Raw genomic sequence first — 46794 nt, forward strand, 5'->3', positions numbered from 1 at the left:
TTCGGTGGGGCCCTGGCCTCGGGCAGCGCCGAGGGCGTGGCCATCGGTGCCACGGCCGGGGGCAATGCGGCTGAGCACAACTACCTCAACCACCTGGAGCGCGCGACGCTGAACAAGGCCGACAAGGCCTGCAAGACCTCAGGCCAGCAATGCGACACGGCAGCAGCGCTCAAATACAAGGACGAACTCAGCGATCGACTGCTGGCCAATGCCGTGGCCGCATGTGAGGGAGAGGCGTGCAACGACGCCGTCAACTTCATCAATCAGCAATTGATTGCGATGGGATGTACTGCGCCGCAGGCCTGTCCTGATCAAACGACCCTGCTGGCGTACTGGAGCGTCGCGCAGCAAAAGGCGCAGGGACTCGAAGGGGTGTACCCCGAGACCTGGTTGCTCGACGCCAAGGCGGCACTCGATCTGGGCAAGCTTGGCATCCGTGTGCTGGCGGGCAGTGGCAAGGGCAGCCTCGACGCGCTCAATGCACTGAGCAAGGCGTCTGCCGATGATCTGGTCAAGGTCAACAACAATGCGCTTCGAGATGATTGGCAGCAGTTCGACCAGTTTCGAAAACCCGGTTCAACGCGTCCAGGCGGTGAATGGGATTGGCAAGGACAGGCGCCCAACAATGGGGCTGTTCCGGGTACATCGAAAACTGCAACTGTCGAACAGGGCAGTACCCTTGATCGCTACGGCTCCAGAAGTGGCGAGTATTTTTCCCCCGTCAACACGCCTCTGGAACAACGCGCACTTCCACCCGGAAAACAAGCCGATCCGTATGAGCAGTACTCCGTGCTCAAGCCGTTTACGGTCATGGAAGAGAAGATCGCACCGGCATTTAATCAGCCGGGAGGTGGGGTGCAGATGCGGGCAATCATTCCTGAAGTCAAGGAAGGCTTCGCTCGCATCGAAGAACTCATCCGTTACGGATATCTAAAGGATCCAAAGGTCAAGCCATGAACATTCAATGGGACGATCGATACGAGTTTCCTCCGAGGGTTCCAGATCCTGATCCCGATTGGCCAATGAGGGAGCTTTCTGCTGAACTTCAGCGGTTAAAGGTAGATGTGGATGTGAGACTGCTAGGCGTTCCTGATGCATTTCCAGACGGGGGCTGGTGTATTCACAAAGAGGGCAATGTGTGGCTGGTTTATCACTCAGAACGGGGACGCCGATCCAGGCCCTCCTTGTTTACAAGTTCATTTGACGCGGCCAACTTCTATCTTTGGATTCATGTGTGTGACCCCAGATCCGATAGCACATCTGTTGGGCGGTTGCCTCGATTGCACGGACGCTCCTGATCGCGCACCTGGGCTCCAGCGACAGCGTCAAGCAACGCCTTGTGTCCATGGCCGGCGCCGGGATCGTGCAGGGGCTGATCGACAACCTGCAGTTCTCCGGCAAGGCCCTCAAGGACATCGGCCTGAACGACGGCATGGGCGCCTACTTCGGCAAGCAGTTCATCGAACACGCGGGCCGGGCCAGTGCCAACGCGCTGCTGCTGGGCACGCCGCTGGACAAGGCGCTAGAAGGCGCGCCGGCGAGCAGCCTGCTGAGCACGGGCACGGCCTTCGGCGCGGACGCGATCGGTCAATGGGACAACCGATACGAATTTCCTTCGCAACTCCCCGATCCTGGCTGGAGCTTGCGTGAGCTCGCGGCTGAACTCCAGAGGCTCAAGCTTGATGTGGACGCGCGTCCACCGGGAGTTGCCCAGGTGAACTACGAACGACAAACGCCAACAACCCGATGATCGTCACGTCAACCCGAAGCGCCATCGTCTGGAAAACCGAAGACGGTGACACCATCACCTTCTACGGCGAGTGGACCGTCACACCCAAGTTCTACTTGTCGTCGGAATATCGCTGTACGCCGCGTCGCGACTCGCAGGCGCAGTTGAGCGGCGACGAAGTGAACAAGGAACGCCGCAAGATGATGGAGGAGGCGCAGCGCCTGGGTTGGGTGGTTGTCGACCGCTAGGGAAGGCCTGAAGAGCCCAAACCCCATGGTGTGAGCGGGCCCGCTCATGCAGGACCTCAAGGCTCGCTAAGAAGCCATGACGCTGCGACCGTGAGCCCCTCTCGCCGTGCCGATTTGCAGCACGATCCTTGCCCGCAGCAGGCACCCTGCCCTCACTCGGCGACCCGTGTTCGTTGCCTGTCCCCGATGGTCAAATTTCTGGATGTGTTGCCATGAGCTCACGCGCGCATTTCATTGCCCTGAGAACCTTGCGCGAAGGCCATACGCTTGCAGCTTCAGTGGAACCGATCCGCAACGGTTGCTTGGCATGGGTGGGAGTTCATCCGCTCAATTCCAATTGGCAATCCACCCGGGAGCTTTTGCGCGCGCATGGCCAAACGATGTCGTTGATGCCGAGCCGTGTCCATCACCTGCAACGGTTCGAGGTCTATCGCACTTTGATAGAGCGGGACATATGGTTGGCAACGACGGACGTACTGGGCAAAACCAGCGCCTTTGCGTATGACGAGGAGGAGCTGATTTCCAAGCTGGCTGCATGGGGGGTGCGGCTTGAACAACTCGTTTCACCACGCGAGGTGGGCTATCCGATCTGATGGCATCCGCGCCACCTGGATGTCTGCGGGGCTCAATTTTCAGGCATGCCCAACTCTCGCATCGCTTTGGCCACGCGCTGACGCCCGGGGCTTTCTTCGCTTCCCATGGACAGGTAGGAAGACACGGTCAGGTCCGGCGTCTCGATGAGCAACTCACCCACGGTGTCCTTGCCTTCCCTGATATGTCCCAGCTCCACTTGGGCTGTCAACAGCAAGCGCAGAGTGGGCACGTGGCGCCTGAGGGCCCTCAAGGATTTTCGGCCGCAGGCAAGCGCCTGCTTTGGCTGGTGGTTTGCCAGCAGGGCATTGCCCATCAGAAGGTCGAAGAAGTACTGCAAGGGGTCGACAGGAGAGAGGGAGCACGCGAAGTTCGCTTCGGTTACGGCCCAGGCACTGGAGTCCCACATGGACGAATACAGACTCCTAAATAGCCAAGCCATGGGCTCGCTGGGGTTGGCCTCAATGGCCGAGTCGAGACACTTGCTCGCTTTCCGGGGGTTACCCAACAACTGGCAATGTATGTAGCCTTCCACGGCCAGGGCCATGGCGTTGCCAGGCTCGGCATCCAACGCACGCTGTGTCTGTTCACGCGCTTGCCGAATGTCGCTCGCCACGCAGCGACTTCTGCCTTGGACCACATTCAAGGCGTGCCACAGGCCGAGCCAGGCCCTGGGAGGGGCGAGGCGCCGATGCCTCGAGATCAGCTCGGTCAATGCTTCGCGTCCGCGCTCAAAAGCTGCCCCCGAATGGCTATATCCCATCGACATGCCTGCCAGCATGAGGTGGCTGCTGTCCAGACTGGGCAGTGGGCGCGTCACGGGTGGGCCGGCTTGCACGTTGGCGATGTGGCGCGCCACGGTTTGTGCCAACCCGTGCAACAACTCGCTCTGCTCCTGAAGCAGGTCGTCCAGCGGTTGTTGAAACTCTCCTTTCCATAGCAGTGCGTGGCTACGGGCCAAGGTCAGTTCGGCTGTCGCGATCAGTTGGCGGTCGCGAACGCGGTAGCGGCCCGACATGACGTACGTGGCGCCTAGGTGGTTCTCGATGTCGTCGAGCTTCTTGCTGTCGCGCAAGGCGGAGGTGGACTGCCGGGAAATCACCCGCAAGCCGATGCTGCGAGACAAACGCGAAATCACCCCTTCGGCAATCAATTCGCCGATTACCTCGGGCATCGTTTGAGGGGCGTCTGCTCGGAAGGGCATGATGGCCAAGCCCGGACGGATGTCACCGTGCGCTGCGGTCGATCCATCATCAGGGCGTTCGTGCCTGGGATGGGCACGAAACAATCGCACGCGCTCGTCGGACCCTACCCACTCGCCGCAGTCTTCCAGATCCGCGTCAGGGCCATTGGCCAACCTGTCGCGCAGCAGATCGGTGATCAGGACCTCGCCCGGTCCGGCCAACGCGCTCAGATTGATGGTCAAGTGCACATCCTGATCTGCCGGTTCTCGCTCGCCGTAAGAGTAGCGGGGCAGATGGGCGGCGGCGCGCAGGCGCAATCGCGGGTGCGTGCCGGTGTCCCCGTTCATGGAGTCCGCCAACTGATGCAATGCGAAAGCGGCCTGCAGTGGGCATCTGCTGTCCAACGTCGCCACTGTTCCACGAGGGGATGGTGCGCGCCCAACGCACTGTGTCCGGGTTCAGCCATGCCCATCGCCAGAAGAAGGCGTTCCTGGCATTGGCGGCTTGGACGTATGGGCATGGTGGCTCTCATGAAATCCTGCCGCATGGATGGCTGGTTTGACTCGGATTCAGTGGCGTGCCTGAGGCGTTCACGTTTCAGGTAGGCCCAATAGGCGCATCGCGGTGGCGGTCCGCTGGCGAATGGGGCTTTCTTGGCTACCCATGGAGAGGTATGAAGACACGGTCAGCTCCGGCGCTTCGGCTCGTATCTGTGCCATGGTTGCCTTTCCTTCTTCGATTCGCCCGCTTTCCGCGTAGGCCGTCAGCAGCAGGCGCAGAGTGGGAATATGGTGCTTGTGAGCCCTCAGGGACAGGCGGCCACACTCGATCGCCTGTTCCAATTTGCGGTCAGCCAGCAGGGCATTGCACGTCAACAGGTCAAAGAAATACTGCAAGGGATCGACCGGCGAGAGCGAGCGAGCGACATACGCCTCGGTCACCGCCAGGGAGCTGGAACCCCACATGCTCGAGAGGAGGCTCTTGAACAGCCAAGCCATGGGTTCACTGGGATTGGCTTCGATGGCCGAAGTGAGGTAGCTTCTCGCGTGCTGAGGGCTGCCCAACAACTGGCATTGGATGTACCCCTCGACCGCCAGTGCCATTGCATTGTTGGGCTCGGCTTGTAGTGCGCGCAGCGTCTGCTCGCGCGCCTGTTTGATGTCGCGGGCTACGTTGCCGCTTGTGCCCTTGACCACGTTCAAGGCATGCCACATTGCCAGCCACGCGCGGGGCAGCGCGTGCTCGGGATGACGGTGGGCTAGCGTGGTCAAGGCGTTGTGCCCGTGAGCGAAGGCTCTGCTCGAATGGCTGTGAACCATCGACACGCCGGCCAGCATGAGGACGCTGCTGTCCAGACTCGGCAGTGGACGCGTCAAGGCATGGCTCACTTGGGCCTTGCCCAGGGCCTGCGCCACCGTGCGGGCCAACTCATGCAGCAGTTCGCTTTGTTCTTGCAGCAGGTCGTTCAGCGCGTGTTGCAACTGGCCCTTCCACAGCAGGGCGTGGCTTCTCGCCTCGGCGAGTTCGGCGGTGACGACCAGCCTGTTGTTGCGGATGCTGTAGCTACCAGACAGGATGAAGGTGGCGCCCAGGTGTCGTTCGATCTCGGCGAGCTCGCCACTGCCACGCAGGGCGGAGGTGGACTGACGCGCAATCACACGCAAGCCGATGCTGTGCGAGAGGCGCGCTATCACGCCGTCGGCGATGAGTTCGCCGAGTATCCAGTGTTTGACTTCTGGCACGCTGGCCTGAAAAGGGATGACAGCCAAGGCCGGGCGAAGGTCGTTGTTTGCTGTAGCAAGGCGTTCAGGGGCTGCTTCGTGTTTCGGGTGGGCCCGGAACAGGCGAACAGGTTGGGCAAACGATTCCACCCAATGGCCCAGGTCCTCGAAATCCGCGTCGAGCCCATTGGCCAGCCGGTCACGCAGTTCCGCCGTGACCAGGAATTCGCCGGGCTCGGCCAATGCAGTCAGCTCAGAGGTCAGCTGCACGTCACGATCGATAGGCTCCCGCTGACCGTGGCCGTAGCTCGCCAGATGGGCTCCGGCACGCAGTTGCAGTTGCTTCGACGCATCGGCTCGCGCGTTCAAGGCATCGGCCAACTGATTCAGTGCAAAGGCCGCTTGGATGCAGTGGCGCGCGTCGGCGAACTCCATCATCAGCCCCTGGTGCGTTTGCCTGACGACGTGGCCCTTGTGGTGCGACAGCAGTTGCCAGTACGCATCGCCCGCCCAATGCTGCAGTCGTTCCACAAGTGGATCGGTTCCGCCCCAGACGCCTGGCGTGCTGTCGGCCACGTCCATGGCCATCAGAGGGCGTTCCTCGACCCGGGGACTGGGAAAAGGGGTGTGTGCTGCATTCATGGTGCGGCTTCAGGACGGAACGCGGAGGGTTGTCGTGATCAGCGGTTCGCTGGTACCGCAACGCAGCAGGACCAGATGCAGGGATCCTCGCCGGTGCTCGAGGGAAATCCGCTTGGCGGCTGTCGCACTTCGGGCTGAAAGCACAGCAGACGACGTGACTTCGTAGGCATTCAAGCGATGGCTGGATGGCGCAAATTGCACGGTACTCCCCCTTGATGGTCTGATCGACCCGGCTCGCGAGCGAGCCAGTCTAGTCCCTTCTTTGAAATTTTCAGGAGATTCTGATGAACATCACGCAAAGCTCATCCCAAGGTCGTTCCTCGGCAAGCAAGGCCGTCATTGGTGGTGGCAGCATCACCACGAAGGCTGTTGCTGAACATGTGCGCAAGACAAAGGCCGAGGCGGATTTGCGCGCACCCAGGAACCAACCGCCCAGCAGGTCGGCAGTCATCGGTGGAGGCAGTGTCACCACACCAGCTGTAGCCGCGCATCTGCGACAGACAATCCCGGCAACCAGCCAGCGCTGAATCCCGCCCGAGAAAGTCCCACACCATGCCCACGCAGCCGGACAGGCAACCGACCCCCACCATCAGGTTCCACCGCATCTATCCGGCTGCCATCCCGCCCATGCGGGCCGACAAGTCCGCCCTGGGCCTGATGCCCACGATGGCTTACCGCCATTGCGAGGCCATGCGAGTGGCCTCTTCTTTCGGTTGGTACGCCTTTCCGGCGGAGGAGATCTGCCTCCGCTGGAATGGCTCCGACGTTTTCGTCAAGGAAGACGGCCATTGGCAGCCGCTGGTGCGCACCGAGCTGCCAGGGTTTGCCGACTACTGGAACGCGCACGCGCCCGAGGACCTGGTGGATCTGTCGCCGCCGTTCCTGACGCGTTTGCAGCTGCCCGGCCTGGTGCAGGTCTGGACCGGCCTGCTGTGCAGCACCGCCCCCGGCTGGAGCGTGCTGGTGCGCCCGCCCAGCAACATGCGGGGCAGCTTTCTGTATTCACCCTACGAGGGCATCGTGGAGACCGACCGTTACCAGCCGTGCCCTCTGTTCATGAACATCCAGCTGGTGGCCACCGATGTGGACATCGTGCTGCCCAAGACAGTGCCGTTGCTGCAGGTGCAGCCCCTGCTGCGCGAGACGTACGATGAGCGTGCGCACACCTCGCAGGAGGTGGACGGCCTGGGCGTGCAGGAAGACGGCCAGCCCGCCCTGAGGCCGGAAGAGTGGCAGGCGTACCGGCGAACCATCCGCGTCGAGACCGAGGGACAGCCCGCCGAGGCGGGCCACTACGCCCCCGACTCAAGGAAGCGCGGCAAGTCCGGCGACTGAGTGGCGGCGGGCGCGGCTCACTTGAGCCGCTTGATCAGGCTGGAGGTGTCGAAGCGCTGGCCGCCCATGGCCTGCACGTCCGCGTAGAACTGGTCCACCAGGGCCGTTACCGGCAGGCGGGCGCCGTTGCGCTTGGCCTCGTCGAGCACCAGGCCCAGGTCCTTGCGCATCCAGTCCACGGCGAAGCCGAAGTTGAATTCACCGGCCACCATGGTCTTGCCGCGGTTGTCCATCTGCCAGCTTTGCGCCGCGCCCTTGCCGATGACCTCGAGCACCAGGTTCATGTCCAGACCGGCTTTCTGGCCGAAGGCGATGGCCTCGGACAGGCCCTGCACCAGGCCTGCGATGCAGATCTGGTTGACCATCTTCGTCAATTGGCCCGCGCCGGGCGCACCCATGAGCGTAAAGGCGCGCGAGAAGGCCATGGCCACGGGCTTCACCGTGTCGAAGGCGGCCTGGTCGCCACCGCACATCACGGTGAGCAGGCCGTTCTCGGCGCCTGCCTGGCCGCCGGAGACGGGTGCGTCCACGAAGGCGATGCCCAGCGCCTTGGCTGCGGCGTACAGCTCGCGCGCCACGTCGGCCGAGGCGGTGGTGTGGTCCACGAAGATGGCGCCGGGCTTCATGCCGGCAAGCGCGCCGTCGGCGCCCAGCACCACGGAGCGCAGGTCGGCGTCGTTGCCCACGCAGCAGAAGACGATGTCGGCGCCGGCCGCCGCCTCGCGCGGGGTGGCCTTGAAGGCGCCACCGTGCTGCTTCGCCCAGGCCTCGGCCTTGGCGGCGGTGCGGTTGTAGACGGTGACCTCGTGGCCGGCGGCTTGCAGATGGCCCGCCATCGGGCTGCCCATCACGCCCAGGCCAAGGAAGGCGACGCGGCGCGAGGGGGTGGGTTCGTAGGTCTTGGGGTTCAAGGCGGGGTCTCCTGGGTTGTGTGGTGCAACCCAGGATGGTACCCAGCCCCCGTGTCAGACGATCGTCAGGTGCTCGGTGCCGGCCGCCAGATCGAGGGTCTTCGCGCGCTGGCTGTTGAGCTTGATCTGCAGACGCAGGTCGTTGAGCGAGTCGGCGTTGCGCAGCGCGTCCTCATAGGTGATGAGGTTGCTTTCGAAGGCCTCGAACAGGGCCTGGTCGAAGGTCTGCATGCCCATCTGGGTGCTCTTCTTCATCACTTCCTTGATCTCGGCGACTTCGCCCTTGAAGATCAGATCGGAGATGAGGGGCGAGTTGAGCAGGATCTCGACCGCAGCGTGGCGGCCTTTGTTGTCCTGGCGCGGCACCAGGCGCTGCGAGATGAGCGAGCGCAGGTTCAGCGACAGGTCCATCAGCAGCTGCGCGCGGCGCTCTTCGGGGAAGAAGTTGATGATGCGGTCCAGCGCCTGGTTGGCGCTGTTGGCGTGCAGCGTGGCCAGGCACAGGTGGCCGGTTTCGGCGAACTGGATCGCGTGTTCCATGGTTTCGCGGTCGCGGATCTCGCCCATCAGGATCACGTCGGGCGCCTGGCGCAGGGTGTTCTTCAGCGCGGCCTCCCAACTCTCGGTGTCCAGGCCCACCTCGCGCTGCGTGACCACGCAGTTCTTGTGCGGGTGCACGAACTCGATCGGGTCTTCCACGGTGACGATGTGGCCGTGGGAGTGCTCGTTTCGCCAATCGACCATGGCCGCCAGCGAGGTGGATTTGCCCGAGCCCGTGGCACCCACCAGGATGCACAGGCCGCGCTTGGACATGGCCACGTCCTTCAGTACCTGCGGCAGGCCCAGCTTGTCGATGGTGGGCAGCACGGCGGGAATGGTCCGCAGCACCAGGCCGACCTTGCCCTGCTGGATGAAGGCGTTGCAGCGGAAGCGCCCGATGGCGGGCGGCGAGATCGCGAAGTTGCACTCCTTGGTGCGCTCGAACTCGGCGGCCTGCTTGTCGTTCATGATGGCGCGCGCCAGCGCCAGCGTATGGCCCGCTGTCAGCGGCTGCGGCGAGACCTTGGTCACCGCGCCGTCGACCTTGATGGCCGGCGGGAAGTCGGCCGTGATGAACAGGTCGCTGCCGCCCCGGCTGAGCATGAGCCGCAGCAGGTCGTTGATGAATTTCGATGCCTGATCGCGTTCCATCTGTTGCCCCTTTGCCCGTGCCGGATCAGCCTGGGAAGTTCTCTGGGATCTTGGCCTTGCCGCGCGCCTCGGCCGGGCTGATGACGTTGCGGCGCACCAGGTCGGTGAGGTTCTGGTCCAGCGTCTGCATGCCCACGCTGTTGCCGGTCTGGATGGCCGAGTACATCTGCGCCACTTTTGCCTCGCGGATGAGGTTGCGGATGGCGCTGGTGCCCAGCATGATCTCGTGCGCCGCCACGCGGCCGCTGCCGTCCTTGAGCTTGCACAGCGTCTGCGAGATGACGGCCACCAGCGATTCGGACAGCATGGCGCGCACCATGTCCTTCTCTTCAGCCGGGAACACGTCGATGATGCGGTCGATCGTCTTGGCCGCGCTGGTGGTGTGCAGGGTGCCGAACACCAGGTGGCCGGTCTCGGCCGCCGTCATGGCCAGGCGGATGGTCTCCAGGTCGCGCATCTCGCCCACGAGGATGACGTCCGGGTCTTCACGCAGGGCCGAGCGCAGCGCGTTGGAAAAGCTCAGCGTGTGCGGGCCCACCTCGCGCTGGTTGACCAGGCACTTCTTGGACTCGTGCACGAATTCCACCGGGTCTTCCACCGTGAGGATGTGGCCGTACTCGGTCTCGTTGAGGTGGTTGACCATACCGGCCAGCGTGGTGGACTTGCCCGATCCCGTGGGGCCGGTGACCAACACCAGGCCGCGCGGGCGCAGGGCCAGGTCGGCGAAGATCTTGGGCGCGTTGAGCTGCTCCAGCGTGAGGATCTTGCTCGGGATGGTGCGGAACACGGCGCCGGCACCGCGGTTCTGGTTGAAGGCGTTCACGCGGAAACGCGCCAGGCCCTCGATTTCGAACGAGAAGTCGCATTCCATGAACTCCTCGTACTGCTTGCGCTGGCTGTCGTTCATGATGTCGTACACCATGGCATGAACGGCCTTGTGGTCCAGCGCGTCGACGTTGATGCGGCGCACGTCGCCATGCACCCGTATCATGGGCGGCAGACCGGCGGACAAGTGAAGATCGGAAGCCTTGTTCTTGACGCTGAAAGCCAGCAGTTGGGTGATGTCCATCCCGGTTTTTCCGTGTATTTGAGGGGCTTTGCAAACGATTATGACGACGATCGCAGGCAATCTCCAGCAAGTGAAGGAGCGCCTGTGGCGCGCTTGCGAAGGGGCTTCGCGAGACAGCGCAGAGGTTACTTTGCTGGCGGTTTCCAAGACCTTCGGGCCCGATGCCGTCCGTCAGGCCCATGCCGCCGGCCAGACGGCTTTTGGCGAAAACTATGTGCAAGAAGGCGTCGAGAAGATCGCGCTGCTGGCGGAGTCGTTGCCGCGCGAAGCCATCGAATGGCACTGCATCGGCCCGGTGCAGAGCAACAAGACGCGGCTCGTCGCCGCGCAATTCGATTGGGTGCAATCGGTCGATCGCCTCAAGATCGCGCAGCGCCTGAGCGAGCAGCGACCGGCCGATCTGCCGCCGCTCAATGTGTGCCTTCAGGTCAATGTGGACGGCGGCCCCAACAAGGCCGGCGTCGCGCCCGCCGAGTTGCCCGCTCTGGCCGACGCGGTGGCCGCGCTGCCGCGCCTGCGCCTGCGCGGCCTGATGTGCATTCCCGAGCCCGCGCCCGACTTCGAGTCGCAGCGCGCGCTGTTCCTGCGGGCGCGCGAGGCCTACGACGAACTGCGGGCGCGAGGGTACGCGCTCGACACCCTGTCCATGGGCATGAGCGAAGACCTGGAGGCGGCCGTGGCCGCGGGCGCCACGATGGTGCGCGTGGGCCGCGCCGTGTTCGGCGCGCGCGCGTCCAAGCCAGGGCCCGCTACTTCCCCAATGGCTTGACGTTCCCGCAAGAGGCTGCGACCCAGCGGCCCTGGCCTTCCACGCGCATCTTCTCGGGTTTGCCGTCCACCTGCGTGGTCACGTCCATCACCGTGGTGTAGCCGGTGTCGCCCTGGAAGCTGACCGTGCCTTCCCCGCTGGAAGGGGGCTTGGCGCAGGTGAAGCGGATCTTCATGGCTTGCGCGCTGCGCGACACCACCTCGTGCCGGCAATCGCCTTCGGCCACCGGCGGGGCGTCGCTGCGCGCGGCCATCTCGGGCGTGATGCAGACCTTCATGCTCATGCCACCGCCCGGCGCCGCACCGGGCATGGACATGCCCTGTCTGGCGAGCATGTCCTGCATCTGCTTGCGCTGCGCTGGGCTCATGGACGCCATCTGCTGCTGCATCTGGGCCATGGCGGCGTCCATCTTGGCGTTGCCGCCGATCTTGTTCGTCATTTCCCAGAGGCCGGGCTTGGTGGTCTGGGCGGCGGCCAGGGGCAGGGCGAGCAGGGCGGCGATGAGGAGGGGGCGGGGGTGGATCGTCATGGTGGGCTCCTGGGGTGATGGCACGGCGGCATTCTGCGGCGCGGGTCGCGGGCTTCCAAGTGATGGGTTCACAAGGGCAGTCGCGTGCTGGTCTTCACCTCTTCCATCACCGCGTAGGTGCGCGTCTCGCGCACGCCGGGCATTTGCCAGAGCACCTGGCCGGCGAAGGCGCGGTAGGCCGCCATGTCCGCCATGCGGGTCTTGAGCAGGTAGTCGAAGCCGCCGGCCACCATGTGGCATTCCAGGATCTCGTCGTGCACCTGCACGGCGGCCCGGAACTGGTCGAAGACGTTGGGCGTGGTGCGGTCGAGCAGCACCTCCACGAAGACCAGCAGGCCGCGCCCGAGTTTGTGCGGGTCCAGCCGCGCCTCGTAGCCCTGGATGACGCCCTCGCGCTGCAGGCGCTGGGTACGCGCCAGCACGGCCGTGGCCGACAGGCCCACGGCCTCGGCCAGCTTGAGGTTGGGCAGGCGGCCGTCGGCCTGCAGCAGGCGCAGGATCTTCAGATCGATTCGGTCGAGGTCAGGTGCGGGGTTCATGCCGAATTATTCACTTTATATCCATAAAAAATAGAGAAATATTCACCCGCGTGGCGGTCACGATGCGGCAATTCACCATTCCTGTGCCCATACCGCCATGCTTCACCCCATCCCCCAGGACCCGCTGCCGCGCACCGATCGCTTGCCCGACCCCTACCGTGCCGAGGCCGCCGTGCTGGCCCAGCGGCTGAGCGCGCTGGACGGCGCGCTGGAATGGGCCGCGGTGCGCGCCCGCGCCGAACCCTGGGTGCGCGCCGTGCGCGAGAACCCGCCGCCCTTCTGGGCCATGGAGCGCCTGCTCACCGAATACCCCATCAGCAGCCACGAAGGCCTGGCCCTGATGCGCCTGGCCGAGGCATTGCTGCGCGTGCCCGACGCCGAAACCGCCATCGCGCTCACCGCCGACCAGTTGGGCCGCGCGGATTTCGAGGGCGCGTCGGACGCGGTGATCGCGCGCCTGTCCTCGGCCGCCATCGCCTTGAGCAAGCGTTGGCTGCCCGCCGAGGGCGAGACGCCGGGACTCGTGGCGCGCCTGGGCGCGCGCTCGGTGGTGGCGGCCACGCTGCGCGCGGTGCAGTTGCTGGGGCGCCAGTTCGTGCTGGGTGAGGACATCGAGGACGCGCTGCGCCGCGCCGAGGCTGCCCGGCGGAACTTGCCCGCGCTGTGCCACAGCTTCGACATGCTGGGCGAAGGTGCGCGCACCGATGCCGACGCGGCGCGCTACCTGGAGAGCTACCGCCAGGCGCTGGAGGCGATCGCGCGCCGCGCCGACCCGTTGCGCCACCCCTCGCTCAACGACGGCCTGTCCATCAAGCTCAGCGCCCTGCACCCGCGCTACGAACCCGCGCAGCGCGAGCGCGTGATGCGTGAGCTGCTGCCACGTGTGTGGACCCTGTGCGAGCGCGCCGCGCAGGCCTCGATCAATCTCACCATCGACGCCGAAGAGGTGGAGCGGCTCGAGCTCTCGCTCGACGTGTTCGAGGCCCTGGCCTCGCGCGTGGCGCGCGAGTACCCGCTGTGGGAAGGCCTGGGCCTGGCGCTGCAGGCCTACCAGACGCGCGCGGTCGAGCTCATCGACGAGGTGGCCGCCATCGCCCGCCGCCACGGTGTGCGGCTGATGTGCCGGCTGGTGAAGGGCGCCTACTGGGACAGCGAGATCAAGCGCGCGCAGGAGCTGGGCCTGTGCGGCTACCCGGTGTTCACGCGCAAGCACCGCACCGACGTGAGCTACCTGGCCTGCGCGCGCGCGCTGCTCGACGCGGACGACGCGATCTTTGCGCAGTTCGCCACGCACAACGCGGGCACCATCGCCGCCGTGCTGCACATGGCGCGCCAGCGCGGCCACACGCGCTTCGAGCTGCAGCGCCTGCATGGCATGGGCGAGGGCGTGTACCGCGAGGTGCTGCGTGACCCGGGCGTGGCGTGCCGCGTATACGCCCCGGTGGGTGCGCACCGCGATCTGCTGGCCTACCTGGTGCGACGGTTGCTGGAGAACGGCGCCAATTCCTCCTTCGTGCACCAGCTCGCCGACGAATCGGTCGGCATGGACGCGCTGCTCGAATCGCCGATGGGGCGCTGTGCGCGCGAGGAGGGTGAACCCGCTTTTGCCTTGCCCCCACGCTTGTATGGCGTGCAGCGACCGAACAGCGAAGGCCTGGACCCCAGTGTGGCCGAGCACCGCGAGCGGCTGTTCGATGCCTGGCGCCAGGTGACCGTGCCCGCGGTGCCCGAGGCCCGGCCGGGCGAGGTCGAGGTCGCGGTGCGCCGCGCCGCGGGCGCTTTCGACGCGTGGAACCACCGCCCCGTGGGCGAGCGCGCCGCGATCCTGCGCCGCGCCGCCGACGAGATGCAGGCGCAACTGCCGCCACTGTGCGCCCTGCTGGTGGCCGAGGCCCGCAAGACCTGGCCCGACGCCGTCGCCGAGGTGCGCGAGGCCATCGACTTCCTGCGCTACTACGCGACCGAGGCCGAGCGCCTGCTGGCGCCCGTGGAACTGCCCGGTCCCACCGGCGAGCGCAACACCCTGCGCCTGCACGGGCGTGGCGCCTGGGTCTGCATCAGCCCCTGGAATTTCCCGCTGGCCATCTTCACGGGCCAGGTGGCGGCGGCACTGGTCACGGGCAACACCGTGCTGGCCAAGCCGGCGGAGCAAACCCCCGCCATCGCGCAAGAGGCCGTTCGCCTGCTGCACGCGGCCGGCGTGCCGGCCGAGGCGCTGCAACTGCTGCATGGCCCTGGCGAGACCGTGGGTGCCGCGCTGGTGGACGAGTCCGCCGTGGCCGGCGTGGCGTTCACGGGTTCCACGCCCGTGGCCAAGGCCATCCAGCGCGCGCTCGCGGCCAAGGACGGGCCCATCGTGCCTCTGATCGCCGAGACCGGCGGCGTGAACGCCATGCTGGTGGACAGCAGCGCCCTGCCCGAGCAGGTGGCCGACGCCGTGGTGCAAAGCGCCTTCCGCAGCGCGGGGCAGCGTTGCTCGGCGCTGCGCCTGCTGTGCGTGCACGACGCCATCGCCGACGGCGTCATCGACATGGTGCGCGGCGCCGCGCAGGCACTGGTGGTGGGCGATCCGGCCGACCTGGCCACCGACGTCGGCCCCCTGATCGACGCCGACGCCTTCGAGGGTGTGTCGCGGCAGCTGGCGCGCCTGCGCACCACGGCGCGCGAACTGCTGTCCGGCGAGGACGAGGCGGCCACGCACACCCTGGCGCCGCGGATGGTCGAGATCCGCCACATCGCCGAGGCCTCGCAGGAGATTTTCGGCCCGGTGCTGCAAGTGCTGCGCTGGCGTGGCGAGCCGAAGGAGGTGATCGCGCAGGTCAATGCCCTGGGTTACGGCCTCACCCTGGGGCTGCAGACCCGCATCGACAGCCGCGCCCTGGCGCTGGCGGCGCAGGCGCGCGCGGGCAATGTCTACGTCAACCGCAACACCATCGGCGCCGTGGTGGGTGTGCAGCCCTTCGGCGGCGAAGGCCTGTCGGGCACCGGCCCCAAGGCGGGCGGGCCGCACTACCTGCCGCGCTTCTGCGCGGAACAGACGCTCACCATCAACACCACCGCCGCGGGCGGCAACGTGGCGCTGTTCAGCGCGTGAGAAGCGGCCCGCTCACGGCGGCGGAGCGCGGCGTACAGTCGCGGCCATCCATTTCCACCCGCGACGCCCCATGGCCGACACACCGACGAGCAGCGACCCGCAACGCATCCAGCAGTGGCTCGACGAGCACCGCATCACCGAAGTCGAGTGCCTGATTCCCGACATGGCGGGCCAGGCGCGCGGCAAGATCGTGCCGCGCCACAAGTACGACCCGGCCGTGGGCCTGCGCCTGCCCGAGGCCGTGCTGACCATGACGGTGACCGGCGACTACCCCGAGAAGGACTACACCTCGGTGGCCGACCCCGACATGCACCTGCTGCCCGACGCGGCCACGCTGCGCCCCGTGCCCTGGGCCAAGGAACCCACGGCGCAGATCATCCACGACTGCTTCTCCTTCGACGGCAAGTCCGTCGACCTGTCGCCGCGCAACGTGCTGCGCCGCATCCTCAAGCTCTACGCCGACGAGGGCTGGAAGCCCGTGGTCGCGCCCGAGATGGAGTTCTACCTGGTGCAGGTCGAGCCCGACGAGGACATCCCGCTCAAGGCGCCCGTGGGCCGCACGCGCCGCACCGAGGCGGGCATGCAGAGCTTCTCGATGGACGCCATCAACGAGTACGACGACATCTTCGACGTCATGTACGACTGGTGCGAGGCCGAGGGCATCCAGCTCGACACCCTGATCCACGAGATGGGCACGGCGCAGATGGAGATCAACCTCGACCACGGCGACCCGCTGCCGCTGGCCGACCAGGTCTTTCTCTTCAAGCGCACCATCCGCGAGGTGGCCCTGCGCCACCAGATGTACGCCACCTTCATGGCCAAGCCCATGCAGGGCCAGCCGGGCAGCGCGATGCACATCCACCAGAGCGTGGTGGGCATGGCCGACGGAAAGAACATCTTCAGCCGCCCGGACGGTGAGGCCTCCGACCGCTTCTTCCACTTCATCGGCGGCCTGCAGACCTACCTGCCGGCGGCCATTGCCTTCTTCGCACCCTACGTCAATTCGTACCGGCGCCTGTCGCGCTACACCTCGGCGCCGATCAACCTGAGCTGGGGCTACGACAACCGGACCTGCGGCCTGCGCGTGCCGCATTCGGTGCCGCAGGCGCGGCGGGTGGAGAACCGGCTGGCGGGGGTGGACGTGAACCCCTACCTGGCGCTGGCGGTGAGCCTGGCCTGTGGGTACCTGGGCATGAAGCAGGGTCTGAAACCCACCGATCCGCTGTCGGGCAGCGCATACGAGCAACCGCACCAGTTGCCGCGCCACCTGGACGACGCGGTGGAAAAGCTCATGCAGTGCGCGCCGCTGGTGGAGCTGTTTGGCGAGCACTTCATCCAGACGTATGCGGCGATCAAGGACACGGAGTACCGGGAGTACTTCGATGTGGTGAGTCCTTGGGAGCGGAGGTTTCTGTTGCTCAACGTCTGAGCTGTTTTCTCCGACTGGACCGGTCGTCGGCGCTTGGGTGTCCGGCTCCGCGAATGTCCCCCGGAGCGGATCGCTGACGCGCTCCACTCCTCCTCCTTTATTTCGCTACGCCGGACACCCAATCACCGACGACCTCGTTGGCGCTCGGCCTGTTGGCGCGCCTACGTGCCTGTTGCTTGCGGACGGTGGGTGCCCTGCGTAGCGAAATAAAGGAGGAGGGCGCGCAGCGCCCGGGGGACATTCGCGGAGCAGGGCACCCAGTGGCCGCAAGCTTCGCGAGGTGGGGGCAAGAAAACTCAGCCCACCACAACCATCCCCGACACAGGATTGGACAGAAGCGCATCCAGAGCCTCAATAGGCAAGGGCTTGGCGAACAGGTGCCCCTGAAACTGGTCACACCCCTGGTACGCCAGAAAGTCCCGCTGCTCGATCGTCTCCACCCCCTCGGCCACCACCTGCAGGCTCAGCGACTGCGCCAGCGCGATGATGGCGCGCGAAATCGCCGCGTCGTTCGGGTCTGTCAGCACGTCGGCCACGAAGGCCCGGTCGATCTTCAATTGGTCCAGCGGCAGCCGCTTGAGCAGCGACAGCGAGGAGTAGCCCATGCCGAAGTCGTCCAGCGACAGCGTCACGCCCAGCGACTTGAGCATGCCCATCTTCTCGATGGTGATCTCCATGCGGTCGGCCAGCAGGCTCTCGGTGAGTTCCAGCTTCAGGCGCTGGGGTTTGACGCCGCTTGCGCGCAGGCAGGCCATCACCGAATCCACGAAATCCGGGTGGCGGAACTGCCGCACGCTCACGTTCACGGCGATGCTCAGGTTCGCCGTCTCCGGCCGCTTCGACCACGCCGCCAGTTGCCCGCAGGCGGTCTCCAGCGCCCACAGGCCCAGCGGCAGGATCAGGCCGGTGTCCTCTGCCACGGGAATGAAGGCGACGGGCGAGAGCAGCCCGCGCTCGGGGTGGTTCCAGCGCAGCAGCGCCTCCACGCCGATGATCATGCCGGCCTTGTCCACCTGCGGCTGGTAGTGCACCACGAACTCGCGCCGGCGCAAGCCGTCACGCAGATCGGACGCGGTGCGCGCGTTCTCGCTCATCTCGGCCTGCAGCGACGGGTCGAAGAAGCACAGCGTGTTGCGGCCCATGGACTTGGCCTGGTACATCGCCAGGTCGGCCTGCTTGAGCAGTTCGCCCACGTCGGCCTGCGTGCCGTGGAAGATGGTGACGCCGATGCTGGGCGTGGCGAAATGCTGGTGGCCGGTGAGGGCAAAGGGCTCGCGCAGGGTCTGCAGCACCTTGTTGGCGAGCACACGCGCCTTGTGCGCCGCGGCCACCGGGCTGGGGCTGAGGTCGTCGGCCATCACCACGAACTCGTCGCCACCCAGGCGCGCCACCAGGTCGGTCTTGCGCACGCTGGCGGCCAGGCGTTGCGCCACCTTCTTGAGCAACTGGTCGCCCATCTGGTGACCCAGGGTGTCGTTGAGGATCTTGAAGTTGTCCAGGTCGATGAACAGCAGCGCGCCGTGTTGGCCGCTGCGCGCGCTCACGCTCAGCGCCTGCTGCAGCTTGTCGAGCAGCAACTGGCGGTTGGGCAGGTCGGTCAGCGGGTCGTAGAAGGCCAGGTGGCGGATCATGTCCTCGGCGGTCTTGCGCTGCGTGATGTCCCGCCCCACCGCCACCCAGTGCGTCACCTCGTCCGCGCTGGGCTGCACCGACACCACCTCCAGCTCCACCCAGAACAGGGCGCCGTTCTTGCGCCGCACCATCAGCTCGGTGCGCGCCTTCTGCGTGTCGCGCAGGCCGCGCGAGATCTCGCGCAGCTTGGACGCCGCCGGGTCCAGGTCCAGCAGCATGCCGGGCGACTGGCCCAGCACCTCGGCGCGCGAGTAGCCGGTGTGCAGCTCGAAGGCGTCGTTGACGAAGACGATCTTGGGTTCGCTGCGCAACTCATGCGCACCGGTCTCGGCGATCAGCACGATGTCGTTGAGCCGGGCCACGCTGGTCTCCAGCAGCATGAGCTGTTCCTGGGAACGGCGGCGCTCGGTCACGTCGCGGAAGTACACGGCCAGACCTTCCGCGAAAGGGTAGGCCCGCACCTCCAGCCATTTGCCCAGCGAGGCGAACCAGTCCTCCAGCTCGACGCGCCGGTTGGTCTGCAGGGCGCGGCCCAGGTGCTCCTTGAGCCGTTGCGCCAGCGCCGGGGCGAAGCCGTGCCACACCTCCACCCCCAGGAGATCGGCCGTGGTCTTCTGCAGCAGGCGCTCGCTTTCCTGGTTCAGGTAGGTGAAGCAGCACTGCCGGTCCAGCGTCACAAAGGCCTCGGTGATGCTGGCCAGCGTGGTCGTCAGGCGCATGGCCAGGCGCAGCGTTTCCTGCTGGGCCTGCTTGGTGGCCGAGATGTCGTGCACGGTCACCTGCACGCGCACGGGGTGGCCGCTCTCGTCCGTCACGGCCGCGCCCACGGTGCGCACCCACTTGGGCCCGGTCGACTCGATCAGCACCTGCACTTCCTCGTCGAAGGGCTCGGCGCTGGCGGCGCAGCGCTCCAGGCGCTGGCGCAGGCCCTGTCGCCATTCGGGCGCATGGTGCGCCAGCAGGTCCTCCAGCGTCCGCGGCGCCGCGTCGGGCCCGATGCCGAGCAGGCTCAGCAGGCCGGCCGAGCAGTCCACGCGCTCGCCATCGGTTTCCACCGACCAGCTGCCCAGGCCCGCCGTGCGCTCCACGAGCTCGATCTGACCCTGGTGGCGGCGCTGCTGCGCCACCTGCGCCATCACCGTTTCGCGCTGGTGGCGCATGGCCAGCACGAGGTCGGCCGCCAGCTCGCACACCAGGCCGATGCCAATCTCGTTGCGGCGTTCGTCCCGCGCCTGGTGATCGAGCAGCAGCAGGAAGGCGCCCGGCGCCCGGCTCAGGGGTAGCCAGTGCAGGTGGTGGATCGCGCGGCGGCCGCGGCCCAGGTCCAGCGGGGCCCAGCGCGCTTCCCGGCTGGTGTCGCCCACCCAGAGCTCCTGCGGCCCCAGGGTTCTGGCGATGTCGAGGGCCAGTGCCTCCATGGGCGCGTCCAGCCCGGCGCGGCCCAGCGCGCGAACAGCTGTATCCGAGCGTTCCAGCAGCAGGGCGGCCGCGCCGCGCCCCTCGCGCGCGGCCAGGTGGGCCATGCGGTCGAACGCTTCGCGCGCGTCAGGCGGCCGGGCGGTGTCGGAAACCTGCACATTTGGGAGTCGATCAGCGCGCATGATGGCCTTAGGATAGCGGGCTTGGCGTGACGCGCGCCGCTTCGGCGTTCCGCGCCACCGGCAACCACCCGTGAACTACCGCACGCCACGCGCCGTGGTGACGGATTTTTGTAACCGAGTTGTGACTTTTTGTAGCCTCTGCTCTACGATCCGTCCCATTGTCTTTGGTGCAACCCTAGTCCCGGACACACTCCATGCAAGCCATGTCCACCACTGACATCCGACAGGATGGGGGAGCCCGCAAGGTGAGCGCACTCGCAGAACTCCGGCAACACAACGACGTATCCAGCCTGAAATCGGCCCTGCATCAGCTGTGCAGCGAATTCGGCCGCATTTCGCGCCTGGACATCCTCACGGCCATGCACGAAGGCACCAAGCAGGCCATCTGCTTCCTGCGCATGGAGCGGCCCGAGCAGGAGCAGCAGCTCATGAAGACCCTGGGTGTGGGCCGCTTCGGCGGCGAGGTGGTGTTCGTGCTCAACCTCAACGTGCCCAGCAAGCAGAACGACTTCGGCCCCTCGTCGCAGTGGTGCGACTCCGACATCTACTGAGCGGCCCCGGGGTCCGCTCCCACCTTCTTTAAACCTTGCGCTCGCCGCTGCAGGCCCAGGTCGTCCAGTGGCTGGCGCAGCCGGGCGATGCGGTGCGCCAGGACCAGCCGCTGCTGGTGGTCGAGGCCATGAAGATGGAGCACGAGCTGCGGGCCGAGCGCGACGGGCGCCTGGCCGAGTGCCTGGTGGTTCCAGGCGACACGGTGAACCCCGGCGACCCGCTCTGGCGCATCGACGCGGCGGCGATTCAGGCGCCGCGGCGCGACTCCCCCACGTCGGCGCCTGAGGCAGCGACCCCCGAACGGGACGAGCTGCGCCGCCTGCGCGAGCGGCTGGCCTTCACCGACGATGCCGCCCGCCCCGAAGCCGTGGCGCGCCGCCACGCCTTGGGCCTGCGCACCGCGCGCGAGAACCTGGCCGACCTGTGCGACGCCGGCAGCTTCATCGAGTACGGCGCCCTTGCCGTGGCCGCGCAGGCCACGCGCCGCAGCGAAGCCGAGCTGATCGCCCAGACGCCCGCCGATGGCATGGTCACAGGCATCGGCTCGGTCAACGGCGCGATGTTCGGTCCCGAACGCGCGCGCACGGCGGTGCTGGCCTACGACGCCACCGTGCTGGCCGGCACGCAGGGCATACGCAACCACCAGAAGACCGATCGCCTGCTGGGCATCGCGCTGGACCAGCGCCTGCCCGTGGTGCTGTTCGCCGAAGGCGGAGGAGGGCGCCCCGGCGACACCGACATGCCCATCGTGGCGGGCCTGCATGTGGGCACCTTCGCCGCCATGGCGCGCCTGTCGGGCCGGGTACCCACCATCGGCATCGCGGCCGGCCGCTGCTTCGCGGGCAACGCGGCCCTGCTGGGCTGCTGCGACGTGATCATCGCCACGCGCGGCAGCAACATCGGCATGGGCGGACCAGCCATGGTGGAGGGCGGTGGCCTGGGCCGCTTCCCGCCCGAGGCGATCGGTCCCGCCGGGGTGCAGCACGCCAGCGGCGTGATCGACCTGCTGGTGGACGACGAGGCGCAGGCCGTGGCGGCGGCGCGGCGTTGCCTGGCCTTCTTCCAGGGGCGCGTGGTGCCGGTGCCGCCGCCACCCCTCGAGCGTTTGCGAGAGGCACTGCCAGCGAGCCGCTCGCGCAGCTACGACAGCCGCGGCGTACTGGAAGGACTGGCCGACGATGGCAGCGTGGTCTGGCTGCGCGAGGGCTTCGGCGCGGGCATCCACACCGCGCTGGCGCGCTTCGATGGCCGCGCGGTCGGTGTGCTGGTGAACAACCCGCAGCACCTGGGTGGTGCCATCGACCCCGACGCGGCCGACAAGGCGGCGCGATTCATGCGCTGGTGCGACGCGCATGGCTTGCCCCTGTTGAGCCTGGTGGACACGCCGGGCTTCATGGTCGGGCCCGAGGTGGAAGCCCGCGCGCAGGTGCGCCACGTGAGCCGCCTGTTCGTGGTGGCGGCGGCGCTGCGCGTGCCCTTCTTCAGCGTGGTGTTGCGCAAGGGCTTCGGCCTGGGGGCCATGGGCATGACGGCCGGGGGGTTTCACGCACCGGGTTTCACCGTGGCCTGGCCGGGTGCCGAGTTCGGCGCCATGGGTCTGGAGGGTGCGGTGCGCCTGGGCTACCGGAAGGAGCTGGAGGCCTTGCCCGAGGGGCCGCAGCGCCAGGCACTGTTCGACGATCTCCTCGCGCGCCAGATCGCCCAGGGCGCGGCGATTCCGATGGCCACGACGCTGGAGATCGACGCCGTGATCGACCCGGCGGACACCCGGGCCTGGCTGCTGCGCGGGCTGGAGGGCGCCAAGCTGCGCGACGGGCCCGCCGTGCGCACCGTGGACCCGTGGTGAGCCGCTGTTACAACAGCTCGCCGAAACCGGTGCTTCGTACCCCCGCCGTGGCCAGCGGTGGCGCGGTCTGGTTGATGTTCACCCAGAACTCGCACACGTGTTTCATGGCGCTGAGGAACTGCGAGAACTCGGTCGGCTTGGCGATGTAGGCGTTGGTGCCGGCGTCGTAGGCGCGTAGCAGGTCGCTGGGCTCGGTGGACGAGGTGAGCACCACCACCGGGATGTTGTGCAGCACGTCCGAACTCTTGATCTCCCTCAACACGCCGATGCCGTCCAGCAGCGGCATCTTGAGGTCGAGCAGCACCAGCACCGGGTTGCTGCCCGGCCGGTTGACGAACTGGTTGCGCCGGAACAGGTAGTCCAGCGCCTGCATGCCGTCGGAGACGTGAGTCACCCGGCCGTCGAGGCCGTGGCGCGAAAGCGCGAGCTTGGTGAGCTCGGCGTCGTCGGGGTTGTCCTCGACGAGGAGGATGGCATCGGCGGTCTTGTTCATGGTTCCAGGGGTGCCGGCATGGAATCGGTGGGATCGGCGGCGCGCGGGCCGTCGATCGGGAGAGTGAAGTGAAAGACGCTGCCTTCGCCCAGGCGGCTTTCCGCCCAGATGCTGCCGCCGTGGCGTTCGACGATACGACGGGTGAGTGCAAGACCAATGCCCGTTCCCTCGAATTCCGACGCGCGGTGCAGCCGCTGGAAGACGCCGAAGAGCTTCTGGGCGTATTTGGTGTCGAAGCCAACGCCGTTGTCCCGCACGGAAAAGGTGTAACCGCGCACCGGGTCCAGGTGCCAGCTCACGTCGATGATGGCGCGCTCGCGCGGCCGCGAGTACTTGAAGGCATTGCCCAAGAGATTGGCCCAGACCTCGCGCAGCAGCAGGGCGTCGCCGTGCACGATGGGCAGGTCCGCCGCGATCTGCCAGTCCACCACGCGGCCATCGGTGTCGTGGGCGATCTGCGCCACCACGGCACTGACGAGGTGGTTGAAGTCGACCGGCGCGATGTTCACCGCCGCGCGGCCCAGGCGCGAGAACGCCAGCAGGCCATCGATCAGCTGGCTCATGTGGCGCGCCGAGTTGCCGATGGTGGCGAGGTAGCGCGTGGTGGTCTCGTCGCGCTGCAGGCCCAGGTGTTCTTCCAGCAGACTCACGAAGCTGGAGATGTGCCGCAGCGGCGAGCGCAGGTCGTGCGAGACCGAGTAGGAGAAGGACTCGAGGTCGCGATTGGCCGCCAGCAGCTGCTCGGTGCGCTCGACGACGCGCTTTTCCAGCTCGTCGTTGATGTTGCGCATGAGGTCGTCGAGTTGCTTCGCGTCCGTCATGTCGCGGTTGATCTTGGCGAAGCCCTTGAGGTCGCCGCGCTGGTCACGCAGCGCGATCAGCACCGAGTGCGACCAGTAGCGCGAGCCGTCCTTGCGCAACTGCCAGCTCTGCACGTCGTGCTGGCCACGCGAGGCGGCCAGGCGCAGCATGCGCTCGGCATCGGCGCGGCCAGCCGCTTCATCCACGGGGTCGAACAGCACGCCGTAGTGGCGGCCGAGCATCTGCACCGGTGAGTAGCCGTCCATGCGCTGTGCGCTGTCCGTCCAGTCGGTGATGAAGCCATTGGCATCGAGGAAGAAGATGCAGTAGTCGCGCAGGTTGTCCACCATGAGGCGGAAGCGCTGCTCGCTCTCCAGCAGCTCGGCCGAGCGTTCCTGGATGCGTTGCTCGAGTTCCTCGTTGAGGTGGTTGACGCGCTCCTCCACGCGCTTGCGTTCGGTGATGTCGATGATCTGCACGAACACGCCGCGGACCTTGCCGTCAGGCCCGTGGTCGGGCAGGTAGTTCGCGCTCATGAAGATCGGCGTGCCGTCCGGCATGCGGCGCCAGGCCTCGAAGTGCTGCGAGGTGCCGGCCAGCGCGCCGGCCATGCGCGGCTCGATGTCGGCCCAGATGTCGGGCGCCACGCAACGGCTGAGGTGCTGGCCCACGATGCGCTGCGGGTCCATGCCGTAGACGCGCAGGTGCTCGGCGTTGGCGAAGCGGAAGTGCAGGTCGGCGTCGAGGTAGGCGATGAGCCCCGGGACGCGGTCGGTGATGGACTGCAGGAAGTATTGCTGCTGGCGCAGCGCGTCTTCGGCGGCGCGCCGGCGCGTGATGTCCACCACCGTGGTGTTGCTGCGCAGGAAGCGGCCCTGCGCGTCGCGCACGGCCGCCGACGACAGCAGCGCATAGAAGCGTGTGCCGTCGCGCCGCTGCATCTCGTACTCCACGCCCTCGAGGGCGTCGTCCTGAAGCATGCGGCCCACGCGCGCTTCCAGCAGAGGCACCTGGTGCGGTGGAATCATGTCGCGGAAGTTGAGCTTGCCGACCACCTCGTCGCGCGTGTAGCCCAGCCATTCCAGTTCGGTGTCGTTGATCGAGACGAACACGCCATCGATGTCGAGCGAGTGGTAGCCGCAGGGCGCGCGGTTGTACAGGGCGTTGGCCTGCTCCAGCGCCCGCGCCAGCCGCTGGTTGGCCTGCGAGACGCGGTCCTCCGAGGCCTTGCGGTCGGTGATGTCGATCATCTGGATGATCAGACCCTGCACCTCTCCGTCGACCTGGAAGGGGATGTATTCGATGCTGGCGTAGTACGGATCGCCGCCAGGGAAGCGGCGTTCGCCCTCGAAACGCTGGGGCTCGCCCGCCAGCGCGGCGTCCAGGCGGTCGCGCACGGACTCATACACCTGCCGGTCGGCGATGTCGCTCAGGTGGCGGCCCACCACACCGCCGCTCTGGCGGCCATCGCACCAGCGGGAGTAGCTGGCGTTGGCGAAGCGGCAGATCAGGTCGCAGTCGAAGAAGGCGATCTGTACCGGCGCGTGGTCGCTGATCGTCTGCATGAACCGGGCTTGCGCGGCCAGGGCCTGCTCGGCGGCCTTCAGGGCGGTGATGTCGATCAGCGTGTTGTTGGAGCGCAGGAAGCGGCCCTTGCTGTCGCGCACGGCCGTGCTGCTGACGAGCGCCGGGAACAAGGTGCCGTCGCGGCGGCGCACCACCGTTTCAATGGGGTCGAGCCTTTCGCCGGCGACGAGGCGCTGCAGTCGGTCCAGCGCACGGGCCTGGTCGCGCTCCCCCTCGGGCAGCATGTCGCGCACGTTGAGCGTGCCGATGACCTCGTGGCGCTCATAACCCAGCCAGTCGAGTTCGGTTCGGTTGATCAGCACCAGCGTGCCATTGGCGTCGAACGAGTGATAACCGCAGGGCGCCTGGTTGTAGAGCGATTGCGCTTCGGCCAGGGCCATGCTCACGCGCTCCTTGGCGTCGGCCAGTTCCTCGGTGCGCTCCTTCACGCGCTTTTCGAGTTCGGCGTTGAAGCGGCGGATCTCGTCCTGCTGCTGGTGCAGCTCGGTGATGTCGCGCGACACCGCCAGCAGCATGGCCGGCCGGCCCTGCGCATCGCAGATCGGCGTGAGTGCCGTGTCCCACCACTTGGGCGTGCCCTTGAAGGTGTTGCCGAAGGCCACGAAGCGCGACCCCTTGCCCTGTCGCGCGGCGGCGACGGCGTCGCGCGCGAGGGTGCCGCCGTCCTCGGGCCACCAGGTGGTCCAGTCGCTCAGGCGCACCTCTTCGAAATCGTCCACCTCCACGAGGCGGCAGCCCTGTTCCGTCATCTGCACCACGCGGCCTTCCAGGTCGAGCACCTTGGTGCAGTCGGGGCTGCTGGCGATGATCTGGCGGTTGAGTTCGTCCTTGATGCGCGCTTCGGCCTCGAGCACGCGCAGCGTGGTGATGTCTTGAACGAAGCCGAGCTGGCTGACGACGCGGCCGCTGGCGTCGCGCAGCGGGGCGTTGCGCACCAGCACGTGCACGGTCTCGTTGCCCGGCTTGACGATGCGGAACTCGACGTTGAGGCTTTCTCCGCGCGAGATGCCGCGCACCCAGCTCGCCTGCACGCGCTCGAGGTCGTCGGGGTGTACGCGGCCGAGCCAGCCGAAGTTGGGGAAGTCCTCGCTGCGCAGGCCGAAGATCTGCTGGAGCTGGCTGTCGATGTGCGTGAGCAGCCCGCCCTCGTCGGTGCGGAAGACGCCGATGGGAAACACGCTGGCCAGCGCGCCAAACAGGGCTTCGTACTCGAGTTTCGCCAGCGCAGGGCGGCCTTCGCGTTCGGCGTCCAGTGCCGAAGCAAGTTGCAGCGGCAGGTTGGCGTGGAACTGCTTCTGGCTGGCGTCGGTGGCGGGGCTCAGGCCGCTGAGTTGTTGCGCGTAGCGCTGGCGCAGGTACTCGTTCTCGGCGCGCAGCGTGCGCAGCTCCAGCGCCATGGCCCGCTCGCGTTCGCTGACGCCGGCCTCGCCGTCGCGGCGGGCCAGGGGCGCATCGGTGGGCGAAAGGCGGGCGCTCATTGCAGGCAATGTACCCCAGGCCCAGGGGGGTACCGCGCGAAATAGCGCCCTAAAACCGGGGGAGATCCGGGTGCGGCAATTGCCCGCCGCGCACCAGCAGGCGGCCGTATTCCGCACAACGTTGCAGGGTGGGGATCACTTTGCCGGGATTCAGTAAGCCTTTGGCATCAAAGGCGCGTTTGATGCCGAACATCTGCTCGTTCTCTTCTGTGCTGAATTGGACACACATGCTGTTGAGTTTTTCGACGCCGACCCCGTGCTCGCCGGTGACGGTGCCGCCCATGGCGACGCTGGTTTCCAGGATGTCGGCACCGAAGCGCTCGCAGCGCTGGAGCTGGTCGGGGTCGTTGGCGTCGAACAGGATCAGCGGGTGCAGGTTGCCGTCACCGGCGTGGAACACGTTGGCGCAGCGCAGGCCGTAGGTGGTTTCCATGGCCTGGATGGCGAGCAGGATGTCGGCCAGGCGCTTGCGAGGGATGGTGGAGTCCATGCACATGTAGTCGGGGCTGATGCGCCCGCTGGCAGGAAACGCGTTCTTGCGCCCGCTCCAGAATCGCAGCCGCTCGGCCTCGTCTCGGCTGACGGCGATGGCGGTGGCCCCGCAGCCGCGCAGCACGGCGCTCATGCGCTCGATTTCCTCGGCCACTTCCTCGGGGGTGCCGTCGCTCTCGCAGAGCAGGATGGCCTCGGCCGACAGGTCGTAACCCGCGCGCACGAAATCCTCGACGGCGGCCGTCATGGGCTTGTCCATCATCTCCAGCCCGGCCGGGATGATGCCGGCGGCGATCACCGCCGCGACCGCGTCGCCGGCCTTTCGCACGTCGTCGAAGCTGGCCATGATGCAGCGCGCCAGCTGCGGTTTGGGCACCAGCTTGACGACGACCTCGACGGTGACGGCCAGCATGCCCTCGCTGCCCACCACCAGGGGCAGCAGGTCCAGCCCCGGGGTGTCGAGCGATTCGCCGCCGAAGCTGATGGGCTCGCCCTCGATGGTGAAGCCGCGCACCTGCAGCACGTTGTGGATGGTGAGGCCGTACTTGAGGCAGTGCACGCCGCCCGAGTTCTCGGCCACGTTGCCGCCGATGGTGCAGGCGATCTGGCTGGACGGGTCGGGCGCGTAGTACAGCCCGTGCGGCGCGGCGGCCTCGCTGATGGCGAGGTTGCGCACGCCCGCCTGCACGGTGGCGGTCCGCGAACGCGGGTCGACGCGCAGGATGCGGTTGAACTTGGCGAGCGACAGCACCACGCCCCGGGCGTGCGGCATGGCGCCGCCGGAGAGGCCGGTGCCGGCGCCGCGCGCCACCACCGGCACGTCCAGCGCGTGGCAGGCCCGGAGCACGGCCGACACCTGGGCCTCGGTCTCGGGCAGGGCCACCACCATCGGGCGTTCGCGGTAGGCGGTGAGGCCGTCGCATTCGTAGGGAACGGTGTCCTCGGCCTGCCAGAGCAGGGCGTGGGCGGGCAGCAGCGGGCGCAGGGCCTGCACCACGGCGGCCTGGCGCTCGGCGCGGGCCAGGCGCTCGGCCTCGTCGGGATGGGTGGGGGCGTTCATGGGGGCTTGGACGGTGGCGGGCCAGTGTAGGCCGCGGGCTCCCCGGCGGGTTGAAAAATCCTGCAGCGGCTGTTGACGGACGGCGATGCCGCGGGGTCTTGAAATGCGCGGGGAGCGACTTCAGTTTGGGTGCACCAGGCGCTGCGGTGGTCGCGGCGCCACCGAATATGGAGGACTTTCACCATGACCGGACTCATTGCCCGCAACAGCCTGTTCGATGATTTCTTCCGTGACGTCGCGCCCGGCTTCTTCGTCAAGCCGCTGCACGGTGACCCGCTCCCCGCGCAGATCAAGGTCGACGTGAAGGAAACCCCAGCGGCCTACACCGTGGACGCCGAACTGCCTGGCGTGGCCAAGGACGACATCCAGGTCACCATCGAGGACGACGTGGTGACGCTGCGCGCCGAGGTCAAGCAGAGCGACGAGCAGCGCGACGGCCAGCGCGTGCTGCGCAGCGAGCGCTACTACGGTGCCGTCTCGCGCGCGTTCCAGCTGCCTCAGCGCGTGGACAAGGACGCGTCCAAGGCGCGCTTCGACAACGGCGTGCTGCGCCTGACGCTGCCGAAGAAGGCGGCAGTGACGGGGCAGCGGCTGGCGATCGAGTAATGCCGTTCGAGTGAGCGCCGGTGGCGCTCACTCGCTGCGGATGTCGACGAGTTCGAAGGTCTCGTCGATGCGAATGTGCTGGTTGCGGGTGCGTGCATCGAATCGCACCACCCGTGCCAGCGCGGGGGAATACCAGGCCGAGGCTTCGTACGTCGAGCTGTTGATCATGTGCCCGCCAGTGACGCGGTGCGTAAAGCCGCTGTAGTTCACACGCACCGCCTCGATCCGGCGCGAGCCCACCGTCAGCGTGGTGGTGTCCACGGCACGAGCCCGCAATTCCATCCGGATCACCAGGTCGTTGCGGCGCACGGTGTAGTCGAGCCGCCAGGCCGAGCCGGGATCCGGCGTGCCACTCACCCAGCCGCCTGGGGGCATCACCAGATCGAATTCGCCACCCACCGGCTTCTCGACGGATTCCACCCCGCCATCGAGCCGTTCGATGCGCTCGCCCTGGTTGAAGATGCGCCGATCGCCATCGACGCGGTCAAGGCGATACACCACGGCTTGACTGACGCCGGTCTGGCGCTCGAGCAGGCGGTACTCGAATACGCGATCGGCTTGGGGCGTGGTTTGGGCGCCTGTCGAAGCACCGACGTTGGCCGCGGTGGCTGCCTTCGCGGCGAGCGCCGCCTGCGCGCGCGCGGGCACTTCGGCGATCCAGCTCGAGGGCACGGCGAAGTTCACGTTTTGCGCGTTGCGCAGGATCATGGTGGTGATGCCGACCAGGCGGCCCTGCGCATCGAACAGGCCGCCGCCGCTGGAGCCGGGCGAGATCGGCACGGTGATCTGCAAGGCCTCGATCTGGTCCTGCTCGTTGCGGCGGATGCCGGAGAGCAGGCCATCGCTGATGGTGGTTTCGAGCCCGCGCGGGCTGCCGATGGCATAGACGCGCGCGCCGACGCGCCAGGTCTCGGGCGCGGCGATGGCCACGGCTGGGGCGTGAAAGTTGGCGACCTTGAGCTGGCACAGGTCGCGATCGGGATCGGGAAATTCCAGCGTCGCGCCGTAGGTGACGTTCTCGCGCGCGACGGCCACGGCCTTGGCGCGTGCGAGCACGTGGCAGTTGGTGATCAGGCGGCCGGGGCCGACCACGACGGCACTGCCCAGGGCCAGGGCGCGGCCGGCCTCGTCCTGCGTGCGCACCACCCAGACGCTGGGTGCGACCTTGTCAAACAGGACTTCGGGAGCCAGGGACGCGGGCTGGGCCTGCGCCATCGAGGCGCCGCAGGCGAGGGCGAACGTGCCGATGTGTCGCATGCGGACCGGCTCAGCGCTGCGAGGGCAGCAAGCCGCTGAGGTCGTCCATCGTGACGCGTCCGCCCACGCGCGGTGGTGGCGCGGCCGGCCCGGGACCGCTGGGAATGCCACCGGGTGGCACCAGGGCAGCGCTGGTACCAGCGCCCGGCCGCCCGGCGACCAGCGGGATAGAACCCGTGTACGCCAGTGCGGTGAGCTTGGGGCGCGCCAGCGTCTCGCTCTGCAGGGACAGGCGGGGTTGCCCCACGAACAGGCCCATGGTGATCAGCGTCTCCACGTACACCGTAGCCCCATCGGTGAGGTCCACGTCGAGGCTGGACTCGATTTCGGTGCGGGCGGACACGGTGTAGCGGCCGGTGGGGCGGTCCACGAAGAAGAAGCCCTCGGGTTGCATCTTGCCGACGACTTCGCCGTTGAGCCGCACGTCCGGCTGGATCGCCGGCCCGAGGCCGCCACTGCGGTAGACCATCAGCCGGCCGTGCCCGGGCTTGATGGCCGGAAAGCTCTCCTGCACCTCACTGAACCGGGGGCCGGTCGCCGCGCACCCCGCGAGCACCAGCGCGACCAAGCCCAGCAGCCCGACGCGCGCGAGCCGCCCCAACATCTGCTTCATGCCCACCTCCTACCTTTTGTTTCCAGCAATGGTAGTGGCTAGTGGGCGAAAACGTCGAGGGGCTTAACCCATGGCCTGCTGCAGCCAGCGCGCAAACGCCGCGCACTCCCAGCGCTCCATGGTGCCCGTGCGCCAGCACAGGTAATGCGCGTGCGGGCTGGGCACGCGGCGCGGGTAGAGGGGCACCAGGGCGCCGCTGTCCAGCCAGGGCGCGGCCAGCTTGTAGCGCAGCAGGCCCACGCCCATGCCGGCGGCGGCGGCGTCGCACATCAGGCCGATGTCGTTGAACTGCGAGCCCTCGGCGGGCTCGGGCCAGTCCAGGTCGTGCGCGGCGAACCAGGTGCGCCAGGGCTCCAGCGGGCTGCGCAGCAGGGGCAGGTTCTCCAGGTCCGCGGGCGCCTCGAAGGGGCCATGCTCGCGCGCGAAGGCGGGCGAGGCCATGGGCGAGATCTCGTCCTTGGCCAGCAGCAGGTGTTCCACGTCGGCGTAGCGGCCGGTGCCGAAGCGCACCATCAGGTCGGCGTCCTCGGCCACCACGTCCAGCAGCGGGATGCTGACCTGCAGCGTGAGGTCGATCTCGGGGTAGGTGTCGCTGAACTGCTTGAGGCGCGGCAGCACCACCGAGCGCGCGAAGGTGGGCGTGATGGCCAGGCGCAGCTTGCGCCGTCCTGGCGCGGCCTTCTGGCTGGGAAAGCGCTGCAGCGCGCCCAGGCCGTCGCGCACGTGGGTGAGGTACTCGATGCCGTCGGTGGTCAGGGAGAAGTCGGCGCGGCCGAACAGCTTGGTGCCCAGGATCTCCTCGAGCTGGCGGATGCGGTGGCTCACCGCGCTGGGCGTGACGTTGAGTTCATCGGCCGTCTGCGTGACGCTGCGCAGCCGCGCCAGGGCCTCGAAGGCCAGCAGGCACTGGATGGGCGGGATGCGCACCGTGCTCATCGCGGCTTCACTTGAAGACGACGGTCTTGTGTCCGTTCAGCAGCACGCGGTGTTCGCCGTGCCACTTCACGGCCCGCGCCAGCACCTGGCTTTCGGTGTCGCGGCCCAGGGCGGTCAGGTCTTCCACCGTGTCGGTGTGGTCCACGCGCGCCACGTCCTGCTCGATGATGGGGCCCTCGTCGAGGTCCGCCGTCACGTAGTGGGCGGTGGCGCCGATGAGCTTCACGCCGCGGTCGTGCGCCTGGTGGTAGGGCTTGGCGCCCTTGAAGCTGGGCAGGAAGCTGTGGTGGATGTTGATGGCGCGACCCGCGAGTTCGCGGCACAGATCGTTGGAGAGGATCTGCATGTAGCGCGCCAGCACCACCAGCTCGGCACCCTCGGCCCGGATCACCTCGAGCTGCTTCGCCTCGGCCTGCGGTTTGGTGGCGGCCGTGACGGGGATGTGGTGGAAGGGCACGTTGTAGCTGGCCGCGAGCTGGTAGAAGTCGCGGTGGTTGCTGACGATGGCGCGGATGTCCAGCGGCAGCAGGCCGCTCTTCCAGCGGAACAGCAGGTCGTTGAGGCAGTGGCCTTCCTTGCTGACGAAGAGCACGGTGCGCAGCGGCTGCGCCAGCGGGTGCAGGCCCCAGCGCATGCCGAAGGGCTCGGCGAAGGCGCCCAGGCGCTCGCGCAGCTCGGCCTGGCTCAATTGCGCGCAAGCGAATTGCACGCGCATGAAGAACAGCCCGGTGTCGTGGTCGTTGTACTGGGCCGCTTCCTCGATGTTGCCGCCGTGCTGGAACAGGAAGCCGGAGACGGCGTGCACGATGCCGGGACGGTCCTGGCAGGACAGGGTGAGGACGTAGGTGTTTTCCATGGCGGCGCGATTGTCGCAGGGCGGCCGCCAGTGGGCCCGGCGCGGGGTCGGGCAGTGGCGCCACCGGGGCCCGGGCGCGGTGCCAGAATGCCCGGATCATCGCCCGCCCAGGAGACGCCATGGCCTACAACGACTTCAACATGGACAACCAGTGGTTGCCCTTCACGCCCAACCGCAGCTTCGCCAAGGACCCGCGCATCTTCGTGGCGGCCGACGGCATGCACTTCACCACGCACGACGGCCGTCAGGTCATCGACGGCATCTCCAGCCTGTGGTGCGTGGGCGCGGGCCACAACCGCCAGCCCATCAACGAGGCGATCAGGAAGCAACTGGACACGCTGGACTACGCCACCGCCTTCAGCGTGAGCAACGACAAGGCCTTTCGCGCGGCCGAGATGATCGCCGCGATGGCGCCGGGCGACCTGAACAAGGTGCTGTTCTGCAACTCGGGCAGCGAGGCGGCCGACACCTCCATGAAGGTGGCCCTGGCCTACCACCGCGCGCGCGGTGAGGGCCAGCGCAACCTGTTCATCGGCCGCGAGCGCGGTTACCACGGGGTGGGCTTCGGTGGCATGTCGGTGGGGGGCATTCCGGCCAACCGCAAGGTCTACGGCACCAGCCTGCTGCCGCGCGTCGACCACCTGCGCTTCATCCACGACCCGGTGAAGCACGCCTACGTGCAGCACCAGGAGCCGGTGTGGGAAGAGGACATCCTGCTCGAGCTGGAGAACCGCATCCTGCCGCTGCACGACCCGAGCAACGTGGCGGCGGTGATCGTGGAGCCGGTGGCGGGCAGCGCGGGCTGGTACGTGCCGCCCCAGGGCTACCTCGAGCGCCTGCGCGAGATCTGCGACCAGCACGGCATCCTGCTGATCTTCGACGAGGTCATCACCGGCTTCGGCCGCCTGGGCACGGCCTTCGGTGCCGACTGGTACGGCGTGCAGCCCGACATGCTCAACTTCGCCAAATGCGTCACCAACGGCGTCATCCCCATGGGCGGCGTGGTGTGCAGCCAGCGCATCTACGACGCCATGATGGGCGCGCACGGCAACGCGCCGGACCACGCGATCGAGTTCTTCCACGGCTACACCTACTCGGGCCACCCGGTGGCCTGCGCGGCGGCCATCGCCACGCTGGAGCTGATGCAGAAGGAGCAGCTGTTCGCGCGCGCCGGCCAGATGGGCCAGGTGCTCAGCGATGCGATGTTCAGCGCCGTCAAGGGCCTGCCGCACGTCATCGGCATCCGCAGCCTGGGCCTGGCCTGCGCGGTGGAACTGGCGCCGCAGGCCGGCATGCCCGGCAAGCGCGCCTTCGACGTGTTCCTCGATTGCTTCCACCGCGGGGTGCTGGTGCGCAACGCGGGCGACAACCTGGTCTTTGCGCCGCCCTACATCGTGGAGCGCGAACACATCGAGACCATGGTCTCGGTGCTGGCGGACGCGATCAAGCGGCTCCCGGCCTGATCAGCGCTTGAAGCGCTCGCGCAGTTCGGCGCAGTGGTCGCGCGCGGGCACGGCGGGCGTCGGCCACACCACGTCGCCCGGCACGTCGGCGCCGGCCCCGCCGGCGCGCGCCACCACCACGCGGTGGGCCTGGCCGGCCGGCAGGTGCAGCGGCACGCCGAGGTCGCTGCGCACGTGGCCGTTGCCCGCGATCAGCAGCACCGTGCGGCCCGGCGCCAGGGCCTTCAAGGCGGTGTCGGCGAGGGAGCGGTCGCGCGCGAGCTGAATGCGCGTCATGGGCGCGATCTGGCCTTCGGGCAGCAGATCGCAATGGCCTTCGCGCACGGCGGCGCGCTGGCGTTCCAGGGCAAGGGCGCTGACGGACCGGTCGAGCGAGGCTTCGCCCATGGCCTCGCGCATTCGGGCGCGCGGCAGGTTGCCGCCGAACACCGGCACGCCCGCCCGAACGGCGGCCATCACCACCGGCCCATAGATGGGCCAAGGCCAGTTCGCGCCCTGGTTCCAGGCCAGCGCCTCGCGCACGGCGTCTTCGCTCGCATCGCGTGGCAGCGCCCGGGTGTCGCGGCCGGCCTCGGCCATTTCCATCACCACGGCGGCCAGTTCGCCGCGTGCGGCCAGGGCTTGCACCAGCTCGCGCTGGAGTTGCTGGTGTTCGGGCGCGTCGTGCTGCTCGCCCACCAGCAGCAGCGGCGTGGGCTGGGTGCGCGCGAGCAGGGCAGGCAGGTCTCTTGGCGGGGTCTGCGCGCAGGCCGCGAGCAGCGCGGCAAATCCGATGGCGGCAAGGGAAAGCTTCATGCGTCGATACTACGGCCCGCATCGGCGCCGCCCAGGCGCTGCCTTCGATTGCCCCGAGTGCCCGCCTTCCTGTCGCGCATCGGGCCGGCGTCCTGGACACGCACGGCCCTGACCCTCTTGCTCGCCTGCGCCGCCGCCCGCCTGTGCGTCTGGCTGGGCACGCCCATTCCCTGGATGATCGGCCCGCTGCTGGCCACGGCCCTGGTGTCGGTGCTGGGCGCACCCACCGAGAGCTGGACGCCGCTGCGCAATGTGGGGCAATGGGTGATCGGCGCGGCGCTGGGCCTGTACTTCACGCCCGAGGTCGGGGCGCTGGTCGCAAGCCTGTGGTGGGCCATCGCGCTGGGTGTGGCCTGGGCCTTGCTGCTGGGCCTGGGTTTCTCGGCCTGGCTGCGGCGCCTGCACGCGGCGCGGCTGAACCTGCCGCCCGCGCAGCTCATGGCCACCACGTATTTCGCGGGCGCCATCGGTGGCGCCTCCGAGATGACCCTGCTCGCCGAGCGCCAGCACGCGCGCACCGACCTGGTGGCCGCCGCGCACACGCTGCGCGTGCTGCTGGTCACCGTGACGATCCCCTTCGCCCTGCAGGCCGCAGGTGTGCACGGGCTGGACCAGCTGCCCCCCGCCGTGCGTGAGGTGCACGGGAGCGGCCTGGCGCTGCTCGGCCTGCTCACCCTGCTGGGCGCGCTCGCCATGCAGCGCCTGGGCCGCGCCAACCCCTGGTTCATGGGCGCGCTGGTGGCCACGGTGGTGATCACCCTGGCGGACGTGCAGCTCTCCGCGCTGCCCGTGGCTTTCACCAACCTGGCGCAGCTCTTCATCGGCATCAGCCTGGGCGTGCGCTTCACGCCCGCCTTCGCCCACACCGCGCCGCGCTGGCTGGGTTCGGTGGCCTTGGCCACCTTCGCCATGATGGCCCTGTGCGCGGGCTTCGGCTGGGTGATGGCGCGGCTCACCGGCCTGCACCCCGTGACCATGCTGCTGGGCACCTCGCCCGGCGGCATCGCCGAGATGGCCATCACCGCCAAGGTGCTGCAACTGGGCGCGCCCGTGGTCACGGCCTTCCAGGTCTGCCGGCTGGTGGCGGTGCTGGTGCTGGCTGAGCCGGTGTACCGCTGGCGCTTCGCGCAGGCACAAAAAAGCCCGGCATGACCGGGCTTTTCGGGGTTGGGGAGGTGGTGCGCTCAGTGCATCACGACGGGGTTCTGGGCGAGGGAGGCGTAACCCTCCAGCGTGTTCTCCACCTCTTCCTGCGAGGGGCTGTTGCGCTGCCACTCCACGATCTGCGCCTGGAACATCTCGGCCCAGGAGCCATCGAGGTAAACCTCCTTGCCGGAGCGCTTGTCCACGATTTCGAAGCCATGGCGCGGAATCTGCGGCCTGTCGTCAACGGGCGCCTCACCTTCGGCCGGCGCGTTGGCCAGGATGTGGACCACCGCGAAGGCTTCCGAGTCGTACAGCATGTGCATGGACTTGAGTTCCTTTCCGCCAAAAACGTCGGCGCTGGTGCCGTTATATCGGCAAATCGCGCTCCCACTGGAGCCGGGTATGCCCCAGTTGGTGACCCGGGGGCATTTTTCAAGCAGGCTTGTGGCGTTTGACCCCCAGCGGGTTCCGGGGTGCCCGGTGATCAGGGCAAACGGGCCAGCCGCTGGTCGGCCACGTCGCCCCCCGGCTGGGCGATGCGCAGGCGCACCGGCAAATGGCCCAGGGAAGGTGCCAGCCAGACCTCGACCGTGCTGTCATGGGGCTTGCGCGGCGCGCGCTTGAGCAGACGAGCCTCGATGTTGCCGGCGGGCAGGCGCAAGGTTTCCAGCGCGCCCACCTCGAATTGCCAGACCTCGGCGTCGCCCACGCCCGCCACCTGGAAGCTGAGCACGTCGCCGGCCTGGCGCGGTTGCGCGCGCAGCAGGCCCGCGAGCTGCATGAACAGGCTCAGCCGGTCCTGGGCGCCCGGCAGCCACTCGGCTTCGGGCGCGTTGTTGCTGAAACGGATGCGTCTGGCCTCGCGCTCGAAATGCGCGGCGCGTTCGCTGCTGCGCTTGTCGGCGAAGCGCACGGGGCGCAGGCCATCGGGGCCCACGCTGCCTTCGCTGGTCTGCACGCGCTTGCCCAGCAGGGGCATGGCCAGTTCCATGCGGGCCTGGTAGTTCGCGCCTTCGCGGCGCCATGACAAGGTGCCGGTGGCGCGGTAGTCGAAGCCCTTGGCCTGGCCGAACACCTCGTAGCTCAGTTCGGTGGCGGGGGGCGGGTCGCTGGGGGGCGCGGCGGCCGCCGGGGTGGCGGTGGCCGCAGCGGACTTGGGCGAGGGCGCCTGGGCGGCCTGGGCGGTCAGCACCGGTGCTTCGATCGGGGAAGGCGCCATCGTCGTGGGACGCCGCGCTGCTGGTGGCGCGGGCGGGCGTTCGGCCGCCGCCCATTGCACCTGGGTCACGTCCAGCGGCTCGACCCGGTCGGCCGTGGTGACCACCGCTTCTGGCACCGCTGCAGTGGCGGCAGCGGGCGCGGCCGGCAGGGGAGATGCGCCCACGGGGACGAGCACGGCCAGGTGTGCCAGCAGCACCCCCGTACCCAGACACAAGCACGTGCGGGGGGCCGGCCCCAGGTGTTCCTTGCGCGTCATCCGCCGTGGGACCGGACGGCCGGTTCGGGGTGCCCCAGATCCGCGCTGAGCCGACGGGCGGCGTCCCGCAAGGCGGTGGCCGGGGCGCCGTCCCAATCGGTGTCCAGCGTGGCCACCGAGCCCAGCACCACCATGGCCAGCACCACGCGGCCTTGCACGTCGAACACCGGGGCACTGAATCCACCGACGCTGGCCTGCAGGCTGTGCACCACGCGCGCCAGGCCGCGTCGGCGCACCTCGTCGAGCATCTCGTTCACCTCGGCCATGGAGGTGGGCAGGTCCAGCGGCAGGGGGCCGTTGCGCGGCAGCTTCTTCAGGCGCGCGAGTTCCTCGCGGATCATGGGGCCGATGCGCTGGGCGTCGTGGCCTTCCTCGCCCATGAAGGCAGCGAAGCAACGGCCAGTGGCCGAGGACAGCAGCGGCATCACGTCGCCGAGGCGCAGGGCCACGGGCACGGCTTGTGGCGCTTCGGTCCAATGGACCATGGTAGGCCCCTGATTGCCCCACACGGCGATGGCCAGGGTGTGGCCGGTGAGCGGCAGGAGCGCGTCGATGCGTTCGCGCGCCAGGCGCACCGCGTCGATGCGAGAGAGGCTGGCCAGGCCCAGGCGCAGCGCGGCCGGCCCCAGGTCGTAGCGGGTGGTGGCGCTGTCCTGCGTGACCAGGCCCAGGCGCTGGAAGCTCACCAGGTAGCGGTGCGCCTTGGCCGCGCTCATGCCGGCGTTGGCGGCCAGGTCGCGCAGCATCAGCGCGCCGCTGGCCCGCGACAAGGCGTTGAGGAGTTCGAAGCCGACCTCGACGGACTGGATGCCCGCGCGCTGGGGTTCGTTGTCGTCGCTCGCATCGGCGGGGCTTTGGTCTAGAATCTCGCTCTTACGCATAGGTTAATGGATTTCACTATCCGTAATTATCGCCCCAAAGCCCCCGGGGCACCCATCCACTCAAGAGGCAGCAGGAGATACGCATGAAACTCGCCACCTACAAGGACGGCTCGCGCGACGGACAACTGGTGGTGGTCTCGCGCGACCTGAGCACGGCCCATTATGCGACCGGCATCGCGAACACCCTGCAGCAGGCCCTGGACGACTGGAACTTCATCAGTCCCCAGCTGCAGGACCTGTACGTCACCCTGAACCAGGGCAAGGCGCGCCACGCCTTCCCCTTCGATGCCGCGATGTGCATGGCGCCGCTGCCGCGCGCCTACCAGTGGGCCGATGGCTCCGCTTACATCAACCACGTGGAGCTGGTGCGCGCCGCGCGCAGTTCCGAGGTGCCGCAGAGCTTCTACGAAGACCCGCTGATGTACCAGGGCGGCAGCGATGACTTCATCGGCCCCCAGGATGACGTGGTGGTGCCCAGCGAGGACTACGGCATCGACTTCGAGGCCGAGGTCGCGGTGATCACCGACGATGTGCCCATGGGCGTGACGCCCGAGCAGGCGCTGGAAGGCATCCGCCTCGTCATGCTGGCCAACGACGTTTCATTGCGCAACCTGATCCCGGCCGAACTGGCCAAGGGCTTCGGCTTTTTCCAGAGCAAGCCCGCCACCGCCTTCAGCCCCGTGGCCGTGACCCCCGATGAGCTGGGCGACGCCTGGCAGGGCGGCCGCGTGCACCTGACGCTGCAGAGCACCTGGAACGGCCGAAAGGTCGGCATGTGCGAGGCCGGCCCCGAGATGACCTTCCACTTCGGCCAGCTCATCGCGCACATCGGCAAGACGCGCAACGTGCGCGCCGGCTCCATCGTGGGCAGCGGCACGGTGAGCAACAAGTCGGTCTCGGTGGACGGCCGCCAGGAATGGCCCAAAGGCTACAGCTGCATCGCGGAAAAGCGCGCGATCGAGACCATCCTCGACGGCAAGCCCTCCACCGCCTTCATGAAGTTCGGTGACACCATCCGCATCGAGATGAAGGGCAAGGACGGGCAGAGCGTCTTCGGCGCGATCGACCAGAAGATCGCGCCCTTGAACAAGGCCTGAGCCGCCGGGTGAACGGCCGCGCAGCCGTTCACTCGGCGCGCGCCTGGCAGTCCACGCAGCGCTCGGCCGTGGGCTGGGCGTGCAGGCGGGCCGCAGGGATGCGCGTGCCGCATATCAGGCACAAGCCATAGCTGCCGTCGGCGATGCGCCGCAGCGCGTAGTCGATGGCCTGCAGTTCGGCGGCTTCGCGCTCGCCGAGCACCGTGCCGAGGTCGAAGGCCTCGTCGCGCCTCATTCCGTCGTCGTCCGAGCGTTCGCGCTTGTCGGCTGCCACATCGGCACGGCTGCGCGCACCGCCGCGCTGGGCCTGCAGGCGCGCCTGCAGTTCGCGCTGCCGGGCGCGCAACTGCAACTCGAAGGTGTCGGAAATCGGTGTGCTCATGGGGCCTCCTGCGATGTGGGCATCTTGGTGCCGCGGCGCCTCGCGGCGCTTGACCCAGGTCAAGCACAATCGATCGCTTCATGGCGACACGACAACGAGGAGACCCGCATGAGCCAGACGATCGACTACAGCCGCTACCAGACCCTGGAGATCACCCGCCGCGGCCCGCCGGTGAACGGCACGCCCAGCGTGCTCGACATCCGCATGCGCGCCGACGGCCCCGGCGGCAACGGCAAGCTGCCCACCGCCGGCCACGACGGCCACTGGGAGCTGAGCGAGATCTGGCGCGACGTGGGCCGCGACGACAGCGTGCGCGCGGCCGTGCTGCGCGGCAGCGGCATGGGCTTCTCGGGCGGTGGCGACCTGGCCCTGGTGCAGGACATGGCCACCGACTTCGAGGTGCGCTCGCGCGTGTGGAAGGAAGCGCGCGACCTGGTCTACAACGTCATCAACTGCGACAAGCCCATCGTCAGCGCCATGCACGGTCCGGCCGTGGGCGCAGGCCTGGTGGCCGGCCTGCTGGCCGACATTTCCATCGCCGCGCGCAGCGCGAAGATCGTGGACGGCCACACGCGCCTGGGCGTGGCGGCGGGCGACCACGCCGCCATCGTCTGGCCGCTGCTGTGCGGCATGGCCAAGGCCAAGTACTACCTGATGCTGTGCGACGCCGTGAGCGGCGAGGAGGCCGAGCGCATCGGCCTCGTGTCGCTGGTGGTGGACGACGAGCAACTGCTCGACAAGGCCTACGAGGTGGCCGACCGGCTCGCCAGCGGCAGCGCGAGCGCGATCCGCTGGACCAAGTACTCGCTCAACAACTGGCTGCGCCAGGCGGGCCCGAGCTTCGACACCTCGCTCGCGCTGGAATTCATGGGTTTCGCCGGGCCCGACGTGCGCGAAGGTGTGGCATCCTTGCGCGAGCGCCGCGCGCCGCGCTACGGCGTCGACGGCTGACCCCGGCAACCCTTCGAGGAGCAGGCAATGAGCGACCCGTCCGCCAGCGGCTTTGGCAAATTCGTGCCGGGGTTCGACTTTCTGCAGGGCCTGGCCACGCAGGCGGCCGGCGGCATCGCCCAGGGCATCGGGCAGAACATCCCGCAACTGCCCAACCTCAGCCACTGGGTGGCGCCCACCTTCAATGTCGAGGAACTCGAGAAACGCATCGAGGAGCTCAAGGCCGTGCACTTCTGGCTGGACCAGAACGCCAAGGCCCTGGGCGCCACCATCCAGGCCCTGGAGGTGCAGAAGATGACCCTGTCCACGCTGAAGACGATGAACTTCAGCATGGGCGACGTGGCCAACGCGCTCAAGCTCAAGACAGCCGAGGTCGCCGCCAAGGCCAACCAGTTCCCGGGTCTGGAGGTGCCGCCGCGCACCTACGGCGCCACCGAAGCGCCCAAGCCCGCCCGGCGCAAGCCCGCCGCAAAAAAGGCCCCCGCCGCCAAGGCGGACAAGGCCTCCGCAACCGCCCCGGCGGGTGGCGTGGTCGACCCGCTGCAGTGGTGGGGTGCCTTGTCGCAGCAGTTTCAACAGATCGCCACGAACGCGCTGAAGGACGCGGCGAAGCAGGGCGCGTTGGACACCACGCGCCAGGTGGCCACGGGCCTGACAGACGCCGCCGTGAAGACCGCCACCGGACTGGCCGGCCAGGCCGCGCGCTCGGCCGCCGGCACCGTGGGCCGTGGCGTGGGTGCGGCAGCCGGCATGGGCCGTGCGGCGGCGCGCGCGGTGGCCCCCGCTGCCAAGGCGCCGGCCAAGAAGACAGCGCCCCGCAAGCCACGCGACAAACGCGCTTGAACCCCGCGGGCCCGCGCGGCTCGAAGACCGCATGAAACGTTTTCCCCAGGCGCACGCCACCCACCCGCAATGGCGCATGGCCGCGGCCATGGTCGTGGCCCAACTGCGCGCGCAGATGGCCCTGCCCGACCACGCGCACCAGCCCTCGCTGGGCCTGCTCTACATCACCGACCACTACGCCGACGACGCGCAGGCCGTGCTGGAGTGCGTGAGCGCCGAGCTGCCCGAGGTGACCGACTGGGCCGGCACCGTGGGCGTGGGGGTCTCCGCCAGCAACGTCGAGTACTTCGACGAGCCCGCGCTGTCGGTGATGCTGTGTGACCTGAGCCCCGACCAGTACCGCGTGTTCAGCGGCGTGGCGCCGCTGTCGGCCAGCGGACGCGCCGAGGGTGGTGAGGGTTTTGTCGCGCACACCGCGCTGGTGCACGCCGACGCCGGCACGCCTGAAGTGGGTGAGCTCATCGCCGAGATGGCCGATCGCACCGGCAGCGGCTACCTGTTCGGCGGGCTGGCCGGCAGTCGCGGCCCCACGGTGCAGTTCGCGTTGGGCAGCGCCGGCAACATCAGCGGCCACGGCGCCGCCAGCGGCGTGTTCCACGGCGGACTCAGCGGCGTGGCCTTCGGGCGCGAGGTGGGCATCGTCTCGCGCGTCACGCAGGGCGCGCAGCCCATCGCCGCGACCCACGTGGTGACCGAATCCGAGGGGCACCTCGTGCTTCGTCTGGATGGCGAGCCGGCGCTCGACGTGCTGCTGCGCGAACTGGAGATCTCGCTCGACCACCCCGAGCACGCGATGTCGCGCCTGCGGCAGACGCTGGTGGGTCTGACGCGCCCGGGCCCGGATGGCGCCACCGCGTGGAGCGACAGCGCGCACCGGCGCGGCGCCTTCGGGCACGAGGTGATCGTGCGCCACCTCATCGGCCTGGACCCGGTGCGCCGTGGCGTGGCCATCGCCGAGCTGGCCCCGGTCGGCTCGCGCCTGGCCTTCTGCGAGCGCCATGCGCAGGCCGCACGCGCCGACCTCATGCGCGTGTGCGCCGAGGTGCGTGAGGAACTGGAACCGGAGGAACTGCTGTTCGGCGGCGAGGGCTCGGGCGACGTGGACACGGCGCCGAAGCCGGCGCGCGATATCGCGGGCGCGGTGTACGTGAGCTGCGCGGGGCGGGGTGGGCCGCACTTCGGCGGGCCGAGCGCGGAGTTGCAGATCGTGCGCCACGCGCTGGGCGACGTGCCGCTGGTGGGCTTTTTCGCCGGCGGCGAGATCGCGCACCACCGGCTCTATGGCTACACCGGCGTGCTCACGGTGTTCGTGCGCGAAGCCTGAGGGGGCGGCGTTCAGCGGCGCTGCCGCGCGCGCTCGAGCGCGCGTTGCGCGTCATCCGGCGTCATGCCGTACCCGTCGGCGAAAGCGGCCACGCTCAGGCCACTGGCTTCGAAGGCGCGCAGCAGCGCGGCTTCGCGCGCGATGCGCGCGCTGGCTTCATCGAGCGCGGCCTCGGTGGCCGCGTTGATCGCTTCGTCGCGACCGCGCACCAGGGTGGCGTAGGCCTCGCGGCCCAGGCCGCTGGCCTCGAAGGCGCGCGCGATGCGCTGGCGCAATTGCGGGCCCATGTCCTCGGGGCTGCGTGCCTGGCGGCGGCGAAACACTTCGACGATGGCGTGGTGGCGCTGCTCTGGGGCCACCACCTCCACCGCCTCACCTTCCAGGTTGCGGCGCGGTTGGCCCGAGGCCACGGCGTTCAGGTAGCGCGTGCTGCGCGTGTGGATGCCCAGCGCGGCCTTCAGCGCCTCGCCTTCCAGTTCGCCGTGCGCGGCCAGCAGGTCTTCGTAGATGCCGCGTTTGAGCGGGCGCGGCTCGTCGCCGAACAGGACGGGGTGCCACTCGGCCAGTTGGGCCAGCAGCGGGTGGCGCGGTGCAGAGGGGGCCTTGGGCGCCTTGGGGCCCTGGCGGGGGCGCCGGGGCTGGGGTCGGGTGTCGTTCATGCAGGGGTGGGTTCGACGGGCAAGCCCGCGATCATGCCAGCGATCCGTGCACTGCGACGCCAGCCATGCGGCGGTACCGCTAGCGCCTCAGGTGCGTGAAGGCCTCGAACTCCCAACTGCGCATGGCCAGCACCAGGGTGTAGCCCTCCCGGTCTTTCTCGGCCAGTTTCTGGTCGGTCTGGTGCTGCTGGGCGAAGTCCTGCGCGACGCGCTGCAGCCGCTCCAGGAACAGCGGCGCCAGCGTGCGGCTCACCGAGCCGTGCACCAGCATCAGGCCCTCGCCGGGGCCGTCGAAGCCGCCCGCGAAGTAGTCCAGCAGCGCGTGCTCGCGAAAGAAATTCATCACCGGGCCGTGCGGGCGCCAGCGGAACGTCTTGGCGAGCTTCAGGCGGTAGCGGTTGAGCGGGCGCAGTTCGATGATGCCGATGCGGTCGAGCTGGGCCAGGTACTTCACGCACTCCGCTTCGTTGAGCCGGTAGGTGGCGCTTATCTGCTCCACCGTCCACTGACTCAGGACGCAGATGGCCACCAGCAGCAGCTTCTTGTCGGCCACCACCGCGCGCTCCTGCGCGGGCGTGAGCTCGGTCACCAGCGGCTGCGCGTCGGCCACGCGGCGCGAGAGTTCGGCGAAGTCGAGCTTGAGCGCGCGGCAGATGGCGTCGATGCGCGACAGCGACATGTCGCCTTTGGCGAGCATGCGCTTGACGCTGGACTCGGCCATGCCCATGGCGCTCGCCAGGTCGGCGTAGGTCATGTGCGCGGACTTGAGCTCGCGCTTGATGGCGGTGATGAGGTCGGCGGTGGTGCTCATGGCCAGGGCGTCGCAGAGTATCGAGATCCGATACCTCGCATGATGCCATCCGATTCCGTATCGAAATCCGCCCGCCGGCTCGTGGCGCGAGGCAGAATCCGCCGCGCGCCGCTCCGGTGCCCACCCGAGGAGGAGAAGACATGACCACCGCCACCTTGCCGTCCGACACCGGCGCCGCGGCGCAGACCCCCGGCCACGGCCAGTTCGCCCTGCTCAAACAGCGCCGCTTCGCGCCCTTCTTCTGGACGCAGTTCCTCGGCGCCGCGAACGACAACCTGTTCAAGTTCGCCTTCACCGTGCTCGTCACCTACCAGTTGCAGATCGCCTGGCTGCCCGCCAGCCTGGCCGGCCTGGTGATCGGGGCGCTCTTCATCCTGCCCTTCCTGCTGTTTTCGGCCACCAGCGGCCAGTTGGCGGACAAGCTGGAAAAGCGCTCGCTCATGGTCTTCGTGAAGCGATTGGAGATCGGCATCATGGCGCTGGCCGCGTGGGGCTTTTTCGGCCAGCACATCGCCGTGCTGCTGGCCTGCACCTTCCTCATGGGGCTTCACTCCACGCTGTTCGGCCCGGTGAAGTTCGCCTACCTGCCGCAGCATCTGGGCGAGCGCGAGCTCACAGGCGGCAACGGCATGGTGGAGATGGGCACCTTCGTGGCCATCCTGCTGGGCAACGTGGCGGGCGGCCTGATCATCGCGGTGCCCGAGATCGGCGCGCACCACGTGGGCTTCGCCTGCGTGGGGCTGGCCCTGCTGGGCCGCTTCGCCTCGCATTACGTGCCGCCCACGCCGGCCACCGACCCGGACCTGGTCATCAACTGGAACCCGGTCACCGAAACCTGGCGCAACCTGAAGCTCGCCCATGGCAACACCGTGGTGTTCCGCTCGGTGCTGGGCATCAGCTGGATGTGGTTCTTCGGCGCGGTGTTCCTGAGCCTGTTCCCGGCCTTCGCGCGCGACGTGCTGCACGGCAACGAGCAGGTGGCCTCGCTGCTGCTGGTGGTGTTCTCGGTGGGCATCGGCGTCGGTTCGCTGCTGTGCGAGGTGCTGTCGCGCCGGCACGTGGAGATCGGCCTGGTGCCGCTGGGTGCCATCGGCATGAGCGTGTTCGCGATCGACCTGTACTTCGCCACGCGCGGCCTGCCGCCGGCCGAGGTGATGGCGCTGGGCAGCTTCCTGGCGGCTCCTGCACACGCGCGCGTGCTGATCGATCTGGCGCTGCTGAGCCTGTTCGCCGGCCTGTACAGCGTGCCCATGTACGCGCTGATCCAGATGCGCAGCCAGCCCACGCACCGCGCGCGCATCATCGCGGCCAACAACATCCTCAACGCGCTGTTCATGATCGCCAGCGCGGTGGTGGCCGGTGCCTTGCTGCAACTGGGCTTCACCATCCCGCAGATGTTTCTGGCGGTGGGCCTGGCGAACGCGGTGGTGGCGTTCTACATCTTCATGCTGGTGCCCGAGTACCTGCTGCGCTTCGTGGCCTGGGTGGCCTCGCGCCTGGTGTACCGCTTCAAGGTGCGTGGCGACGAGCACATCCCCACCGAGGGCGCGGCGGTGCTGGTGTGCAACCACGTGAGCTTCGTGGACGCCGTGCTGATCATGGCCGCGAGCCCGCGCCCGATCCGTTTCCTGATGGACCACCGCATCTTCCGCCAGCCGCTGTTGGGCGGGCTGTTCCGCCTGGCCAAGGCGATCCCGATCGCGCCGCAGGGCGAGGACCCCGAGGCTTACGAGGCCGCGTTCGAGCGCGCCGCGCAGGCGCTGCGCGAAGGCGAGCTGCTGGCGATCTTTCCCGAAGGCGGCATCACGCGCGACGGCCGCTTGCAGGCCTTCAAGGGCGGGGTGATCAAGATCCTCGAGCGGGCCCGCGCCGATGGCCTGGCGGTGCCGGTGATTCCGATGGGCCTGACCAACCTGTGGGGTTCGTTCTTCAGCCGCATCGAGGAACGCCGCGGCGAGCGGGTGGCCATGGTGCGGCCGTTCCGCCGCGGCCTGTTCAACCGCGTGGGCCTGAACGTGGGCGCGCCGGTGGGCGCCGAGGGCGCCACGCCCGAGGGACTGCGTGAGCGGGTCGCGTCGCTGCTGGCCTGAGCGTCACCGCTCCAGAATGGATCGCAGAGCGCCGGGCTCGACGGGTTTGTGCAGGAGCGGGAAGCCGAGTTCGGAGGCTTCCTG

Annotated in this window: 40 protein-coding genes and 1 pseudogene; 19 read left to right on the plus strand and 22 right to left on the minus strand. The window is 68.2% G+C overall.

From position 1 onward, the window contains the following. From GTO19_RS13310 to GTO19_RS13325, 4 genes are all read left to right on the plus strand, one after another. The coding region (locus GTO19_RS13310; protein WP_291021377.1) for a TNT domain-containing protein at positions 1 to 957 on the plus strand (957 nt) is incomplete at its 5' end. 349 nt (positions 958 to 1306) lie between these two features. Next, a complete protein-coding gene (locus GTO19_RS13315) occupies positions 1307 to 1750 on the plus strand; it encodes a hypothetical protein (RefSeq protein ID WP_291021415.1) in 444 nt (147 codons plus the stop codon). Then, positions 1747 to 1977 (plus strand): hypothetical protein, encoded by a 231-nt coding sequence (locus tag GTO19_RS13320; protein ID WP_291021378.1) that lies wholly within the window; start codon positions 1747 to 1749, stop codon positions 1975 to 1977. The genes GTO19_RS13315 and GTO19_RS13320 overlap by 4 nt, the downstream gene beginning before the upstream one ends. 212 nt (positions 1978 to 2189) lie before the next feature. After that, positions 2190 to 2570 carry a hypothetical protein gene (locus tag GTO19_RS13325; protein WP_291021379.1) on the plus strand — a complete coding sequence of 127 codons (381 nt, stop codon included), beginning with the start codon at positions 2190 to 2192 and terminating at the stop codon, positions 2568 to 2570. Positions 2571 to 2602: 32 nt separating this feature from the next. Here GTO19_RS13325 and GTO19_RS13330 read toward each other — a convergent pair whose 3' ends face one another. Further along, complete coding sequence (locus GTO19_RS13330) at positions 2603 to 4099, minus strand: hypothetical protein (protein WP_291021380.1); 1497 nt, start codon at positions 4097 to 4099, stop codon at positions 2603 to 2605. Between the two features lie 243 nt (positions 4100 to 4342). After that, positions 4343 to 6061: a hypothetical protein gene (locus GTO19_RS13335; RefSeq protein ID WP_291021381.1), complete on the minus strand. Its 1719-nt coding sequence runs from the start codon at positions 6059 to 6061 to the stop codon at positions 4343 to 4345. Between the two features lie 338 nt (positions 6062 to 6399). Here GTO19_RS13335 and GTO19_RS13340 point away from each other — a divergent pair, with 338 nt between their 5' ends. Continuing rightward, on the plus strand, positions 6400 to 6642 hold the full coding sequence (locus tag GTO19_RS13340) for a hypothetical protein (protein WP_291021382.1): 243 nt from the start codon (positions 6400 to 6402) through the stop codon (positions 6640 to 6642). A gap of 25 nt (positions 6643 to 6667) precedes the next feature. Continuing rightward, a complete protein-coding gene (locus tag GTO19_RS13345; protein ID WP_291021383.1) occupies positions 6668 to 7450 on the plus strand; it encodes a DUF6065 family protein in 783 nt (260 codons plus the stop codon). A 17-nt stretch (positions 7451 to 7467) separates the two neighbouring features. Here GTO19_RS13345 and GTO19_RS13350 read toward each other — a convergent pair whose 3' ends face one another. The 3 genes from GTO19_RS13350 to GTO19_RS13360 are packed head-to-tail and all read right to left on the minus strand — an operon-like array spanning position 7468 to position 10621. Further along, positions 7468 to 8361: an NAD(P)-dependent oxidoreductase gene (locus tag GTO19_RS13350; RefSeq protein ID WP_291021384.1), complete on the minus strand. Its 894-nt coding sequence runs from the start codon at positions 8359 to 8361 to the stop codon at positions 7468 to 7470. A 54-nt stretch (positions 8362 to 8415) separates the two neighbouring features. Then, the gene (locus GTO19_RS13355) at positions 8416 to 9552 is read right to left on the minus strand and encodes a PilT/PilU family type 4a pilus ATPase (protein WP_291021385.1); all 1137 of its coding nucleotides are present in this window, start codon (positions 9550 to 9552) and stop codon (positions 8416 to 8418) included. A gap of 25 nt (positions 9553 to 9577) precedes the next feature. Further along, positions 9578 to 10621, minus strand: coding sequence for a type IV pilus twitching motility protein PilT (locus tag GTO19_RS13360; protein ID WP_291021386.1), 1044 nt, complete (start codon positions 10619 to 10621; stop codon positions 9578 to 9580). Positions 10622 to 10661: 40 nt separating this feature from the next. Between GTO19_RS13360 and GTO19_RS13365 the strand changes: the two genes are divergently transcribed. Continuing rightward, positions 10662 to 11390: a YggS family pyridoxal phosphate-dependent enzyme gene (locus GTO19_RS13365; RefSeq protein WP_291021387.1), complete on the plus strand. Its 729-nt coding sequence runs from the start codon at positions 10662 to 10664 to the stop codon at positions 11388 to 11390. Here GTO19_RS13365 and GTO19_RS13370 read toward each other — a convergent pair. Beyond that, positions 11371 to 11919 carry a DUF3617 domain-containing protein gene (locus GTO19_RS13370; protein WP_291021388.1) on the minus strand — a complete coding sequence of 183 codons (549 nt, stop codon included), beginning with the start codon at positions 11917 to 11919 and terminating at the stop codon, positions 11371 to 11373. The genes GTO19_RS13365 and GTO19_RS13370 overlap by 20 nt on opposite strands. A 68-nt stretch (positions 11920 to 11987) precedes the next feature. After that, complete coding sequence (locus GTO19_RS13375) at positions 11988 to 12458, minus strand: Lrp/AsnC ligand binding domain-containing protein (RefSeq protein WP_291021389.1); 471 nt, start codon at positions 12456 to 12458, stop codon at positions 11988 to 11990. Between the two features lie 97 nt (positions 12459 to 12555). Between GTO19_RS13375 and putA the strand changes: the two genes are divergently transcribed. Beyond that, a complete protein-coding gene (gene putA, locus GTO19_RS13380) occupies positions 12556 to 15552 on the plus strand; it encodes a bifunctional proline dehydrogenase/L-glutamate gamma-semialdehyde dehydrogenase PutA (protein ID WP_291021390.1) in 2997 nt (998 codons plus the stop codon). 70 nt (positions 15553 to 15622) lie between these two features. Continuing rightward, positions 15623 to 16981, plus strand: a complete 1359-nt coding sequence (locus tag GTO19_RS13385) for a glutamine synthetase family protein (protein ID WP_291021391.1) — start codon at positions 15623 to 15625, stop codon at positions 16979 to 16981. 296 nt (positions 16982 to 17277) lie between these two features. Here GTO19_RS13385 and GTO19_RS13390 read toward each other — a convergent pair whose 3' ends face one another. Continuing rightward, a complete protein-coding gene (locus tag GTO19_RS13390; protein ID WP_291021392.1) occupies positions 17278 to 20136 on the minus strand; it encodes a bifunctional diguanylate cyclase/phosphodiesterase in 2859 nt (952 codons plus the stop codon). Between the two features lie 323 nt (positions 20137 to 20459). Between GTO19_RS13390 and GTO19_RS13395 the strand changes: the two genes are divergently transcribed. Both GTO19_RS13395 and GTO19_RS13400 read left to right on the plus strand, forming a co-directional pair. Then, positions 20460 to 20765 carry an RNA-binding protein gene (locus GTO19_RS13395; RefSeq protein WP_239478184.1) on the plus strand — a complete coding sequence of 102 codons (306 nt, stop codon included), beginning with the start codon at positions 20460 to 20462 and terminating at the stop codon, positions 20763 to 20765. Between the two features lie 35 nt (positions 20766 to 20800). Continuing rightward, positions 20801 to 22612 (plus strand): annotated as a pseudogene (locus GTO19_RS13400) (carboxyl transferase domain-containing protein); the annotation flags it as partial. Between the two features lie 7 nt (positions 22613 to 22619). Here the strand turns inward: GTO19_RS13400 and GTO19_RS13405 are convergent. The 3 genes from GTO19_RS13405 to GTO19_RS13415 are packed head-to-tail and all read right to left on the minus strand — an operon-like array spanning position 22620 to position 28523. After that, positions 22620 to 23105: a response regulator gene (locus tag GTO19_RS13405; RefSeq protein ID WP_009519829.1), complete on the minus strand. Its 486-nt coding sequence runs from the start codon at positions 23103 to 23105 to the stop codon at positions 22620 to 22622. After that, the gene (locus GTO19_RS13410; protein ID WP_291021394.1) at positions 23102 to 26971 is read right to left on the minus strand and encodes a PAS domain S-box protein; all 3870 of its coding nucleotides are present in this window, start codon (positions 26969 to 26971) and stop codon (positions 23102 to 23104) included. The genes GTO19_RS13405 and GTO19_RS13410 overlap by 4 nt, the downstream gene beginning before the upstream one ends. 49 nt (positions 26972 to 27020) lie before the next feature. Next, positions 27021 to 28523, minus strand: a complete 1503-nt coding sequence (locus GTO19_RS13415; RefSeq protein WP_291021395.1) for an FAD-linked oxidase C-terminal domain-containing protein — start codon at positions 28521 to 28523, stop codon at positions 27021 to 27023. Between the two features lie 183 nt (positions 28524 to 28706). On the opposite strand from GTO19_RS13415, the gene GTO19_RS13420 reads away from it, so the two are divergent. Then, positions 28707 to 29129 (plus strand): Hsp20/alpha crystallin family protein, encoded by a 423-nt coding sequence (locus tag GTO19_RS13420; RefSeq protein WP_291021396.1) that lies wholly within the window; start codon positions 28707 to 28709, stop codon positions 29127 to 29129. Positions 29130 to 29156: 27 nt separating this feature from the next. On the opposite strand, the gene GTO19_RS13425 is transcribed toward GTO19_RS13420, so the two are convergent. From GTO19_RS13425 to purU, 4 genes are all read right to left on the minus strand, one after another. After that, complete coding sequence (locus GTO19_RS13425; protein WP_291021397.1) at positions 29157 to 30386, minus strand: S1C family serine protease; 1230 nt, start codon at positions 30384 to 30386, stop codon at positions 29157 to 29159. 10 nt (positions 30387 to 30396) lie between these two features. Further along, on the minus strand, positions 30397 to 30999 hold the full coding sequence (locus GTO19_RS13430; protein WP_291021398.1) for a DUF2846 domain-containing protein: 603 nt from the start codon (positions 30997 to 30999) through the stop codon (positions 30397 to 30399). A 63-nt stretch (positions 31000 to 31062) separates the two neighbouring features. Beyond that, positions 31063 to 31935: a LysR substrate-binding domain-containing protein gene (locus GTO19_RS13435; protein WP_291021399.1), complete on the minus strand. Its 873-nt coding sequence runs from the start codon at positions 31933 to 31935 to the stop codon at positions 31063 to 31065. Between the two features lie 7 nt (positions 31936 to 31942). After that, complete coding sequence (purU, locus tag GTO19_RS13440; RefSeq protein ID WP_291021400.1) at positions 31943 to 32791, minus strand: formyltetrahydrofolate deformylase; 849 nt, start codon at positions 32789 to 32791, stop codon at positions 31943 to 31945. Between the two features lie 119 nt (positions 32792 to 32910). Between purU and GTO19_RS13445 the strand changes: the two genes are divergently transcribed. After that, on the plus strand, positions 32911 to 34254 hold the full coding sequence (locus GTO19_RS13445) for an aminotransferase class III-fold pyridoxal phosphate-dependent enzyme (RefSeq protein ID WP_291021401.1): 1344 nt from the start codon (positions 32911 to 32913) through the stop codon (positions 34252 to 34254). On the opposite strand, the gene GTO19_RS13450 is transcribed toward GTO19_RS13445, so the two are convergent. Continuing rightward, positions 34255 to 35049, minus strand: coding sequence for a ChaN family lipoprotein (locus tag GTO19_RS13450; protein ID WP_291021402.1), 795 nt, complete (start codon positions 35047 to 35049; stop codon positions 34255 to 34257). 57 nt (positions 35050 to 35106) lie between these two features. On the opposite strand from GTO19_RS13450, the gene GTO19_RS13455 reads away from it, so the two are divergent. Beyond that, positions 35107 to 36201: an AbrB family transcriptional regulator gene (locus tag GTO19_RS13455; protein WP_291021403.1), complete on the plus strand. Its 1095-nt coding sequence runs from the start codon at positions 35107 to 35109 to the stop codon at positions 36199 to 36201. 32 nt (positions 36202 to 36233) lie between these two features. Here the strand turns inward: GTO19_RS13455 and GTO19_RS13460 are convergent, their stop codons facing one another. From GTO19_RS13460 to GTO19_RS13470, 3 genes are all read right to left on the minus strand, one after another. Beyond that, positions 36234 to 36518 carry a DUF3567 domain-containing protein gene (locus tag GTO19_RS13460; RefSeq protein ID WP_291021404.1) on the minus strand — a complete coding sequence of 95 codons (285 nt, stop codon included), beginning with the start codon at positions 36516 to 36518 and terminating at the stop codon, positions 36234 to 36236. A 161-nt stretch (positions 36519 to 36679) separates the two neighbouring features. Then, positions 36680 to 37612: a DUF3108 domain-containing protein gene (locus GTO19_RS13465; protein WP_291021405.1), complete on the minus strand. Its 933-nt coding sequence runs from the start codon at positions 37610 to 37612 to the stop codon at positions 36680 to 36682. A gap of 56 nt (positions 37613 to 37668) precedes the next feature. Then, positions 37669 to 38553, minus strand: coding sequence for an IclR family transcriptional regulator (locus tag GTO19_RS13470; RefSeq protein WP_291021406.1), 885 nt, complete (start codon positions 38551 to 38553; stop codon positions 37669 to 37671). An 83-nt stretch (positions 38554 to 38636) separates the two neighbouring features. Between GTO19_RS13470 and GTO19_RS13475 the strand changes: the two genes are divergently transcribed. After that, positions 38637 to 39650 carry a fumarylacetoacetate hydrolase family protein gene (locus GTO19_RS13475; protein ID WP_291021407.1) on the plus strand — a complete coding sequence of 338 codons (1014 nt, stop codon included), beginning with the start codon at positions 38637 to 38639 and terminating at the stop codon, positions 39648 to 39650. Between the two features lie 28 nt (positions 39651 to 39678). Here GTO19_RS13475 and GTO19_RS13480 read toward each other — a convergent pair whose 3' ends face one another. Next, on the minus strand, positions 39679 to 40032 hold the full coding sequence (locus tag GTO19_RS13480) for a TraR/DksA C4-type zinc finger protein (RefSeq protein WP_291021408.1): 354 nt from the start codon (positions 40030 to 40032) through the stop codon (positions 39679 to 39681). 108 nt (positions 40033 to 40140) lie between these two features. Here GTO19_RS13480 and GTO19_RS13485 point away from each other — a divergent pair, with 108 nt between their 5' ends. Genes GTO19_RS13485 through GTO19_RS13495 form a run of 3 tightly spaced genes read left to right on the plus strand, consistent with a single transcriptional unit; the run spans position 40141 to position 43150 of the window. Continuing rightward, complete coding sequence (locus GTO19_RS13485) at positions 40141 to 40983, plus strand: enoyl-CoA hydratase/isomerase family protein (protein ID WP_291021409.1); 843 nt, start codon at positions 40141 to 40143, stop codon at positions 40981 to 40983. A gap of 27 nt (positions 40984 to 41010) precedes the next feature. Further along, entirely contained in the window at positions 41011 to 41826 is an 816-nt protein-coding gene (locus tag GTO19_RS13490; protein ID WP_291021410.1) for a PhaM family polyhydroxyalkanoate granule multifunctional regulatory protein, read from the plus strand. A 31-nt stretch (positions 41827 to 41857) separates the two neighbouring features. Beyond that, a complete protein-coding gene (locus GTO19_RS13495) occupies positions 41858 to 43150 on the plus strand; it encodes an FIST C-terminal domain-containing protein (protein ID WP_291021411.1) in 1293 nt (430 codons plus the stop codon). Between the two features lie 11 nt (positions 43151 to 43161). Here GTO19_RS13495 and GTO19_RS13500 read toward each other — a convergent pair whose 3' ends face one another. Further along, the gene (locus tag GTO19_RS13500) at positions 43162 to 43809 is read right to left on the minus strand and encodes a ProQ/FINO family protein (protein WP_291021412.1); all 648 of its coding nucleotides are present in this window, start codon (positions 43807 to 43809) and stop codon (positions 43162 to 43164) included. 79 nt (positions 43810 to 43888) lie between these two features. Beyond that, on the minus strand, positions 43889 to 44620 hold the full coding sequence (locus tag GTO19_RS13505) for a helix-turn-helix transcriptional regulator (protein WP_291021413.1): 732 nt from the start codon (positions 44618 to 44620) through the stop codon (positions 43889 to 43891). A gap of 140 nt (positions 44621 to 44760) precedes the next feature. Between GTO19_RS13505 and GTO19_RS13510 the strand changes: the two genes are divergently transcribed. Then, positions 44761 to 46710, plus strand: coding sequence for an MFS transporter (locus tag GTO19_RS13510; protein WP_291021414.1), 1950 nt, complete (start codon positions 44761 to 44763; stop codon positions 46708 to 46710). Positions 46711 to 46794: the final 84 nt, after the last annotated feature.

The sequence above is a fragment of the Hydrogenophaga sp. genome, assembly GCF_011772445.1.
Lineage (GTDB): Bacteria > Pseudomonadota > Gammaproteobacteria > Burkholderiales > Burkholderiaceae_C > Hydrogenophaga.

What these genes read in the sequence shown, in the direction of transcription:
- GTO19_RS13320 (WP_291021378.1), top strand. Translation starts at nt 1,747, where the DNA reads ATGATCGTCACGTCAACCCGAAGCGCCATCGTCTGGAAAACCGAAGAC.
- GTO19_RS13325 (WP_291021379.1), top strand. Translation starts at nt 2,190, where the DNA reads ATGAGCTCACGCGCGCATTTCATTGCCCTGAGAACCTTGCGCGAAGGC.
- GTO19_RS13330 (WP_291021380.1), bottom strand. Translation starts at nt 4,099, where the DNA reads ATGAACGGGGACACCGGCACGCACCCGCGATTGCGCCTGCGCGCCGCC.
- GTO19_RS13335 (WP_291021381.1), bottom strand. Translation starts at nt 6,061, where the DNA reads ATGGCCATGGACGTGGCCGACAGCACGCCAGGCGTCTGGGGCGGAACC.
- GTO19_RS13340 (WP_291021382.1), top strand. Translation starts at nt 6,400, where the DNA reads ATGAACATCACGCAAAGCTCATCCCAAGGTCGTTCCTCGGCAAGCAAG.
- GTO19_RS13345 (WP_291021383.1), top strand. Translation starts at nt 6,668, where the DNA reads ATGCCCACGCAGCCGGACAGGCAACCGACCCCCACCATCAGGTTCCAC.
- GTO19_RS13355 (WP_291021385.1), bottom strand. Translation starts at nt 9,552, where the DNA reads ATGGAACGCGATCAGGCATCGAAATTCATCAACGACCTGCTGCGGCTC.
- GTO19_RS13360 (WP_291021386.1), bottom strand. Translation starts at nt 10,621, where the DNA reads ATGGACATCACCCAACTGCTGGCTTTCAGCGTCAAGAACAAGGCTTCC.
- GTO19_RS13365 (WP_291021387.1), top strand. Translation starts at nt 10,662, where the DNA reads ATGACGACGATCGCAGGCAATCTCCAGCAAGTGAAGGAGCGCCTGTGG.
- GTO19_RS13370 (WP_291021388.1), bottom strand. Translation starts at nt 11,919, where the DNA reads ATGACGATCCACCCCCGCCCCCTCCTCATCGCCGCCCTGCTCGCCCTG.
- GTO19_RS13375 (WP_291021389.1), bottom strand. Translation starts at nt 12,458, where the DNA reads ATGAACCCCGCACCTGACCTCGACCGAATCGATCTGAAGATCCTGCGC.
- putA (WP_291021390.1), top strand. Translation starts at nt 12,556, where the DNA reads ATGCTTCACCCCATCCCCCAGGACCCGCTGCCGCGCACCGATCGCTTG.
- GTO19_RS13385 (WP_291021391.1), top strand. Translation starts at nt 15,623, where the DNA reads ATGGCCGACACACCGACGAGCAGCGACCCGCAACGCATCCAGCAGTGG.
- GTO19_RS13390 (WP_291021392.1), bottom strand. Translation starts at nt 20,136, where the DNA reads ATGGCCCACCTGGCCGCGCGCGAGGGGCGCGGCGCGGCCGCCCTGCTG.
- GTO19_RS13405 (WP_009519829.1), bottom strand. Translation starts at nt 23,105, where the DNA reads ATGAACAAGACCGCCGATGCCATCCTCCTCGTCGAGGACAACCCCGAC.
- GTO19_RS13410 (WP_291021394.1), bottom strand. Translation starts at nt 26,971, where the DNA reads ATGAGCGCCCGCCTTTCGCCCACCGATGCGCCCCTGGCCCGCCGCGAC.
- GTO19_RS13415 (WP_291021395.1), bottom strand. Translation starts at nt 28,523, where the DNA reads ATGAACGCCCCCACCCATCCCGACGAGGCCGAGCGCCTGGCCCGCGCC.
- GTO19_RS13420 (WP_291021396.1), top strand. Translation starts at nt 28,707, where the DNA reads ATGACCGGACTCATTGCCCGCAACAGCCTGTTCGATGATTTCTTCCGT.
- GTO19_RS13425 (WP_291021397.1), bottom strand. Translation starts at nt 30,386, where the DNA reads ATGCGACACATCGGCACGTTCGCCCTCGCCTGCGGCGCCTCGATGGCG.
- GTO19_RS13430 (WP_291021398.1), bottom strand. Translation starts at nt 30,999, where the DNA reads ATGAAGCAGATGTTGGGGCGGCTCGCGCGCGTCGGGCTGCTGGGCTTG.
- GTO19_RS13435 (WP_291021399.1), bottom strand. Translation starts at nt 31,935, where the DNA reads ATGAGCACGGTGCGCATCCCGCCCATCCAGTGCCTGCTGGCCTTCGAG.
- purU (WP_291021400.1), bottom strand. Translation starts at nt 32,791, where the DNA reads ATGGAAAACACCTACGTCCTCACCCTGTCCTGCCAGGACCGTCCCGGC.
- GTO19_RS13445 (WP_291021401.1), top strand. Translation starts at nt 32,911, where the DNA reads ATGGCCTACAACGACTTCAACATGGACAACCAGTGGTTGCCCTTCACG.
- GTO19_RS13450 (WP_291021402.1), bottom strand. Translation starts at nt 35,049, where the DNA reads ATGAAGCTTTCCCTTGCCGCCATCGGATTTGCCGCGCTGCTCGCGGCC.
- GTO19_RS13460 (WP_291021404.1), bottom strand. Translation starts at nt 36,518, where the DNA reads ATGCACATGCTGTACGACTCGGAAGCCTTCGCGGTGGTCCACATCCTG.
- GTO19_RS13470 (WP_291021406.1), bottom strand. Translation starts at nt 38,553, where the DNA reads ATGCGTAAGAGCGAGATTCTAGACCAAAGCCCCGCCGATGCGAGCGAC.
- GTO19_RS13475 (WP_291021407.1), top strand. Translation starts at nt 38,637, where the DNA reads ATGAAACTCGCCACCTACAAGGACGGCTCGCGCGACGGACAACTGGTG.
- GTO19_RS13480 (WP_291021408.1), bottom strand. Translation starts at nt 40,032, where the DNA reads ATGAGCACACCGATTTCCGACACCTTCGAGTTGCAGTTGCGCGCCCGG.
- GTO19_RS13485 (WP_291021409.1), top strand. Translation starts at nt 40,141, where the DNA reads ATGAGCCAGACGATCGACTACAGCCGCTACCAGACCCTGGAGATCACC.
- GTO19_RS13490 (WP_291021410.1), top strand. Translation starts at nt 41,011, where the DNA reads ATGAGCGACCCGTCCGCCAGCGGCTTTGGCAAATTCGTGCCGGGGTTC.
- GTO19_RS13495 (WP_291021411.1), top strand. Translation starts at nt 41,858, where the DNA reads ATGAAACGTTTTCCCCAGGCGCACGCCACCCACCCGCAATGGCGCATG.
- GTO19_RS13500 (WP_291021412.1), bottom strand. Translation starts at nt 43,809, where the DNA reads ATGAACGACACCCGACCCCAGCCCCGGCGCCCCCGCCAGGGCCCCAAG.
- GTO19_RS13505 (WP_291021413.1), bottom strand. Translation starts at nt 44,620, where the DNA reads ATGAGCACCACCGCCGACCTCATCACCGCCATCAAGCGCGAGCTCAAG.
- GTO19_RS13510 (WP_291021414.1), top strand. Translation starts at nt 44,761, where the DNA reads ATGACCACCGCCACCTTGCCGTCCGACACCGGCGCCGCGGCGCAGACC.